The 56,130-nt window shown below is 71.8% G+C and carries 55 protein-coding genes, 2 tRNA genes and 2 riboswitches; of the genes, 42 read left to right on the forward strand and 15 right to left on the reverse strand.

What is annotated here, in order from left to right; translation table 11 throughout:
- Positions 1–173: 173 nt before the first annotated feature.
- Positions 174–746: a snapalysin family zinc-dependent metalloprotease gene (locus ABT354_RS02735; protein ID WP_351488062.1), complete on the reverse strand. Its 573-nt coding sequence runs from the start codon at positions 744–746 to the stop codon at positions 174–176.
- Between the two features lie 275 nt (positions 747–1,021).
- Here ABT354_RS02735 and ABT354_RS02740 point away from each other — a divergent pair, with 275 nt between their 5' ends.
- Together ABT354_RS02740 and ABT354_RS02745 are read left to right on the forward strand one after the other, a co-directional pair.
- Complete coding sequence (locus ABT354_RS02740; RefSeq protein ID WP_351488065.1) at positions 1,022–1,903, forward strand: S41 family peptidase; 882 nt, start codon at positions 1,022–1,024, stop codon at positions 1,901–1,903.
- On the forward strand, positions 1,900–2,463 hold the full coding sequence (locus ABT354_RS02745) for a GNAT family N-acetyltransferase (protein WP_351488068.1): 564 nt from the start codon (positions 1,900–1,902) through the stop codon (positions 2,461–2,463). The genes ABT354_RS02740 and ABT354_RS02745 overlap by 4 nt, the downstream gene beginning before the upstream one ends.
- An 82-nt stretch (positions 2,464–2,545) precedes the next feature.
- Here ABT354_RS02745 and ABT354_RS02750 read toward each other — a convergent pair.
- Positions 2,546–2,617 (reverse strand) — tRNA-Cys (locus ABT354_RS02750).
- Positions 2,618–2,798: 181 nt separating this feature from the next.
- On the opposite strand from ABT354_RS02750, the gene ABT354_RS02755 reads away from it, so the two are divergent.
- The 6 genes from ABT354_RS02755 (at position 2,799) to ABT354_RS02780 (ending at position 8,863) form a co-directional block, all read left to right on the forward strand.
- Entirely contained in the window at positions 2,799–4,349 is a 1,551-nt protein-coding gene (locus ABT354_RS02755) for an MFS transporter (protein WP_351488071.1), read from the forward strand.
- Between the two features lie 78 nt (positions 4,350–4,427).
- On the forward strand, positions 4,428–4,631 hold the full coding sequence (locus tag ABT354_RS02760) for a CopG family transcriptional regulator (RefSeq protein ID WP_502983306.1): 204 nt from the start codon (positions 4,428–4,430) through the stop codon (positions 4,629–4,631).
- Positions 4,632–4,635: 4 nt separating this feature from the next.
- Positions 4,636–5,043: a type II toxin-antitoxin system death-on-curing family toxin gene (locus ABT354_RS02765; protein ID WP_351488073.1), complete on the forward strand. Its 408-nt coding sequence runs from the start codon at positions 4,636–4,638 to the stop codon at positions 5,041–5,043.
- Positions 5,044–5,220: 177 nt separating this feature from the next.
- Positions 5,221–7,011, forward strand: coding sequence for a DEAD/DEAH box helicase (locus tag ABT354_RS02770; protein WP_351488076.1), 1,791 nt, complete (start codon positions 5,221–5,223; stop codon positions 7,009–7,011).
- Positions 7,012–7,365: 354 nt separating this feature from the next.
- On the forward strand, positions 7,366–8,007 hold the full coding sequence (locus tag ABT354_RS02775) for an IclR family transcriptional regulator (protein WP_351488079.1): 642 nt from the start codon (positions 7,366–7,368) through the stop codon (positions 8,005–8,007).
- Positions 8,008–8,074: 67 nt separating this feature from the next.
- Positions 8,075–8,863 (forward strand): S16 family serine protease, encoded by a 789-nt coding sequence (locus ABT354_RS02780; RefSeq protein WP_351488081.1) that lies wholly within the window; start codon positions 8,075–8,077, stop codon positions 8,861–8,863.
- A gap of 80 nt (positions 8,864–8,943) precedes the next feature.
- Here the strand turns inward: ABT354_RS02780 and ABT354_RS02785 are convergent, their stop codons facing one another.
- Complete coding sequence (locus ABT354_RS02785) at positions 8,944–9,414, reverse strand: Lrp/AsnC family transcriptional regulator (RefSeq protein WP_351488083.1); 471 nt, start codon at positions 9,412–9,414, stop codon at positions 8,944–8,946.
- A 121-nt stretch (positions 9,415–9,535) separates the two neighbouring features.
- On the opposite strand from ABT354_RS02785, the gene hppD reads away from it, so the two are divergent.
- From hppD to ABT354_RS02810, 5 genes are all read left to right on the forward strand, one after another.
- On the forward strand, positions 9,536–10,681 hold the full coding sequence (gene hppD, locus ABT354_RS02790) for a 4-hydroxyphenylpyruvate dioxygenase (protein ID WP_351488086.1): 1,146 nt from the start codon (positions 9,536–9,538) through the stop codon (positions 10,679–10,681).
- An 88-nt stretch (positions 10,682–10,769) separates the two neighbouring features.
- Positions 10,770–11,492, forward strand: a complete 723-nt coding sequence (locus ABT354_RS02795) for a response regulator transcription factor (RefSeq protein WP_351489128.1) — start codon at positions 10,770–10,772, stop codon at positions 11,490–11,492.
- Positions 11,479–13,683 (forward strand): sensor histidine kinase, encoded by a 2,205-nt coding sequence (locus ABT354_RS02800; protein ID WP_351488089.1) that lies wholly within the window; start codon positions 11,479–11,481, stop codon positions 13,681–13,683. Before ABT354_RS02795 ends, ABT354_RS02800 begins: the two co-directional genes overlap by 14 nt.
- A gap of 120 nt (positions 13,684–13,803) precedes the next feature.
- Positions 13,804–14,373 carry a hypothetical protein gene (locus ABT354_RS02805; protein WP_351488091.1) on the forward strand — a complete coding sequence of 190 codons (570 nt, stop codon included), beginning with the start codon at positions 13,804–13,806 and terminating at the stop codon, positions 14,371–14,373.
- A gap of 227 nt (positions 14,374–14,600) precedes the next feature.
- Positions 14,601–15,287 (forward strand): class F sortase, encoded by a 687-nt coding sequence (locus ABT354_RS02810; RefSeq protein ID WP_351488092.1) that lies wholly within the window; start codon positions 14,601–14,603, stop codon positions 15,285–15,287.
- 32 nt (positions 15,288–15,319) lie between these two features.
- Here the strand turns inward: ABT354_RS02810 and ABT354_RS02815 are convergent, their stop codons facing one another.
- Positions 15,320–16,762, reverse strand: a complete 1,443-nt coding sequence (locus tag ABT354_RS02815; protein ID WP_351488094.1) for a tetratricopeptide repeat protein — start codon at positions 16,760–16,762, stop codon at positions 15,320–15,322.
- 108 nt (positions 16,763–16,870) lie between these two features.
- Between ABT354_RS02815 and ABT354_RS02820 the strand changes: the two genes are divergently transcribed.
- Both ABT354_RS02820 and ABT354_RS02825 read left to right on the forward strand, forming a co-directional pair.
- On the forward strand, positions 16,871–18,238 hold the full coding sequence (locus tag ABT354_RS02820) for an FAD-binding oxidoreductase (RefSeq protein WP_351488096.1): 1,368 nt from the start codon (positions 16,871–16,873) through the stop codon (positions 18,236–18,238).
- Between the two features lie 245 nt (positions 18,239–18,483).
- On the forward strand, positions 18,484–18,864 hold the full coding sequence (locus tag ABT354_RS02825; RefSeq protein ID WP_351488098.1) for a VOC family protein: 381 nt from the start codon (positions 18,484–18,486) through the stop codon (positions 18,862–18,864).
- Between the two features lie 34 nt (positions 18,865–18,898).
- Here the strand turns inward: ABT354_RS02825 and ABT354_RS02830 are convergent, their stop codons facing one another.
- Positions 18,899–19,402 carry an SsgA family sporulation/cell division regulator gene (locus ABT354_RS02830; RefSeq protein WP_351488100.1) on the reverse strand — a complete coding sequence of 168 codons (504 nt, stop codon included), beginning with the start codon at positions 19,400–19,402 and terminating at the stop codon, positions 18,899–18,901.
- 404 nt (positions 19,403–19,806) lie between these two features.
- On the opposite strand from ABT354_RS02830, the gene ABT354_RS02835 reads away from it, so the two are divergent.
- From ABT354_RS02835 to ABT354_RS02850, 4 genes are all read left to right on the forward strand, one after another.
- Positions 19,807–21,513, forward strand: coding sequence for an RDD family protein (locus ABT354_RS02835; protein ID WP_351488102.1), 1,707 nt, complete (start codon positions 19,807–19,809; stop codon positions 21,511–21,513).
- Between the two features lie 168 nt (positions 21,514–21,681).
- Positions 21,682–22,512: an RDD family protein gene (locus ABT354_RS02840; RefSeq protein WP_351488104.1), complete on the forward strand. Its 831-nt coding sequence runs from the start codon at positions 21,682–21,684 to the stop codon at positions 22,510–22,512.
- Positions 22,513–22,955: 443 nt separating this feature from the next.
- Positions 22,956–25,373, forward strand: a complete 2,418-nt coding sequence (locus tag ABT354_RS02845; RefSeq protein ID WP_351488106.1) for an immune inhibitor A domain-containing protein — start codon at positions 22,956–22,958, stop codon at positions 25,371–25,373.
- Between the two features lie 123 nt (positions 25,374–25,496).
- A complete protein-coding gene (locus tag ABT354_RS02850; protein WP_351489130.1) occupies positions 25,497–25,832 on the forward strand; it encodes a hypothetical protein in 336 nt (111 codons plus the stop codon).
- 49 nt (positions 25,833–25,881) lie between these two features.
- Here the strand turns inward: ABT354_RS02850 and ABT354_RS02855 are convergent, their stop codons facing one another.
- Both ABT354_RS02855 and ABT354_RS02860 read right to left on the reverse strand, forming a co-directional pair.
- Entirely contained in the window at positions 25,882–26,469 is a 588-nt protein-coding gene (locus tag ABT354_RS02855) for an isochorismatase family protein (RefSeq protein ID WP_351488109.1), read from the reverse strand.
- A 256-nt stretch (positions 26,470–26,725) separates the two neighbouring features.
- On the reverse strand, positions 26,726–28,048 hold the full coding sequence (locus ABT354_RS02860) for a nicotinate phosphoribosyltransferase (RefSeq protein WP_351488112.1): 1,323 nt from the start codon (positions 28,046–28,048) through the stop codon (positions 26,726–26,728).
- A gap of 138 nt (positions 28,049–28,186) precedes the next feature.
- Here ABT354_RS02860 and clpS point away from each other — a divergent pair, with 138 nt between their 5' ends.
- From clpS to ABT354_RS02915, 11 genes are all read left to right on the forward strand, one after another.
- The gene (gene clpS, locus ABT354_RS02865) at positions 28,187–28,501 is read left to right on the forward strand and encodes an ATP-dependent Clp protease adapter ClpS (protein WP_351488115.1); all 315 of its coding nucleotides are present in this window, start codon (positions 28,187–28,189) and stop codon (positions 28,499–28,501) included.
- On the forward strand, positions 28,501–29,130 hold the full coding sequence (locus tag ABT354_RS02870) for a DUF2017 domain-containing protein (protein WP_351488118.1): 630 nt from the start codon (positions 28,501–28,503) through the stop codon (positions 29,128–29,130). Before clpS ends, ABT354_RS02870 begins: the two co-directional genes overlap by 1 nt.
- Positions 29,131–29,626: 496 nt before the next feature.
- Positions 29,627–31,099, forward strand: coding sequence for an amino acid permease (locus tag ABT354_RS02875; RefSeq protein ID WP_351488120.1), 1,473 nt, complete (start codon positions 29,627–29,629; stop codon positions 31,097–31,099).
- 162 nt (positions 31,100–31,261) lie between these two features.
- Complete coding sequence (locus ABT354_RS02880) at positions 31,262–31,684, forward strand: M67 family metallopeptidase (RefSeq protein ID WP_351488122.1); 423 nt, start codon at positions 31,262–31,264, stop codon at positions 31,682–31,684.
- A gap of 172 nt (positions 31,685–31,856) precedes the next feature.
- A riboswitch (cobalamin riboswitch) is annotated at positions 31,857–31,971 on the forward strand.
- Positions 31,972–32,013: 42 nt separating this feature from the next.
- Positions 32,014–33,021, forward strand: coding sequence for an ABC transporter substrate-binding protein (locus ABT354_RS02885; protein WP_351488125.1), 1,008 nt, complete (start codon positions 32,014–32,016; stop codon positions 33,019–33,021).
- Positions 33,022–33,191: 170 nt separating this feature from the next.
- Positions 33,192–34,181 (forward strand): FecCD family ABC transporter permease, encoded by a 990-nt coding sequence (locus tag ABT354_RS02890; RefSeq protein ID WP_351489133.1) that lies wholly within the window; start codon positions 33,192–33,194, stop codon positions 34,179–34,181.
- A 62-nt stretch (positions 34,182–34,243) separates the two neighbouring features.
- Positions 34,244–35,002, forward strand: coding sequence for an ABC transporter ATP-binding protein (locus ABT354_RS02895; RefSeq protein WP_502983320.1), 759 nt, complete (start codon positions 34,244–34,246; stop codon positions 35,000–35,002).
- Positions 35,003–35,068: 66 nt separating this feature from the next.
- Positions 35,069–35,173, forward strand: a complete 105-nt coding sequence (locus ABT354_RS02900; RefSeq protein ID WP_351488128.1) for a putative leader peptide — start codon at positions 35,069–35,071, stop codon at positions 35,171–35,173.
- Between the two features lie 146 nt (positions 35,174–35,319).
- Positions 35,320–35,601 carry a MoaD/ThiS family protein gene (locus tag ABT354_RS02905; RefSeq protein WP_351488130.1) on the forward strand — a complete coding sequence of 94 codons (282 nt, stop codon included), beginning with the start codon at positions 35,320–35,322 and terminating at the stop codon, positions 35,599–35,601.
- A 5-nt stretch (positions 35,602–35,606) separates the two neighbouring features.
- Positions 35,607–36,557 carry a PLP-dependent cysteine synthase family protein gene (locus ABT354_RS02910; RefSeq protein WP_351488132.1) on the forward strand — a complete coding sequence of 317 codons (951 nt, stop codon included), beginning with the start codon at positions 35,607–35,609 and terminating at the stop codon, positions 36,555–36,557.
- A gap of 375 nt (positions 36,558–36,932) precedes the next feature.
- The gene (locus tag ABT354_RS02915) at positions 36,933–37,685 is read left to right on the forward strand and encodes an MBL fold metallo-hydrolase (RefSeq protein ID WP_351488135.1); all 753 of its coding nucleotides are present in this window, start codon (positions 36,933–36,935) and stop codon (positions 37,683–37,685) included.
- Positions 37,686–37,768: 83 nt separating this feature from the next.
- On the opposite strand, the gene ABT354_RS02920 is transcribed toward ABT354_RS02915, so the two are convergent.
- Together ABT354_RS02920 and ABT354_RS02925 are read right to left on the reverse strand one after the other, a co-directional pair.
- The gene (locus tag ABT354_RS02920; RefSeq protein WP_351488137.1) at positions 37,769–39,037 is read right to left on the reverse strand and encodes a PTS transporter subunit EIIC; all 1,269 of its coding nucleotides are present in this window, start codon (positions 39,035–39,037) and stop codon (positions 37,769–37,771) included.
- 248 nt (positions 39,038–39,285) lie between these two features.
- Positions 39,286–40,581, reverse strand: a complete 1,296-nt coding sequence (locus ABT354_RS02925) for a PTS transporter subunit EIIC (RefSeq protein ID WP_351488140.1) — start codon at positions 40,579–40,581, stop codon at positions 39,286–39,288.
- Positions 40,582–40,842: 261 nt separating this feature from the next.
- On the opposite strand from ABT354_RS02925, the gene ABT354_RS02930 reads away from it, so the two are divergent.
- The 4 genes from ABT354_RS02930 (at position 40,843) to rdgB (ending at position 43,198) form a co-directional block, all read left to right on the forward strand.
- The gene (locus ABT354_RS02930; RefSeq protein ID WP_351488142.1) at positions 40,843–41,076 is read left to right on the forward strand and encodes a PTS sugar transporter subunit IIB; all 234 of its coding nucleotides are present in this window, start codon (positions 40,843–40,845) and stop codon (positions 41,074–41,076) included.
- Positions 41,077–41,235: 159 nt separating this feature from the next.
- Positions 41,236–41,976, forward strand: a complete 741-nt coding sequence (rph, locus tag ABT354_RS02935) for a ribonuclease PH (protein WP_351488144.1) — start codon at positions 41,236–41,238, stop codon at positions 41,974–41,976.
- Positions 41,977–42,132: 156 nt separating this feature from the next.
- Positions 42,133–42,516, forward strand: coding sequence for a DUF8711 family protein (locus ABT354_RS02940; RefSeq protein WP_351488147.1), 384 nt, complete (start codon positions 42,133–42,135; stop codon positions 42,514–42,516).
- A 79-nt stretch (positions 42,517–42,595) separates the two neighbouring features.
- Positions 42,596–43,198, forward strand: a complete 603-nt coding sequence (gene rdgB / locus ABT354_RS02945) for an RdgB/HAM1 family non-canonical purine NTP pyrophosphatase (RefSeq protein ID WP_351488150.1) — start codon at positions 42,596–42,598, stop codon at positions 43,196–43,198.
- Between the two features lie 61 nt (positions 43,199–43,259).
- Here rdgB and ABT354_RS02950 read toward each other — a convergent pair.
- The 4 genes from ABT354_RS02950 to bcp all read right to left on the reverse strand — a co-directional run bounded on the left by ABT354_RS02950 (position 43,260) and on the right by bcp (position 45,415).
- Positions 43,260–43,335, reverse strand: a tRNA-Leu gene (locus ABT354_RS02950).
- A 7-nt stretch (positions 43,336–43,342) separates the two neighbouring features.
- On the reverse strand, positions 43,343–44,206 hold the full coding sequence (locus ABT354_RS02955) for an HNH endonuclease signature motif containing protein (protein ID WP_351488152.1): 864 nt from the start codon (positions 44,204–44,206) through the stop codon (positions 43,343–43,345).
- Complete coding sequence (locus ABT354_RS02960; protein ID WP_351488155.1) at positions 44,203–44,829, reverse strand: HNH endonuclease; 627 nt, start codon at positions 44,827–44,829, stop codon at positions 44,203–44,205. Before ABT354_RS02960 ends, ABT354_RS02955 begins: the two co-directional genes overlap by 4 nt.
- Positions 44,830–44,947: 118 nt before the next feature.
- Positions 44,948–45,415 (reverse strand): thioredoxin-dependent thiol peroxidase, encoded by a 468-nt coding sequence (bcp, locus tag ABT354_RS02965; protein ID WP_351488158.1) that lies wholly within the window; start codon positions 45,413–45,415, stop codon positions 44,948–44,950.
- 174 nt (positions 45,416–45,589) lie between these two features.
- On the opposite strand from bcp, the gene ABT354_RS02970 reads away from it, so the two are divergent.
- The 3 genes from ABT354_RS02970 (at position 45,590) to ABT354_RS02980 (ending at position 46,786) form a co-directional block, all read left to right on the forward strand.
- Positions 45,590–45,916, forward strand: coding sequence for a DUF3618 domain-containing protein (locus ABT354_RS02970; protein WP_351488161.1), 327 nt, complete (start codon positions 45,590–45,592; stop codon positions 45,914–45,916).
- 28 nt (positions 45,917–45,944) lie between these two features.
- The gene (locus tag ABT354_RS02975) at positions 45,945–46,301 is read left to right on the forward strand and encodes a GroES family chaperonin (RefSeq protein ID WP_351488163.1); all 357 of its coding nucleotides are present in this window, start codon (positions 45,945–45,947) and stop codon (positions 46,299–46,301) included.
- 58 nt (positions 46,302–46,359) lie between these two features.
- A riboswitch (guanidine-III (ykkC-III) riboswitch) is annotated at positions 46,360–46,433 on the forward strand.
- 32 nt (positions 46,434–46,465) lie between these two features.
- Positions 46,466–46,786: a DMT family transporter gene (locus ABT354_RS02980; protein WP_351488165.1), complete on the forward strand. Its 321-nt coding sequence runs from the start codon at positions 46,466–46,468 to the stop codon at positions 46,784–46,786.
- A 170-nt stretch (positions 46,787–46,956) separates the two neighbouring features.
- On the opposite strand, the gene ABT354_RS02985 is transcribed toward ABT354_RS02980, so the two are convergent.
- Positions 46,957–49,620 carry a transglycosylase domain-containing protein gene (locus ABT354_RS02985; RefSeq protein ID WP_351488167.1) on the reverse strand — a complete coding sequence of 888 codons (2,664 nt, stop codon included), beginning with the start codon at positions 49,618–49,620 and terminating at the stop codon, positions 46,957–46,959.
- A gap of 144 nt (positions 49,621–49,764) precedes the next feature.
- On the opposite strand from ABT354_RS02985, the gene ABT354_RS02990 reads away from it, so the two are divergent.
- The 5 genes from ABT354_RS02990 to ABT354_RS03010 all read left to right on the forward strand — a co-directional run bounded on the left by ABT354_RS02990 (position 49,765) and on the right by ABT354_RS03010 (position 54,947).
- Entirely contained in the window at positions 49,765–50,565 is an 801-nt protein-coding gene (locus ABT354_RS02990) for an ABC transporter permease (protein WP_351488170.1), read from the forward strand.
- A 64-nt stretch (positions 50,566–50,629) separates the two neighbouring features.
- Positions 50,630–51,511 (forward strand): ABC transporter permease, encoded by an 882-nt coding sequence (locus ABT354_RS02995; protein WP_502983307.1) that lies wholly within the window; start codon positions 50,630–50,632, stop codon positions 51,509–51,511.
- 15 nt (positions 51,512–51,526) lie between these two features.
- On the forward strand, positions 51,527–52,495 hold the full coding sequence (locus tag ABT354_RS03000; RefSeq protein WP_351488172.1) for an ABC transporter ATP-binding protein: 969 nt from the start codon (positions 51,527–51,529) through the stop codon (positions 52,493–52,495).
- 139 nt (positions 52,496–52,634) lie between these two features.
- On the forward strand, positions 52,635–53,492 hold the full coding sequence (locus tag ABT354_RS03005; RefSeq protein ID WP_351489140.1) for a DUF1707 SHOCT-like domain-containing protein: 858 nt from the start codon (positions 52,635–52,637) through the stop codon (positions 53,490–53,492).
- Between the two features lie 138 nt (positions 53,493–53,630).
- Positions 53,631–54,947 carry a DUF445 domain-containing protein gene (locus ABT354_RS03010; RefSeq protein ID WP_351488175.1) on the forward strand — a complete coding sequence of 439 codons (1,317 nt, stop codon included), beginning with the start codon at positions 53,631–53,633 and terminating at the stop codon, positions 54,945–54,947.
- A gap of 144 nt (positions 54,948–55,091) precedes the next feature.
- Here ABT354_RS03010 and ABT354_RS03015 read toward each other — a convergent pair whose 3' ends face one another.
- On the reverse strand, positions 55,092–56,096 hold the full coding sequence (locus tag ABT354_RS03015) for a CHRD domain-containing protein (RefSeq protein ID WP_351488178.1): 1,005 nt from the start codon (positions 56,094–56,096) through the stop codon (positions 55,092–55,094).
- Between the last annotated feature and the right edge of the window lie 34 nt (positions 56,097–56,130).

Consider the following 56,130-nt stretch of genomic DNA (forward strand, 5'->3'; position numbering starts at 1 on the left):
TAGGTCGTGTCTTCAAAGTCCCGTCTGCCGGCCGTGCCCTGGCACGCACACTCGCGATGTTGTCGTCGGTCGCCGATGCTCCGCATGGACTCCCTTCTCCGCCTTGCGATTGCACGCACCAGACCCCGCCCGGCCCGCCCTCCGGGCGAACGACGCTACTTTGAAGACACTCCCTAGCCCGCGTCCACCATCACGCGGCCGTCGGCCGGGGTCGCGACCCTCGGGGCGTACGCGGCCTCGACGCGGGCCTGTTCCGTCGCGTTGGGGATCGCGTTGCGGCAGCTGACGCCGCCCGTGGAGCCGGACATCAGCTGGGAGCAGGGGCCGGGCTTGGTGTCCCACAGGCCCAGGCTGTGGCCCAGCTCGTGCGCGGTGATGCGGGTCTTGTCGTACCCCTGGGTCACCGCCTGCGCGCCGAGTTCGACGCGGACCTGGCCGCCCGGGCGGACCGGGCCGAGGTTGGCCTGGGGCCAGCCGGTGGTGGCGATGATCTGGATCTCGGCGCGGACGCCGGGGGCGGCCTTGACCAGCTTGACGTTGTCGACGTTGGTGTTCCACGAGGCGACTCCGGCGACGACCGCCGCCTCCCAGCCGGTGGCCCGGCTGTCGTCGTAGCGGAGGGTCACCGGGGCCAGTGCCGTGCTCCGGGCCGGGTCCGGCGCGGAGAGGGCGCCGGCGGCCGGGGCCGTGGCCAGGGAGACCGCGACGAGGGTGCCGGCTAAGCCCAGGCGTATGTAAGGCAGCATGACGTTTCCCTTCACAGGTGGGGGCCTCGGCTCCGTTCGGAGCCGGGAGTGTGCGGGAGGTGCATCTGCGGATCGGTGCACGGGGCGGGAGTGCGGAACAGTAGGAGGAGCACGTCTCCTCGCCACCGGCGATCGTGCAGACGGTACAACGCACCCCCTTCACCAACAAGCCGTTGTGCGCCCCCACCTCGGGCATGATTTTTCGCCAGGCCGCGCGCCCCGCCCCCGGGAAAACCCGTGGGAACGGGGGGAGTCGGCGCCTAGTGTGATCCGCTGTGCCCACCAACCAGCAGATAGTCGAACAGGCCCTGGAACGCATCGGCGCGGGCTATGTCTTCCCCGAGCGGACCGCAGGGATCGAGGCGGCGATCCTGGGCCGTCTCGCCGAAGGCGCGTACCAGGACCTGGACGGTCCCGCGCTCTGCGAGGCGGTGACGGGCCACCTCCAGGAGGCGTGCCCGGACCGGCATCTGCGGCTGCTCTGGTCGCGGGAGCCGAGGTCGCTGGAGCCCGTGGACGACGACGGGGGCCGGGCCGCGTTCCTCGCGCTGCTCCGGGCGGAGGGGCAGGGGATCCGCCGTGTCGAGCGGCTGGACGGGAACATCGGGCTCATAGAGCTGCGGCGCGTCGCGTCCGCCGTCGAGGGCGCGAGCGCGATCGGCGCGGCCATGCAGTTGGTCGCGGGCACCTCCGCGCTGCTGCTGGATCTGCGGGCATGTGTCGGCGGGTCCCCGGAAGGCGCGGCGATGTGGTGCGGCTACTTCTTCCCCGACGACCAGGTGCATCTGAACGACATCTACGACCGGTCCACGGACACGACCCGCCAGTACTGGACGGCCGGGCACCTTCCCGCACCGCGCTACACGGACCGCCCGGTCCATGTGCTCACGAGCGAGGCCACCTTCTCGGCGGGTGAGGACATCGCGTACACCCTCCAGGCCCACGGCCGGGCGGTGGTCGTGGGTGCGACCACCCGGGGCGGTGCCCATCCCACGGCACGGCACCCGATCACCGAGCACATCCTGGTGACGGTGCCGACCGCACGGACCATCAGTACCGTCACGGGCACCAACTGGGAGGGCGTCGGGGTCGTTCCGGATGTTCCGGTTCCGGCGGATCAGGCCTTCGAGGAGGCCAGGGGAAGGAGCACCGTATGACCCGGGACAGCGGCGTCGTGGTGGAACGGCTGGACGGATCGGGTGCGGCGGCGGCCGAGGACGCGTTCCGGTTGGTCTACGCGGAGGTGTTCGCGGAGCCGCCGCACAGCGAGACCGAGGACGATGTCGAGATCGCCTTCCGGCGCTTCCCCGCGCAGATCCGGAGGGATTCCTTCCGGGCGACGCTGGCCCGTACCGGGGCGGGGGAGCCGGTCGGGATCGCGTACGGGCACGCGGTCCCGGCGGACACGGAGTGGTGGGACCGGCTGACCGAGCCCGTGACGGACGCGATGCGGTACGAGGACGGGCGGCGCACCTTCGGCCTGATGGAGCTGGCCGTCCGCGCACCCTGGCGCGGGCGCGGCATCGCCCGGCGGCTGCACACGGCGCTGCTCGACGGGGTCCGGGCCCAGCGGGTGCTGCTGAACGTCCACACGGAGAGCGAGGCGGCGTCGGCCGCGTACCGGGCCTGGGGGTACCGGAGGATCGGCGGGACGAGGCCGTGGCCGGGGGCCGATGTCTACGACCTGATGGTGCTGGAGCTGCCCGGGACCGGGTAACAAGGACCGGGGCAAAGGATCGGGCCCCGCACTCGCTGTCCGGAGTGCGGGGCCCGATCGCGTCCGGGCGGGCCGGACGGAGAGGCCGTGACGAGAATCGAACTCGTGTAACTCGCTTTGCAGGCGAGTCCCTGAACCACTCGGGCACACGGCCGTGTGCTGGAACTGGTACGACCGTAGGCCGCGCCACAGGGGGCGATCAAGGTGTCGGGGCGGTGTGCAACGGGACCGCCATACGCCTGCCATACGCCGTTCACAGTCGTAGGACCAAGGGACCAGGAGAGGTCCGGCCGGCGACAGGACCGATCTTGATCCAGGCGCCTTACTCTTGGGCCATGACCGCCCTGGAACCCCGTGACGCCGAGGTCACGACGACGCCCGCCGAGACCCCCGTGACAACAGCCGTCCCCGAGGCCCCCGGCCCCGTCGGCACCCCGGAGGAGACCCAGGGCGGGATCCTCGGGCGGACCTATCGGGCGATGAGCATCGGGACCGTCGCCGTGGTGCTGCTCATCGCCTTCGAGGCGACCGCCGTGGGGACCGCGATGCCCGTCGCCGCGCGGGAGCTGAACGGCATCGGGCTCTACGCCTTCGGCTTCTCGGCGTACTTCACCACCAGCCTCTTCGCCATGGTGCTCGCCGGGCAGTGGGCCGACCGGGACGGTCCGCTGCGGCCCCTCGCCACCGGGATCTCGGCCTTCGCCGTCGGTCTGGTGCTCTCCGGGACCGCGACCACCATGTGGACCTTCATCGCGGGCCGGGCGGTCCAGGGCCTCGGCGGCGGGATGGTGATCGTGGCGCTGTACGTGGTCATCGGCCGCGCCTACCCGGAGCGGCTGCGGCCCACGATCATGGCCGCCTTCGCCGCGAGCTGGGTGATCCCCTCCATCGTCGGCCCGCTGGTCTCCGGCGCCGTCACCGAGAACCTCGGCTGGCGCTGGGTCTTCAACGGCATGCCGCTGCTGGTGATGCTGCCGCTGGCCCTCGCGCTGCCCGCGATCCGGCGGATGGCGGGCGGGCCCGCCGACCCCACCGCGCCCCGGACCGCCTTCGACTCCCGGCGGATCCGGCTCGCCCTCGGGATCTCGCTGGGTGTGGGACTGCTCCAGTTCGCCGCGCAGGACCTGGTCTGGCTCGCCCTGCTGCCCGCGGCGGCGGGCGCCGCCCTGGTGGTCCCGGCGGTGCTCGGGCTGCTGCCCCGGGGCACCTACCGGGCGGCCCGGGGGCTCCCCTCCGTGGTGCTGCTGCGCGGTCTGGCGGCGGGCTCCTTCGTCGCCGCTGAATCGTTCATTCCGCTGATGCTGGTCACCCAGCGCGGACTCTCCCTGGGCCTCGCCGGGCTCTCCATCGGCGTCGGCGGGCTGACCTGGGCGGTGGGCTCCTTCATCCAGTCCCGGGCCCGTATGGAGCCGCACCGCGAGCGGCTGATGGTCATCGGCATGGTGCTGAACACCGTGGCGATAGCCTCCCTGCCCCTTGTGCTGATCGACGGCGCCCCCGCCTGGCTCGTCGCCGTCGCCTGGGGCGTCGGCTGCCTCGGCCTGGGCATGGTCATCGCCTCCACCAGCGTGCTGCTGATGAAGCTCTCCGCCCCCGAGGAGACCGGCGCCAACTCCGCCGCGCTCCAGATCTCCGACGGCTTCTCCAATGTGATGCTCCTGGCGATCGGCGGCGCCGCCTTCGCCGCCCTCGGGGGCGGCTCGATCGCCGGCCATGGCGCCTCGCACACCATCACCTCGGCCACCGAGTCCAACCCGGTCGCCTTCACCGTGGTCTTCCTGCCCATGGCGGTGGTCTCCCTGCTGGGCGTCTGGGTCGCCACCCGGATCATGCCCCGCGACGACCGGCCCGCGAACCGACGGGACGCCCTGCCCGCGACCGGGTGAGCCCTGCCCGCAGCCGGGTGAGCCGGGTGAGCCGGGTATTCGGTACCGCCGCCGGACCGCGATCGATACCGTTCCGCCATGTCCATGGAACTGCGTCTCCGTGACGACCAGCGGGAAGCCCTCACCGCACGTGCCGAGGAGGAGGGCCGCAGCGTGCACGCCGTCGTCCTCGCGGCCGTCGACCGCTATCTGGAGCAGGAAGCGGGCCATGAGACCGTCCGCCGCCTGGGGGGCCTGTACGCGGCCCGCCACGCGGACCTGCTGCGCCGCCTCGGGGAGTGACCCGATGAGCTTTTCGACGGACCCCGGGGCTCTGAGATATCCGACCGACCCCGAGGCCCTGGAGCTGGCGGAGATCGCCTTCGGGGGCCCGGTCGGGGTGCGGGACCCCGGGCTGCTCAGCTCCGCCGTGCACCGGCCCCGCTCGCGCATGCTCGGCGTCGAGGCGTACCCCGGCCTCTTCGACAAGGCGGCGGCCCTGCTTCAGGCGCTGGCCTCCAACCATCCGCTGGTCGACGGCAACAAGCGCCTGGCATGGCTGGGCACGGTCGTGTTCCTGCACCTCAACGGCGTGGACATGACCGACATCGACCAGGACGAGGCGTACCGGCTGATGATCGAGGTCGCCTCCGGCGAATTGGTCGACATCACCGTGATCTCCCACCGGCTGGGAGCGCTCCACGACACGGTGTGACGTTCCCAGGTGACCGCCCGCAGGGCCCCCGCGCGAGTCCTGTGAGGCGGGTCTCAACCGTCCTCCGGGGGGTCCCGGACGGCCCGGCGCACGGTGGTCGCACCGGTAGGGTGGCCCGGTTGTCATATACGTCGTCGTCATATCCGTCGTGACTGGACCAGCGCCGAACCGGAGACCGTGACTACTACCGCCTCCCACTCCCATCACCTCTCGCCCGCCTTCCCCGGACGCGCTCCCTGGGGTACCGCCAGCAAGCTCCGCGCCTGGCAGCAGGGGGCCATGGAGAAGTACATCCAGGAGCAGCCCCGCGACTTCCTCGCCGTCGCCACACCCGGCGCCGGAAAGACCACCTTCGCCCTCACCCTCGCCTCCTGGCTCCTCCACCACCATGTGGTCCAGCAGGTGACCGTCGTCGCCCCCACCGAGCATCTGAAGAAGCAGTGGGCCGCCGCCGCCGCGCGGATCGGGATCAAGCTCGACCCCGACTACAGCGCCGGGCCGCTCAGCCGCGAGTACCACGGGGTCGCCGTCACCTATGCGGGTGTCGGGGTACGGCCCATGCTCCACCGCAACCGCTGTGAGCAGCGCAAGACCCTGGTGATCCTGGACGAGATCCACCACGCGGGCGACTCCAAGTCCTGGGGCGAGGCCTGTCTGGAGGCGTTCGACCCGGCCACCCGCCGGCTCGCGCTCACCGGTACGCCGTTCCGCTCCGACACCAACCCGATCCCCTTCGTGACGTACGAGGAGGGCAACGACGGGATCCGCCGCTCCGCCGCCGACTACACGTACGGCTACGGCAACGCCCTCGGCGACGGGGTCGTCCGCCCGGTGATCTTCCTCAGTTACAGCGGCAACATGCGCTGGCGCACCAAGGCGGGGGACGAGGTCGCCGCCCGGCTCGGGGAGCCGATGACCAAGGACGCGATCTCCCAGGCCTGGCGCACCGCGCTCGACCCGCGCGGCGAGTGGATGCCCAATGTGCTGCGCGCCGCCGACCAGCGTCTTGGCGAGGTCCGCAAGTCCATCCCGGACGCGGGCGGGCTGGTGATCGCCGCCGACCAGGACTCGGCCCGTGCGTACGCCAAGCTGATCCGCGAGATCACCGGGGACAAGGCGACCGTCGTCCTCTCCGACGACACCGGCGCATCGAAGCGGATCGACGAGTTCAGCGAGTCCGAGGACCGCTGGATGGTCGCCGTCCGGATGGTGTCCGAAGGCGTCGACGTGCCCCGGCTCGCCGTCGGCGTCTACGCCACCACCATCTCCACCCCGCTCTTCTTCGCCCAGGCCGTGGGCCGCTTCGTGCGGTCACGGCGGCGCGGCGAGACCGCCTCCGTCTTTCTGCCCACCATCCCCATGCTCCTCGGCTTCGCCAATGAGATGGAGGTGGAGCGCGACCATGTCCTCGACCGTCCCAAGAAGGAGGGCGAGGAGGACCCGTATGCCGAGTCCGAGAAGGAGATGGACGAGGCCAACCGGGAGCAGGACGAGGAGACCGGCGACCAGGACACCCTCCCGTTCGAGGCGCTGGAGTCGGACGCCGTCTTCGACCGGGTCATGTACAACGGCGCCGAGTTCGGTATGCAGGCCCACCCCGGCAGCGCCGAGGAGCAGGACTACCTCGGCATCCCCGGACTCCTGGAGCCCGACCAGGTGCAGATGCTGCTCCAGAAGCGGCAGGCCCGGCAGATCGCGCACAGCCGCAAGAAGCCGGACACCGAGGCCGACCTGCTGGAACTCCCTGCCGAGCGGCGGCCCGTGGTCTCCCACAAGGAACTCCTCGAACTGCGCAAGCAGTTGAACACCATGGTCGCCGCCTATGTCCACCAGAGCGGCAAGCCGCACGGCGTGATCCACACCGAGCTGCGCCGGGTCTGCGGCGGCCCGCCGAGCGCCGAGGCCACCGCCGGGCAGATCCGGGAGCGGATCAAGAAGGTCCAGGAGTGGGCCACCCGCATGCGCTGAACGGCCTCTGGGGCGCCGAACAGCCTCCGGGGGTACGGGGAAGGGGCCGTGCGCCAGGGTGCGCACGGCCCCTTCCCGCGCCCCGGGCACCCCTCCCCGTACCCCCCAAATCCCCCCGGCGCAGGGGTGATCACGGCAATCACGCCCGGATTCTGGACGAGGTCTTCCGCTGAGCGGACCGGCTCGCTACTGTCCCCGACAATGCAAACGCCCCGTGGCAGTCGAGCCGCGGAGTCAGGTCGGCGGGCCATGGCGCCGCCGACCGGCCCCTGGAGGGGGCGGCGCCCACGGGACCGGCGCCGCACCGCGAGGACCAGGGGTTGTGCCGTCACTCACTCCGGAGGAGGGGGCGTCGTGACCGCGGAGACCTCCCAGACGCTCGACCGGGGACTGCGCGTCCTCAAGCTGCTCGCCGACACCGACCACGGGCTGACCGTCACCGAGCTGTCCCAGCGGCTCGGGGTCAACCGGACGGTGGTCTACCGGCTGCTCGCCACGCTGGAACAGCACGCCCTGGTCCGCCGTGACCTCGGCGGCCGGGCCCGGGTCGGCCTCGGGGTCCTCCGGCTCAGCCGGCAGGTGCATCCGCTGGTCCGCGAGGCGGCCATGCCGGCGCTGCGGGCACTCGCCGAGGACATAGGGGCCACGGCCCACCTCACCCTGGTCGACGGGGCCGAGGCGCTGGCCGTCGCGGTGGTCGAACCCACCTGGACCGACTATCACGTCGCCTATCGCGCGGGCTTCCGCCATCCCCTCGACCGGGGCGCCGCGGGCCGGGCCATCCTCGCCGCCCGCCAGGGGGAGACCGACCACCCGGGTTACACCCTCACCCATGGCGAGCTGGAGGCGGGCGCCAGCGGGGCCGCCGCCGCGCTGGTCGGCCTCACCGGGATAGAGGGGAGCGTCGGGGTCGTGATGCTCACCGACTCCGTCCCCGAGCGGGTCGGCCCCCGGGTGGTGGACGCGGCCCGCGAGGTCGTCGAGGCGCTGCGCTAGGCGCCGTGCCGGAGCCCGGGTGCCAGGGGCGGCCCCGTATCCGCGGGGAGACGGATAGATTGGCCGGGTGCTCTCCCGCCTCACCCGTACCCGTGCCGTCGCCGTCTGCGCCGCCCCCGTCGTCGCGCTGCTCGCCGTCGCCGCCTTCGCCCCGCTCCCGTATGTGATCGCCCAGCCCGGTGCCACCGCCGATGTCCTCGGTGAGCACCAGGGCACCGAGGTGATCTCGATCTCCGGCGCGCCCGTCCGCGAGACCACCGGTGCCCTGAGGATGACGACCATCCTCGCCACCGGCCCCGGTACCGAGGTGGGGTTGGGGGATGTGGCCGAGAGCTGGTTCCGCACCGATCGCTCGGTGCTGCCCCGGGAGTCGGTCTATCCGCCGGGGAAGAGCGTCGAGCAGGTCGCCGAGCGCAATCTCGCGGCCATGACGGACTCCCAGCACGACGCCACCCGCGCCGCCCTCGGCTATCTCGGCGAGGACCCGAAGAAGGTCAAGGTCACCCTGCGGCTCGCCGATGTCGGCGGGCCCAGCGCCGGGCTGCTCTTCTCCCTCGGCATCGTGGACAAGCTGGACGGCGACGGTGACGGCGGCGATCTGACCGGGGGCCGCAGCATCGCCGGTACGGGGACGATCACCGCCGACGGCAAGGTCGGCGCGGTCGGCGGGGTCGCGCTGAAGACCCAGGCGGCCCAGCGGGACGGGGCCACCGTCTTCCTGGTGCCCCGGGGGGAGTGCGCGGACGCCCGTGCCGGGGAGACCAAGGGGCTGCGGCTGATCCCGGTGAGCACCCTCAAGGGGGCGGTGGACTCGCTGAGGGCCCTGGAGCGGGGGGAGAAGGTCCCCTCCTGCTGAGATCCCCCCACAGCCCCACAGCCCCACAGCCCCACAGCCCCACAGCCCCACAGCCCCACAGCCCCATGGCACCGGCGGCCTCAGGCGTCCTCCGCCGCCTGTTCCACCAGCGGGATGATCCGCAGCGGCACCGCGTTCTCCATCACGATCGCGGTGGACGCCCGCACGATCCCCCCGAACCCCACCACCCGGTCGATCACCCGCTGGAGATCCGCGTTCGACCGGGCCACCAGCCGGCAGAGCATGTCCCCGTGCCCGGTGATGGTGTGCAGCTCCAGCACCTCCGGCACCCCGGACAGATGCGCCCGTACATCCGCGCCCTGCCCCTGTTTGATCTCCAGCGTGGCGAACGCGGTCACCGGATACCCCAGGGCCGCCGGATCCACATCCGGTCCGAAGCCCCGGATCACTCCCTGGGAACGGAGCCGGTCCAGCCGTGCCTGCACCGTGCCCCGGGCCACCCCCAGCCGCCGGGAGGCCTCCAGCACCCCGATCCGGGGCTCCCGGGCCAGCAGCACGATCAGCCTGCCGTCCAGATGATCGATCGCCACAGCGCCTCCTCAATGGTCATCCTGCACAGGGTGCCGCCCCGTGCCGGGGCCGCACCAGACAGATTGCCCAGTGAAAACGCAAACTATTGCGCACCTTGTGGAACACGCGCAGGCTGCGAATATGACTGAGACCATGGATCACCGTCCGGCCGCCGCGCGTAAGGCAGACCCCTTCCCGGTGAAGGGCATGGACGCGGTCGTCTTCGCCGTCGGCAACGCCAAGCAGGCCGCGCACTACTACTCCACCGCCTTCGGCATGAAGCTCGTCGCGTACTCAGGTCCCGAGAACGGCGTCCGCGAGACCGCGAGTTATGTCCTGGAGAACGGATCGGCGCGGTTCGTCCTCACCTCCGTCATCAAACAGGCGACCGAGTGGGGCACCTTCCTCGCCGGGCATGTCGCCGAGCACGGCGACGGGGTGATCGACCTCGCCATCGAGGTCCCGGACGCCCGCGCCGCCTACGCCTACGCCGTCGAGCACGGGGCCCGGGGCATCACCGAGCCGTACGAGCTGAAGGACGAGCACGGCACGGTGGTGCTCGCCGCCATCGCCACCTACGGCCAGACCCGGCACACCCTGGTCGACCGCTCCGGCTACGACGGCCCCTATCTGCCCGGCTTCGTCGCCGCCCGGCCGATGGTGGAGCCCCCCGCCAAGCGCACCTTCCAGGCCATCGACCACTGCGTCGGCAATGTCGAACTCGGCCATATGAACGAGTGGGTGGGCTTCTACAACCGGGTCATGGGCTTCACCAACATGAAGGAGTTCGTCGGCGACGACATCGCCACCGAGTACTCCGCCCTGATGTCCAAGGTCGTCGCCGACGGCACCCTCAAGGTGAAGTTCCCGATCAACGAGCCGGCCATCGCCAAGAAGCGCTCCCAGATCGACGAGTACCTGGAGTTCTACGGCGGCCCCGGCGTCCAGCACATCGCCCTCGCCACCAACGACATCGTCGCCACGGTACGGTCCATGCGCGCCGCCGGGGTCTCCTTCCTGGACACCCCCGACGCGTACTACGACACCCTCGGCGAGTGGGCCGGGGAGACCCGGGTCCCGGTGGAGACCCTGCGCGAGCTGAAGATCCTGGTCGACCGCGACGAGGACGGCTATCTGCTCCAGATCTTCACCAAGCCGGTCCAGGACAAGCCGACGGTCTTCTTCGAGATCATCGAACGCCATGGCTCCATGGGCTTCGGCAAGGGCAACTTCAAGGCCCTCTTCCAGGCCATCGAGCGCGAGCAGGACCGGCGCGGCAACCTCTGAGCCCTGCCGGACCCGCCTGACCCGCCTGACCTGTCGGACCGTACGCCCGTCCGGCCTGCTTACGATCGGACCTGTGTGCGCACAAGTGATGATCGCCGAGGACGACGAGAAGCAGGCCGAACTGGTCCGCCGCTATCTGGAACGGGAGGGCCACAGCGTCACCCTGGTCCGGGACGGCCGCGCCGCCATCGAGGCCGTCCGCCACCACACCCCGGACCTGCTGGTCCTCGACGGGATGATGCCGAAGGCCGACGGTCTGGACGTGCTCCGGGTCCTGCGCGCCGAGCGGTACGAGCTGCCGGTGCTGATGCTCACCGCCCGCGCCGGCGAGGACGATCTGCTGCTCGGGCTCGACCTGGGCGCCGACGACTACATGACCAAGCCGTACAGCCCGCGCGAGCTGATGGCCCGGGTCCGCACCCTGCTGCGGCGCGGCGCCCATGCCGCCGCCGTGGCCCCCGTCCCCGTACCCGACGATCCGGTGCTGCGGGTCGGCGCCCTCGCCGTCGACCCGGAGCGGCACGAGGTCAGCGTGGACGGGGTACGGGTGGAGTGCACCCCCGGGGAGTTCCGCATCCTGGTGGCGATGGCCGCCGAACCGGGGCGGGTCTTCACCCGGCAGCGACTCCTTGAAGAGTTGCACGGCTTCGCCCGCTATATCGGCGACCGCACCGTCGATGTGCACATCATGAATCTGCGGAAGAAGATCGAACCGGTGCCCCGGCGGCCCGAACTGCTGCTCACCGTCTTCGGCGTGGGGTACAAGCTGGCCGACCGCACCCGTACCCGGGGCGACCGTGCGCAGGCGTGACCGGGGCGCCCGGGGGGAGCGGGGCGCCGCCCGGACCGGGGTCCCGTTCCGCAAGAGCCTGCTCATCCGGCTGCTCGCCGTCTCCGCCCTGGTCGCCGCCTGCTCGGTCGCCGCCACCGCCTGGCTCGCCGTGCAGACCACCTCCGGCGCCATCCGCGAACAGCAGGGCCAGAACCTCACCGACGACACCGCGATCTACCACGCCCTGCGCGGGCACGCCGCCACCCGCCCGCAGTGGGACGGTGTCCAGCGGACCGTGCGCGAGCTGGCCCGTACCCATGACCGCCGGATCGCCCTCACCACCCGCGACGGACGGCTCATCGCCGACTCCGCCGCGACCGGGACCCCCGGTACCGCCGAGGGCGGCGACGGAAAGGGGACCGGCGGGCCGCCGCCCGGGCTGCCCGGCACCGCGTCGGCCGAGGTCGACCCCCTCACCTCCGACTCCGCCTTCCTCCCCGGCGGACTCGACGGCGCCCCGGCGGCCACCGACCGGATCGACCCCCGGGCCGTCGGCCCGTTCGCCCTGCCCGAGAAGGAACGGGCCGAACTGCGGGTTATCGCCCGGCGGATCACCACCTGTCTCGGCGACCGGGGCATCGCCTCCGACATCGTGGCGACCCCCAGCGGACGGCCCCGGCTCCAGCTCGTCGGCACCGAACAGGCGGCGGTCGACGGCTTCCCCTGCGCCTTCGACGCGCTCGACCGGCCCACCAGGACCGAGGCCAAGGCGCTCGCCGCCCTCACCAAGCTCTCCGACGCCTGTCTGCGGCGCCGGGGCGAGGACGGGGTGCGGCTCGGCCTCGGCATGACCTGGAAGTCCCCCACCAACCCGGTCGACCTGGGCGACGGAGCCCCCGAGAAGAGCCGGATGCTCACCCCGAGGGCCGCCGCGCCCACCTCCGCGCCCCAGGACCCCGTGGTGGACGCCCGCTCCCGGGTCGAGATCGGCGTCTTCGACTACCGGCTCCCGGCGGAGTTCGCCCGCGAGGACCGGGCCCGCGACCGGGCCATCGCCTCCTGTGTGGAGACCGCCCGCCGGGAGCAGCTCGCCTCCCATGTCTCGCCCCCCGCGCTGCTCTTCATCGGGGACACCGACGGCGCCACCGTCCCCGGCTTCGACCTCTCCCCGGCGAACACCGCGCGGATCGCCTGGGTGGCGGCCGGGGTGCTCGCCCTGACCATCGGGGCGACCCTGCTCACGGCGGGCCGGCTGGTCCGGCCGCTGCGGGCGCTCACCGGGGCCGCCCAGCGGATGAAGGACGGGGAGCGGACCGAACCCGTCCCGGTCGGCGGGGACAACGAGGTCGGGCGGCTGGCCGCCGCGTTCAACGACATGGCCGCGCACCGGGCCCGGCTGGAGGCCCAGCGCCGGGACATGGTCAGCGATGTCGCCCATGAGCTGCGGACCCCGCTCAGCAATATCCGGGGGTGGCTGGAGGGGGCCCAGGACGGGGTCGCCGAACCGGACGCCGCCTTTGTCGACTCGCTCCTGGAGGAGGCGATCCAGCTCCAGCACATCATCGACGATCTGCGCGATCTCGCCGAGGCGGACGCGGGGGCGCTGCGGATCGCCCCGGAGCCGGTACGCGTCCCCGAGCTGCTGGCCCAGGTCGCCGGGGCGCACCAGGCCCGTGCCGACGCGGCGGGTGTCGCCCTGCGGGTCGACGTACCGGATGGACCAGATGGATCGGACGGATTGGACGCGCTGGACGGACTGGCTGCACCGGACGGACCGGACGGACCGGACGGACTGGACGTGCTGCCGACGGTGGACGCCGACCCGGTCCGGCTGCGGCAGGCCGTGGGCAACCTGGTCTCCAACGCGGTCCGGCACACCCCTTCGGGGGGTACGGTCACGCTGCGCGCGAGCGTGCGCGGGGAGCGGCTCGCCGTCGAGGTCGCCGACACCGGGCAGGGGATCGCGGCGGAGGATCTGGCCCATGTCTTCGACCGGTTCTGGCGGGCGGACCGCTCCCGCAGCCGCCGCACCGGGGGCAGCGGGCTCGGCCTCGCGATCGTCCGCAAGCTGATGGAGGCGCACGGCGGCGAGGTGACCGCGACCAGCGAACCGGGCCGGGGCTCGGTCTTCGCGGTGCTGCTGCCCTTGAGGCGTGAAGGCGGGGCCGGCGGCGGGGCCGATCGAGGGATACGGACAGGGCCGGGGGCGGCGGGGTCGGCGAAGGGCTGACGCGGGGACAACGACGGTCTGACAGTTTCCACATATCTCCGGGACAGCCTGGCGGCAGACCGGGGCGGTGGTCGCGACACCGCCCCGGACCCGGCCACCGAAGGAAAGGGAACCTGTCCCATGACCTCACGAATGTCCCTGCGCGCCATCGCCGTCTCCCTGATCGGGGGAGTCGCCGTCCTGGCGCCGGCGGGCGCCGCCGTCGCCGACTCCTCGCCGACCAAGCCCCGGGTGGTCGACCTGTCCGAAACCCCCGATGGTGTCAAGGTGGATCTGGGCCGCCCGGTGGCCGCCCCCGCCGGCGCCGTCAAGCCGGTGGAGGTGCGGGTCGTGCCGCGCGGTTCGGTGGCGGCGGGCGACAAGCCCGCCCCGCTGCGGCTCACCCCGGCCGCCGTCTCCGCCGACGGCGGTGGCAAGTCCGCCCCGGTGAAGGTGCAGGTCGTGCCGCGCGGCTCGGTCGCCGCGGGCGACAAGCCCTCGCCTGAGCCGAAGCGGGTCTTCCTGGACAAGGTCTCCTCGGAGAAGGGGGCGCCCGTCGTCGTGCCCAAGGGCTCGGTGGCCGCCGGTGAGCGTCCCGCCGAGGCGGGCAGCGCGAGCGGCTGGGCCGTCACCGGCGCCACCGCCGTCGCCTTCGGGGTGCTCGCGGGCGCGGGCGGCCTGATGCTCCGCCGCCGGTCGACCGGCGTCTGACCGCCGCGGCCTCGCGGCCGACCCCCTCGTACTCACCCCGTCGTGCATGTCTCTTCGTACGGGCCGGTGCGCACCCGTCGTACGACCTCGGTACGGGTCCCGTACGCCTGATCTCCGTACGGGCCCGCGCGGCCACCCGCCCGACCGGCGTGGTGGCCGCGCCTCCGCTTCCGCCCGGCCGGGACCCGCCCGACCGAACCCGCCCGACCAGCAGACCTGGAGTCCCGATGCAGCTGTCCCGGCGGCGCTCCCGTCGTGTTCGCCCCGCTCTCGCCGCGCCCTTGCTCCTCGCGTTCGTGCTGGTCACGGGAGCCGGGTGCGCCACCGGGCCGGAGAACGCGGCCACGGTCGACCATGGCCCGGCCACCTCCGCCACCGCACCGCCCGCCGCCGACCGGGCCGCCGCCTCGGCCTCCGGCGGCGACGGCGCGAAGGGGAAGCGGGAACAGCGGGAGGCGGAGGAGCGGAAGAGCGCCCGGCCCACCCGGGTGACCGTCCCCTCCCTGGGCATCGACAGCTCCCTGATGCCCCTCGGCCTCAACCGGGACGGCACGGTCCAGGTCCCGCCCCCCGAGCGGGGCATGACGGCGGGCTGGTACACCGGCGGCCCGGTCCCGGGCGAGCGCGGCCCCGCCGTGATCATCGGACACAACAGCACCGTCCACGGCAAGGCCGTCTTCCACGATCTGAAGAAGATCGCCAAGGGGGCGGAGATCACCGTACGGAACACCGCGGGGACCACCACCACCTTCACCGTCACCCACCGGGAGGCCGTCTCCAAGAAGGCGTTCCCCACCCAGCGGGTGTACGGCCCCACCAACGGCCGCGAGCTGCGCCTGATCACCTGCGACGGCGCCTTCGACCCCGAGGGCCACCCCGTCGACAACCTGATCGTCTACGCCACGCGCACCTGACCGCCGTTCCTCTGGAGGGAGCACCCGGGGCGTCAGCCCGAAGCGGCGCCCCGGGTGCTCCGGGAGCCCGCCGCGCCCGGCACGTTCAGGCTCTCCCGGCCGGTCATCCGCCGGGGCCCGCGCGCCGGGGGCTCACCCAGGGAGGTCAGCGCGCTCCGCGCCGCCGGGGCCAGCAGCGGCGAGAAGTACGGGTTCACCCGCAGCGCCGTGCCGATGCTGCGGCGCGACGGCCCGTACAGCCCCAGCGCCCGCTCGATCTGCCCCCGGTGGTACGAGAACAGCGGACTCCGCAGCCCCTCCTTGGTCGCCCGCTTGGCGTACGGCAGCGCCTCCCGGGGCCGCCCCGCCCGGTACAGCGCCCACCCCAGCGCGTCCGCGACCCCCAGGGAGCGCCGGCCCGCCTCCCACACCTCCGTGAGCCGCCGCACGGCCTCCTCCGGATCGCCGTGGTCCGCCTCGTACCGCCCCCGTACCAGCTCCTGGCCCACCCCGTACCGCTCCGCCCGCTCCGCCGCCGTCAGGACCGCCGCGTACTCCTCCTCGGCCTCCGGCCGCCGCCCCAGCGACTCCAGCAGCTCACCCGCCTCCAGCGCGTACTCCGCCAGCGGGAACCGCGCCCGCGCCGCCCGGTACTCGCGCAGCGCCGCCTCGAAGCGGCCCAGCGCCGCCAGCGAACGGGCCCGGCCCGCCCGCGCGGGGTGCAGCTCGGGGTCGAGCCGCAGCGCCCCCTCGTACGCCGCCACCGCCTCCCCGGGTTCGCCGCGCTCCCACGCCAGATCACCGAGCCGCCGCAGCGCCACCGCCCGCTCCGCCGCCCCGGCGGCGTCCGCGACCGCGTCATGGGCGGTGGCCAAGGCGTCCTCGCGCCACCCCCGGTCCCGGTAGACCTGCGCCGCCAACGCCCGTGCCTGCGGCCCCTGGTACAGCTCCGTCAGCCGGTCCAGCGCCGAGTGGACCGCCTTGTGCGCGCCGACCCCGCCCTGGGCGTCGATCAGCGCCCGGTAGACCGTCCACCGCCGGGGCCGCTGCTTCTGCGCCGCCACCGCGTGCTCCCGGGCGGCCGTGAAGTCCTCCCGCGCCCCGGCCAGCGCCGCCAGACCCAGCAGCGCCTCCGTGTTCCCCTCGGCCGCCGGGTGGACCCCCAGCGAGCTGTCCAGCGCCCGCTGGGCCCGGGGCAGATCGGCCCAGACGGCATAGCGGGCGCCCCGCTCGGCGTAGGCCGTCCCCAGCACCGCCCAGGACTCGCTGTCGTCCGGATGCTCCCGCAGCCACCCCGACCGCTCCCCGATCAGCGCGGTCAGCTCGGCACGCGAGGCGGGCGCCCCGGTGGCGGCGGCCGTCAGGGCCCGCGCGGCCGGACCGGGCGCGGGCGGCGGACCGCCCCCGCCGTCGGGTACGAGCATGAACACCCCGCCGACCAGGGTGGCGACGACCAGCGCCGCCACGGCGGCGTTCTTCATCCGTTCGGTGCCCATGACGCCACTGTGCGCCCATCATCAGCCCATACGAGGAATGGCACCCGCACCCGTGACACGGACGGCGGACGGGTTCACACCGATGGCCCCGGGTGCCACGCTGGGCCCATGGACGATCTCCTCGTACGGCTGCGCGCGGGCCTCCCCGACGACGCGCTGCTCACCGATCCGGATGTCACCGTGGCGTACGGACGGGACATGGCGAGCTTCTGCGACGCGGGCACCCCCGCCGTGGTGGTGCTGCCCCGGACCGTCGAACAGGTCCAGCATGTGATGCGGACGGCGACGGAGCTGCGGGTCCCGGTCGTCCCCCAGGGCGCCCGTACGGGGCTCTCCGGCGCGGCCAACGCCACCGACGGCTGTGTGGTGCTCTCGCTGACCCGGATGGACCGGATCCTGGAGATCAGCCCGGTGGACCGGATCGCGGTGGTCGAGCCCGGGGTGGTCAACGCGGATCTGTCCCGCGCGGTCGGCGCGCACGGCCTCACCTATCCGCCGGACCCCTCCAGCTGGGAGAGCTGCACCATCGGCGGGAACATCGGCACCGCGTCGGGCGGGCTCTGCTGTGTGAAGTACGGGGTGACCGCCGAGTATGTCCTCGGCCTTGAGGTGGTCCTCGCCGACGGTCGGCTGCTGACCACCGGCCGCCGCACCGCCAAGGGGGTCGCCGGCTATGACCTCACCCGGCTCTTCGTGGGCTCCGAGGGCACCCTCGGCATCGTGGTCGGGGCGGTCCTGGCGCTGCGGCCCAAGCCGCCCGCGCAGCTGGTGCTGGGGGCGGAGTTCCCCTCGGCCGCGGCGGCCTGCGAGGCGATCTGCGCGATCATGGAGCGCGGACACACCCCTTCGCTCCTGGAGCTGATGGACCGTACGACGGTACGGGCGGTCAACGCGCTGACCCGGATGGGGCTGCCGGAGTCCACCGAGGCGCTGCTGCTCTGCGCCTTCGACACCTCCGACCCGGCCGCCGATCTCGCGGCGGTGGGGGAGCTGTGCCGGGCGGCGGGCGCGAGCGAGGTCGTCCCGGCGGAGACCGCGGCCGAGTCCGAACTCCTCCTCCAGGCCCGGCGGTCGGCGCTGCCCGCGCTGGAGCGGATCAGCACCGCGACGATGATCGACGATGTCTGTGTGCCGCGCTCCCGGCTCGGCGCGATGATCGAGGGCACCGCCCGGATCGCCGAGGCCCAGGGGCTGACCATCGGGGTCTGCGCCCACGCGGGCGACGGCAACACCCATCCGGTGGTCTGCTTCGACCAGCGGGACCCGGACGAGTCCCGGCGGGCGCGGGAGTCCTTCGACGCGATCATGGCGCTCGGTCTGGAGCTGGGCGGCACGATCACCGGGGAGCACGGTGTCGGGGTGCTGAAGAAGGAGTGGCTGGCCCGGGAGTTGGGGCCGGTGGGGCTGGAGTTGCAGCGGGGGATCAAGGCGACCTTCGATCCGCTGAACATCCTCAACCCGGGCAAGCTCTTCTGAGCCCGTGGGCCCGTGAGGCTCCCGGGCAGCCACGGCCCCCTCTCCCCTCTTCTGTCACTCCCGTCACTTCTGCCGCTCCAGCCCCTTCCGATGCCGCGCCGGATGGCCGGATCCCGCTGGTCCTTGAGGGGTATCACCGGGTGGGACCAAGGTCCGATGGCCGGGGCACGGCCCGCCTTCCTAGGGTGAGGAGACCGGGCCCACCGCTCGTACCGGTGCCCGGTCCCACCTCTGAAGGAGGAGCCGTGCCGGCCCGTCTCGACCACACCGTCGTCCACAGCCATGACCGCTTCGCCGGGGCCCGCTTCCTGGCCGAACTGATCGACGAGCCCGAACCCAAGGAGTTCGGCCCCTTCGCCGTCGTTCCCCTGGCCAACGGGGTGAGCCTCGACTACCTCGACTCCGAGGACGGCTTCCCCTCCCAGCACCTCGCCTTCCTGGTCACCGAGGACGAGTTCGACACCATCCTCCGGAAGGTCGTCGACCGGGAGCTGCCCTACTTCGCCGACCCGCACGCCCAGCAGCCCCAGCAGGTCAACCACCACTTCGGCGGCCGGGGCTTCTATGTCGCCGACCCCGACGGCCACTGGCTGGAGTTCCTGACCCACACCTATGTGATCGACTAGCCCGGCTCCGGCCGCCGAGGCCCACCGTGAGGTTCTAGGGCTCGTCCGGGTCCGCGATCTCGTCCGCCGGGCCGGGGGCCTCGCCCCGGGCGGGGGAGTGCCCCCGGGCCCGGAGCCGGTGCGCCCGGCCCGGCGACAGCAACTCCTCCAGGCCGCCGTCCACATCGAGCCGGTCGCGCTCCGTGCCCGGGGGCACCACCCGCAGGGTGCGCTCCAGCCAGGCCGACACCGCCACCGACGGCGCCTCCATCAGCGCCTCCCCGTCCGGCGAGGTCAGCGCCATCAGCACCACGCTTCTGCCCTCGGCCCGGGACGGCCAGATCCGGACATCCCCCTGTCCGCACGGGCGAAAGACCCCCTCCACCAGCAACTCCCGGGCAAAGGTCCAGGTCACCGGGGAGGCCGAGCCGATGTGAAAGGTGATGTGCACGGCAAAGGGGTCGTCGGTGCGGTACACCAGCCGGGCGGGGACGGGGATGCTGCGCTCGGGCGACAGCACCAGCCTCAGTTCCAGCTCACGCTCGACCACGGAGTGCATGACAGCTCGCTTTCGTTGTCCGTACCGGACCTGGAACAGGCCCTCGTACGGTGAGAGCGGGCTCCCCCTCCGCGATGACGCGACTTCTGGGAAAAACTTTCCGTGACATTCCACTGCGGAGAGTCACCACTCTTCCGGGTCCCCCCGACCCCCGGAACCGTCACCCCAGGCGCCCTCCGGGTACGCCGTCCGGGTGGAACGCCGCACCCGGGTGGCGGCACCGGAGGGGGCGGGAAAGTGCCGTCGCACGGGGTCGGATCGTTGGGCACGGGGAGTCCGCGCCCGCCGGGAACGGAACCTCATCGGGCCGCGGTCGTTACAGCCTGACGGGGCCCAGTCGGCCGCGAGTGTCCGAAAGCAGAGGAGTCATGAGTGGCTCTCCGAGGAGATACGGGACCACGGTGATGAGCGCCCCAACCCCGGCCGGTGACAGCGAGAGCCCCAGCCCCGGCTACTACCCGGACCCTTCCATCCCGCACTACATCCGCTACTGGAACGGCGCCGCCTGGGTCCCCGGCAGCAGCCGCCCCGCGCCCGGCGCGGGCGAGGCGATGCCACCGCTGCCCGGACGGGTGACCCGGCAGCAGCCCGGACGGGCCCCGGCGGCCCGCGCGGAGCACCGGCCGGCGGGGGTGGCGGGGCAGAGCGGCCCGGGACGGGTGGAGGAGACCGGCCCCGTCTTCCTCGACGAGGACCCCCCGGAGCCGGTGCCGGAACCGTTCTCCCGACCGGAACCGGCCACCGCCTGGCGGGCCGACGCCGCCCGCCAGACCGGCTTCGGCGGCGACCACGACCACCGGGTCTCCTGGCAGGGGGGCCGCGCTCCGGGCCCCGGGGCCGCCGTGGCCGGCACGGCCCACGCCCCCGTCGACGCGGACCGGGGCGGCGGATCCGGTGCCCCCTTCCCCGCGCTCCGGCCGCAGAGCCCGCCCGGGGAGCGCCCCCGGCCCGCCGACCCCCGGCTGCCCGCCCCGCCCGTCCGCGAACGGGCCCGGCCCGCCGCCCGTGCGCCCGGGGCGATGACCGGCTCCATGACCGGGACGGGTACGGGTACGGGGCCGGGCCCCTCGGCAGCCCCGGGGCCCGGCCCGGTGGGTGAGGCCACCCGCCCGGAGGGAACCCTCCCCATCCGTCCGGTACGGCCCCGCAGCGGCGTGGAACCGCCCACCGACAGCACCCTGACGATCCGTGCCCTGCGCCGCGCCCGCGCCCAGCGGGCCGAGCGCGAGCGGGTCGAGCGGGAGCAGGCCCAGCGGGCCCGTACCGAAGGCGAACGGGCCGGGCACACCGCCGACCCCCGGATCGTCGGACCCTCCGGCCACGACGCGCCCGGCATGCCCGGCACACCCGGGGCGACCGGCACACCCGGGGCGACCGCAGGGCCGCCCGTCCCGGTCCCCGCCGCTCCCGTGCCGCGCCCGCCCCGGGTCTCCCCGGCGCTGCCGCCGGCCCTTCCGCTGCCCCCGGCCCGGCCCCGGTCCACCCGGCCGCCCGCCGTCGAGGAGGCCGGAAAGGCCGTCGCCTCCTGGTCCCAGCAGGTCCACCAACTGGCCCGGGGCGCGGGTGCCGAAGCGCCGCCCGAAGCCCCGCGGCCCGCCGCGCGCGAGCGCGCCACCCCCCGGCCCGCCGGACTCGGCCGCCGGCTCACCGCCCGGCTCGTCGACACCGTCGTCCTCGCCGCGCTGACCGGCGCCGTCGCCGTCCCCATGACCCTGCGCACCCTCGACCACGTCGACCACAAGATCGAGGCCGCCCGGCGCACCGGCCGTACCGTCACCGTCTGGCTGCTGGACACCACCACCGCCCTGAACATCGGTGTGGTCCTCGGCGCGCTGATCCTGCTCGGTCTGGTGTACGAGGCCCTGCCCACCGCCCGCTGGGGCGCCACCCTCGGCAAGCGGCTCTGCGGGATCGCCGTGCTCGACCTGGGGACCCACCGGCCCCCGTCGTTCGGCGCCGCGCTCCGCCGCTGGCTGGTCTACGTCCTGCTGGGGCCCGCGATCATCGGGGTGCTCAATGTGAGCTGGGCCCTGGTCGACCGGCCCTGGCGCCAGTGCTGGCACGACAAGGCCGCCCATACCTTTGTGGTCCTCCGCCGTGCCGCGCCCTGACGCCTCGGCCGCGCGGCGACCCGTACCGCGCCCCGGGCCCTCCACCGCGCGGCGACCCGTACCGCCACCCGGGAGGCGACCCCCGCCGGGCCGCGCACGGGGGACCGCCGTGCTCCGAACGGCGCACCCGGGATTGCGGGTGCCCCGGCCCCACGGTGCACTGCCCTCATGAGCAACGATCAGCCGCCGCCGCCCGGACCGGGCGGTGCCGATGACGACCCCTTCCGCAAGCGACCCCAGGACCCGGGCCCGCCCGGCGGCCAGGGCGACGGCTGGGGTCCCGGCCAGGGAAGCGGTCCCGGCCAGGGCGGACCCGGCGGGCCCGGACCCGGCGGCCCCTACGGCTCGGGCTCCGGCGGCGGTGGCCCCTACGGCACCGGCGGCGGCGACCCGTACGGCACCGGCGGCCCCTATGGCGCCGGCTCCCCCGGCGGCATGCCCCCGTACGACTCCAGCGGCTCCGGCGGCCCCCACAGCGGCGGCCCCGACCCGCTCGCCGGCATGCCCCCGCTCGCCGACTTCGGCAAGCGCCTCGCCGCCCGGGCCATCGACGCCGTGCTCGTCTTCATCCCGCTCTTCCTGCTGTCGCTGATCTTCGGCGGCTGGAGCGTCGGCGCCGAGAACGGCGACAGCTGGGACGACATCGCCAGCGATGTGAACACCGGCCGCCAGTGGGCCTGGTCGCTGATCGCCATGGTGGCCTATGTCGGCTACGACACCTGGTTCACCGTGAAGCGGCACGGCCAGACCTTCGGCAAGAAGCTGCTCCGGCTGCGGGTGGCGGCGCTCAACGACGGCAGTGTCCCGGACACCCGTGCCGCGCTGCTCCGCGCGGTCGTGCTCTGGGTGCCCGCGCTGCTCTGCTGCCTCTGTGTGTGGTGGCTGATCCTCATCATCTCGATCCTGGTGGACAAGCCCTATCGGCAGGGCCTCCACGACAAGGCGGGCCGTACCGTGGTGGTCACCGTTCCCGAGGGTCCCGCCCACCCGACCGCGTGACGCCCGACCGCGTGACACCCGGCCGTGTGGCACCCACCCTCATGACGCCCGACCGCGTGGCATCCGCCCGCGTGACACCCGATGCATGACATCCGGCCATATGACATCCGGCCGCATGGCACCCGCACGCTCCACCGGGGAACGATGGGGTCTTTCCGGCTCTTTTGATACCCGGCGCATCAGGGGCGCATGGAGTCATTGAGCCATTCATCTGGCCCATTTCTTTTCCTGTTTGTCGCATTCCCGGTTTGTTCTCCGTATTCTCCCGAGAACTGTCCGGTTATCGGAACTTCCCTTCTGCATAGTGCAGTAGGAATGTCTGAGTCAAGGGTTGTCTTTTCTTCACCGCCTGGGGTCGAATGCCGTCACTTGTGACGCGCTCGACCCGCCCGGACCCTCCCACCCCGGATCCGTGGCGACGGCGCGGGGGAGGACACCGTCAAGTGACCACCAGGAGACGGACGACCAGAGCGTCCGCCGTCATCGTCGCGCTCGCCGCCACCACCGCGGCGGCCGCGACGCTCAGCACCGCCCAGGCGGGGGATCGGGCGGACCGCGCGTCCGCGCCGATCCAGCGCGTGGACCCGGCACCGGGGAAGGACCATGTCGATCACGACCTCGACGGTCCTTTCAGCAAGCAGCAGAAGCAGCAGCGTCAGACCGCGCTCGAACAGGTCATATCCGGGGAGTCGACCGTGCAGAAGCGCGGTGCCTCCCAGGTCGTGAAGCTGGACAAGGGCAAGTACGTCGAGCTGGGCCGGGAGAAGACCGACAAGATCTTCACCATCCTGCTGGAGTTCGGCGACAAGGTCGACAACACCACCCTGCACGACCCGGACGGCCCCGAGGGTCCCGAGGCCCCCGCCGTGAAGTACGGCGGCACCCCCGGCCCGCTGCACAATGTGATCGCCGAGCCCAACCGCGCGGTCAACAACACCACGATCTGGCAGGCGGATTACAACCGCGCCCACTTCGAGGACCTGTACTTCGGCACCGGCAAGGACGCCCAGGGCAAGCCCAAGGAGTCGGTGAAGACCTACTTCGAGCGGGCGTCCTCGGGCCGCTACTCGGTCGACGGCACCGTCTCCGACTGGGTCAAGGTCGAGTACAACGAGGCCCGTTACGGCTCCAACTGGTGCGGCGAGAACACCTGCAACAACGCCTGGGACGCGGTCCGTGACGGCGTCAACGCCTGGGTGGCGGACCAGAAGGCCCAGGGCAGGACCCTGGAGCAGATCAAGGCGGCGCTCGCCGAGTACGACACCTGGGACCGTTACGACTTCGACAGTGACGGCAACTTCAACGAGCGCGACGGCTACATCGACCACTTCCAGTTCGTCCACGCCGGCGAGGACGAGTCCGCGGGCGGCGGCGTCCAGGGCACGGACGCCCTGTGGGCCCACCGCTGGTACGCCTACGGCACCGACAACGGGCGCACCGGACCCGACGGCAACAAGGCGGGCGGCACCCAGGTCGGCGACACCGGGGTGTGGGTCGGCGACTACACCGTCCAGCCCGAGAACGGCGGACTCGGCGTCTTCGCCCATGAGTACGCCCACGACCTGGGCCTGCCGGACCTCTACGACTACTCCGGCCGGGGCGAGAACTCCACCGGCTTCTGGAGCCTGATGTCCTCCGGCTCCTGGCTCAACCGGGGCCGGGACACCATCGGTGAGCGGCCCGGCGACATGACCGCCTGGGACAAGCTCCAGCTGGGCTGGCTCAACTACACCAAGGCGAAGGCGGCCACCGCCTCCAGCCACACCCTCGGGGTCTCCGCGTACAACACCAAGCGCCCCCAGGCGCTCGTGGTGGAGCTGCCGAAGCGGCCCGGCACCCGCCCGGTGGTCACGCCCGCCGAGGGCGCCAAGCAGTGGTGGAGCGACATGGGCGACGACCTCAGGAACACCCTGAGCCGCCCGGTCGACCTGACCGGCAAGTCGTCCGCCTCGCTGGAGCTGTCCGGCTGGTGGCAGATCGAGCGCGACTACGACTTCCTCTACACCGAGGTCTCCACCGACGGGGGCACCACCTGGACCCCCCTCGACGGCACCGCCGACGGTCAGCCGATCACCCGTGACCCGGGCGGCAAGCCCGCGCTGACGGGCCGTTCGGGCCCCCACAAGAAGCTCGTCTACCCGCTGAACGCCTACGCGGGCAAGAAGATCGACGTCCGCTTCCAGTACCGGACGGACGGCGCCACCGCGGAGCGCGGCTTCACCGCCGACGCCCTGACGATCAAGGCCGACGGCGCCACTCTGGTCAGCGACGGAGCCGAGGGCGACAACGCGGGCTGGACCGTGAACGGCTTCTCCCGCATCGGTGACTCGTACACCAAGGACTACGAGAAGTACTACATCGCCGAGAACCGCCAGTACGTCTCGTACGACGAGACCCTGCGGACCGGCCCGTACAACTTCGGCTTCCCGGCGCCGAGGAACCAGTGGGTGGAGCGCTACCCGTACCAGAACGGCCTGCTGATCTGGTACTGGGACACCTTCCAGATGGACAACAACGTCGGTCTGCACCCCGGTGAGGGCCAGATCCTCCCGATCGACGCCAACGCCAAGCCGCTGAAGTGGGCGGACGGCACCCTGATCCGCAACCGGATCCAGGCGTTCGACTCGACCTTCTCGACCCGCCCGTACGACGGGTTCACCCTCCACAGGGCGGGCGTCCCGACCCGGATCCCGGCCAAGAAGGGCCAGGGTGTCTTCGACGACCGCAAGGGCGTCTACTGGTCGGCCGAGAACCCCACCCAGGGGGTCAAGGTTGCTGACACCAACACCAAGATCTCGATCGTCAAGGAGCCGAAGAGCGGCGAGACGATCACCGTAAAGGTTGGTCCTTCCACCAAGTAATTGGTGAATGAGCAGGTCAGAACATGATCGGCCGTTGCCCCCTGGCGGGCGACGGCCGATCGTGTTTAGGTGCGGGGTGCCAGACTCTTATTGACACACGATCTCAACGGGGAGTCGATCCATATGCCCGGTGGAGGATTCAGCAGATTGCCGAGCGGCAGTGTGGTGGTCGCGCTCAGCCTGCCCAGCCCGCTCGGGGACGGCCGCCCCGCCCGCTTCCTCGTCCATGCGGCGAACCGGGCCCGCGCCCTGACCCGGCTGCGGAATCTGGGGCTGCGCGCCGTCTATCTGCGGGGGAACGCGGAGCCGCCCACGCCGGACGAGATCACCGCCGTGCTGCACCACCCGGACGGGCTGGTCTGGCGGACCCAGCCGGAGACGGGCGCCGGGCTCTGGCGCCCCTTCCGCGCGCTGCTGCGGGAGCGCACCGGCTTATCGGACCCGGCGGTACGGGGCTGACCGTACGGGTACCGGATCCGGATACCGCATACGGGTATGCGGGTACGGGTCAGACGGCCGGCGTCCCGGTCAGCGCCACGCCCGCCGTCCGCAGCTCCTTCAAGACCCACTCGGTGCGCTCCCGGGAGACCCCCGCCGTCAGATCGAGCAGCACCCGGGTGGTGAAGCCCTCCCGGACCGCGTCCAGCGCGGTGGCCCGTACACAGTGGTCGGTGGCGATGCCGACCACGTCGACCTCGGTCACCTCATGGTCGCGCAGCCACTCGGCGAGGGTGTGCCCGTTCTCGTTGCTGCCCTCGAAACCGCTGTACGCGGCGGCGTAGGCGCCCTTGTCGAACACGGCGTCGATCGCGCCGGAGGCCACGGCGGGGGCGAAGTTCGGATGGAAGCCCACCCCCTCGGTGCCCGCCACACAATGCACCGGCCAGCTGTTCTCGTAGTCGGGCGTGTCCGAGAAGTGGTCACCCGGGTCGACATGGCAGTCACGGGTGGCGACGACATGGCGGTAGGTGTCCCGCGCGGAGTCGCCGATCAGCTCGGTGACGGCGGCGGCGACCTCGGCACCTCCCGCCACCGCGAGGCTGCCGCCCTCGCAGAAGTCGTTCTGAACGTCGACGACGATCAACGCGCGGTGCATGGCGGCTGTCCTTCGGTGAGGGGGGATGGGTACGGCTGTCTGCGGATGCCCCGGTTCAGGGGGAATATCCCCGGAGCGGGGAGTCCGGCGGACGGCCGGTGGGCTCTTCATGTGCATGGCAGGGTACGCGGTCGTGCCCCGGGCCCGGCAGTCCGGCGCACCGGTCGTGCGCCCCCGTCCGTACCCGCTTGTGGGCCGGTGGCCGCCGGGAGCGCCGCGGTCGCCCCCTTCCCGCCCACCCCCGCCCGTACGCCGTCTATACGTACTCCGTCGGCAGAACGGGCTCGCCCCTGGAGAGCTGAACGGCCGACATCGGGAGCGCGGCCCGCGCCGTGATGTGCCGTTCGCGCGCGGTGTCCAGCGGCTCACGGGCCACCACCTCGCCGCCCGTGACCAGCGGGATCTGGAGCTGCCTCCCGGCCGGCCCGGTGGGGACCGGGCCGGTGCCCACGATCTCCGCCTCCGCGATCCCCTCGGCGTCGGTCCGCCGGAGGGCCCACTTGCGGCCGCCCCGGGAGGACTTCGACCCGAGGGACTTCTTCGCCACCGGCTCCAGCGGCCCGCCGGGCGTCGCGGCGCGGGCGACCAGCTTGTAGACCATCGAGCAGGTGGGGTGCCCGCTGCCGGTGACCAGCTGGGTGCCGACGCCGTACGCGTCCACCGGCGCGGCGGCCAGCGAGGCGATGGCGTACTCGTCCAGATCGGAGGTGACCGTGATCCGGGTGTCCCGGGCGCCCAGCTCGTCCAGCTGCTGGCGCACCCGGTGGGCCACCAGCAGCAGATCGCCGGAGTCGATCCGGACCGCGCCGAGACCGGGCCCGGCCACCTCGACCGCGGTACGGACCGCCTCGGCCACGTCATAGGTGTCGACCAGCAGGGTGGTGCCCCGGCCCAGCGACTCCACCTGGGCCCGGAAGGCGTCCCGCTCGCTGTCGTGCAGCAGGGTGAAGGCGTGCGCGCTCGTCCCCACGGTGGGGATGCCGTAGCGGAAGCCCGCAGCCAGATCGGAGGTGGAGTCGAAGCCGCCGACATACGCGGCGCGCGCCGAGGCCACCGCCGCCAGCTCATGGGTGCGCCGGGCGCCCATCTCGATCAGCCGCCGGCCGCCGGCCGCCGAGGACATCCGGGAGGCCGCGGCGGCGATGGCCGAGTCGTGGTTGAGGATGGAGAGGATCACCGTCTCCAGCAGCACGCACTCGGCGAAGGAGCCCTCGACCCGCAGGACGGGGGAGCCGGGGAAGTAGACCTCGCCCTCGGGGTAGCCCCAGATGTCGCCGCGGAAGCGGTAGGAGGCCAGCCAGTCGAGGGTGGGCCCGTCCACGATGTTCCGCTCGCGCAGGAAGCGCAGCACCCCGGCGTCGAAGCGGAAGTTCTCCACGGCGTCCAGTACCCGGCCGGTGCCCGCGATCACCCCGTACCGGCGGCCCTCGGGGAGTCTGCGGGTGAAGACCTCGAAGACCGAGGGGCGGTCGGCGGTGCCCGCGCGCAGGGCCGCCTGGACCATCGTGAACTCGTACTGATCGGTGAAGAGGGCGGTGGAGGGGACGTCCACCGGCAGCCCCAGGTCAGCGGTGTTCACGACACTCCACCTCATGCTTTCGTCACGGCCGCCCTCCGACCACGGGCGATCCAGCCATGGCCCGGATGCTACCCCACATCTCGTCAAACTGACGAGATGTGGTCCCCGTTTATGCGTCGAGCCCTCCTGGGTGGCAGCATGGATCAGGTGAGTGTTGCCCCCACCGAGATCGAACGCCCCGCGCCGGCGGAGGAGACCTTCGCCGTCCCCGAACCCGACGTCCCGTGGGTGACGCTCGTCCACAACGACCCGGTCAATCTGATGAGCTATGTCACCTACGTCTTCCAGGCGTATTTCGGCTACTCCAAGGACAAGGCGCGAAAGCTGATGCTCGACGTGCACCACAAGGGGCGCGCGGTGGTCTCCAGCGGCAGCCGCGAGGAGATGGAACGCGACGTGCAGGCGATGCACGGCTACGGCCTGTGGGCCACCCTCTCGCAGGACCGCGGCTGATGCCGGGACACTTCGAGCCGGTCCCCGGCGGCGGCGCCTCGGTGGCGCTGGACGATGTCGAGATCTCCATCCTGCGCTCGCTGGCCGTACAGCTCCTGGAGCTGATCGGACCCGGCACCGAGCCGGTCGAGGGCGAGGACCCGCTGGCCGCGCTCTTCGCCGAGGGCCCCAGCGAGCCGCCGTCCGACCCGGCGGTGGCCCGGCTCTTCCCGGACGCCTACCGGGGGCCGGCAGCCGGCAAACCGGACGCGAAGCCGGACGAGAAGCAGGGCGGGAAGCCGGACGAGAAGCTGGCGGAGGCGTCCGCCGAGTTCCGCCGCTTCACCGAGAACGACCTCCGCGCCCACAAGCGCGAGGACGCCCTCGCCGTGGTGCGCGCGCTGGACTCGCTCACCCCGGGCGCCGACGGCGGCGCGGTGCTCGCGCTCTCCCCCGGGGAGTGCGTGAACTGGCTGCGCTCCCTCAACGACCTGCGACTGACCATCGGCACCCGGCTGGAGGTCAGCGACGAGGACGAGTCGAGCGGCCTCTACCGGCTGCCCGACTCCGATCCGCGCAAGCCGATGGTGATGGCCTATCTCTGGCTGGGCGTGCTCCAGGAGACGCTGGTCGAGACGCTGATGCCCTGATGCCCTGACGCCCGACCGGCGCCTGTTCTGTCCGGCGCCCGTCCGGTGTGTGCCCGGTGAGTGTGTGCCCGGCACCTGTCCGGCGTCTGCCGGGCGCCTGCCTGATATCCGCCGGGTGTTTTCCCGTGCGATGCCCAGGATGCACCGGGGGCCGCTGAGCGGGGGAATCTGTCCGATATTCGGACAGCGATCACCGGTGAAGACTCAGCGGACGCTCAAATCCGAATAACGATCCCGTCACCGCATCGAAGGCGATTGTCATTTGATGCGTCTTTTTTCCCATTTCTCTGGTGGCTTGAGTCACACGCGTCGTCGCGCCCGGTCACCTCGCCCGTGATAAACCTGCACTTCCGCCAGGGGCGCCACCCATGCCTCTGGAGGCGCTTTGGCCGGCGGATCGCCGGTGGCACTCCATCCGTATCCGGGGGGATCAGGACCTGATCCGCATTCCGCGCGCAAGCGGGAGCGGATCCGCATGGAGAAAGGGCGCATCACCATGACCTCAGTGCAGGTCGGCAAGGATGACGGGCACGACGGCAAGGGTGCGGCGGGACTCGACGGGTCCCCGGCGGCCCCTGGCTCCCCCGGCGGGGCCGATGACAATCAGGGTTACCACCGGGCACTGAATGCCCGGCAGATACAGATGATCGCCATTGGCGGCGCGATCGGTACCGGGCTCTTCCTCGGCGCCGGCCGGGGCATCTCCAAGGCGGGCCCCAGCCTGATCCTGGCCTACGCCGTCGCCGGTGTGGTCATCTTCTTCATCATGCGGGCCCTCGGCGAGCTGCTGATGTACCGCCCGGTCGCGGGGTCCTTCTCGGACTACGCGCGGGAGTTCGTGGGCCCCTTCGCGGGCTTTGTCACCGGCTGGACCTACTGGCTCTTCTGGGTGGTCACCGGAATGACCGAGGTCACCGCCGCCGCCAGCTATATGACGTACTGGTGGGACATTCCCCAGTGGATCTCGGCCCTGGTCTTCACCTTCATTCTCTACGCCGCCAATCTGATCTCGGTGAAGATCTTCGGCGAGCTGGAGTTCTGGTTCTCGATGATCAAGGTCACCGCGATCGTCGGCATGATCCTGATCTGTGCGGGCATTCTCACCCTCGGCTTCTCGGACGCCGGTGACACCGCCTCGGTGACCCTGCTCTGGGACGACGGCGGATTCTTCCCCAAGGGCATCGGCGGCACCCTGATGACCCTCCAGATCGTGATGTTCGCCTTCCTCGCCGTCGAACTCGTCGGCGTCACCGCCGGTGAGTCCAAGGACCCCGAGAAGAACCTCCCCAAGGCGATCAACACCGTTCCGATCCGTATCGCGATCTTCTACATCGGCGCCCTGATCATGATCCTGTCGGTGGTCTCCTGGACCACCTTCCAGCCCGGGGTCTCGCCGTTCGTGGCCGCCTTCGACGAGATGGGGCTCCAGGTCGGCGCCGCCATCGTCAACTTCGTCGTGCTGACCGCCGCGCTCTCCTCCTGCAACTCCGGCATGTACTCCACCGGCCGGATGCTGCGCGACCTGGCCCTCAACAACCAGGGCCCGAGGATCTTCACCCGGCTCACCAAGAACGGCACCCCGCTCCTGGGCACCACCTTCTCCGCCGGGCTGATGCTCATCGGTGTCTGGATCAACTACCAGTGGCCCGGCGAGGCGTTCCACAAGATCGTCTCCTTTGCCACCATCTCCGGTATGTGGGCCTGGATCATGATCCTGGTCTGCCAGATCCGCTACCGCGCCAAGGCGGACCGGGGCGAGCTGCCCCAGTCCACCTTCCGGGCCCCCGGCGCCCCGTACACCAGCTGGTTCGCCCTGGCCTTCATCGGTCTGGTGATCGTGCTGATGGGTGTCGACAAGGACGCCAGGATCTCCCTCTATGTCGCCCCGGTCTGGGGGCTGCTGCTCGGCGTCGCCTATCTGCTGCTGAAGCGGCGCGATCCGCAGGGAGCGGCGTTCACCAAGCGCTGACCGGCCGGCAGGCCGTGGACAGAAGGGCGGGGCCGTACCGGAGAGCGGTACGGCCCCGCCCCCGTCGTTGTACGGAGCACCCGGGGGGCCGGTACGGAGCAGGGCGTTCCGGTGGTCGGTACAGAGGAACGTTTCCGCGTTCGCCCTGCTTATCCTGACCGCATGCTGACGCTGACGAAGGCCCTCTTCGACCGGATCGTGGCGCATGCCCGCGCCGACCACCCCGACGAGGCATGCGGAGTCGTGGCGGGCCCGGCGGGCACCGGCCGCCCCGAGCGGTTCATCCCCATGCTGAACGCGGCCCGCTCGCCCACGTTCTACGAGTTCGACTCCGGCGATCTCCTCAAGCTCTACCGGGAGATGGACGACCGTGACGAGGAGCCGGTGATCATCTACCACTCCCACACGGCCACCGAGGCCTATCCCTCCCGTACCGACATCACCTACGCCAATGAGCCCGGCGCCCACTATGTCCTGGTCTCGACCGCCGACGGCGATGACGCCGGACCGTTCCAGTTCCGCTCGTTCCGGATCGTGGACGGTGAGGTCACCGAGGAGGACGTGGAGATCGTGGAGGCATACTGAGGGCCGGGCCGGCGGCGGACCGTGTCGGCGGGGCCTCGGGGCCCCGTGAGACCGGGCAGTACCGGCACCACGGCAGTACCGGCACCACCACGGCAGTACCGGCACCATCACGGCAGTACCCGTGCCGCAGCAGTACCCGTACCAGAGCGCTTACACGTATCAACAACACAACTGCACAGACAGGGCGGCGGGCCCCAGGAAACCGGTGCGAATCCGGCGCGGTCCCGCCACTGTGAACCGAGCCCCCGGCTCGGCAGCCAGGAACTGATCCGCCGCCCTCCCACCACCCAGGGGACGTGGAAATCCCCTCAAGGAGGCCGTACCCCGTCATGTCCAGGCGCCGTTCCATACCCGCAGCCGTTCTGATGTCCACCGCCCTGCTCGTCACCCTCACCGCCTGCGGCTCCTACTCCGGGGGGTCCGCCTCCGGTACCTCCGGTGACGCGGGGAAGAGCGACACCGCGGGCTCCGGCGGAGCCTTCCCGTACACCGTCGACAACTGCGGTGTGAAGACCACCTTCCAGCGCGCGCCCCAGCGGGTCGTCACCATGAACCAGCATGTCACCGAGGTGATGCTGGAACTCGGCCTGGAGAAGTCCCTCGTCGGCACCGCCTATCTCGACGACGCCGTGCTGCCCCGCTACAAGAAGGCCTACGACTCCGTCCCCGTCGTCGCCAAGGAGTACCCCTCCCGCGAGAAGCTGCTCTCCGTCAACCCCGACTTCGTCTACGGCGGTTACGCCAGCGCCTTCGAGGCCAAGGACGGGCGCACCCGGGACGGGCTGAAGGACTCCGGCATCGAGAGCAGGCTCAACATCGAGTACTGCACCGAGAAGCGGACCACCCTGGACGACCTCTACCGGGAGGTCGAGGAGGTCGGCCGCACCTTCGGCGTCCAGGAGCGGGCCGAGCGGTGGATCGCCGGGGCGAAGAGGACGGTCGCCGGGACCGAGAAGCGGCGGGCCGGGGAGAAGCCCGTGCCGGTCTTCGTGTACGACGGCGGCGACAAGACCGCCACCACCATCGGCGGCAAGGGCATCGGCCAGGAGCTGATCACGCGCGCGGGCGGGAAGAACGTCTTCGCCGATATCGACAAGTCGTTCGGCGACGCCACCTGGGAGCAGGTCGTGGCCCGTAAGCCCGAGACCATCCTGATCCTCGAATACGGCTCGGTCAGCGTCGCCCAGAAGAAGAAGCGGCTGCTGGACGACCCGGCGCTGCGGGATGTGCCCGCCGTGCGGAACAAGAGCTTCGCGGTGCTGCCGCTCTCCGACGCGGTGCTCGGGGTACGGGCGCCCGCCGCCATCGCCAAGCTGGCCACCCAGTTCGACCGGTGACCACGGTGAAGCCCGTGAAGCCGGTGAACCCGGCCGGGACCGTGAACCCGGCCGGGGCCGTGGCCCAGGACGCCAACGACGTGACGGGTGCGGCGGTTGCCAGGGGTGCCGAGGACGGTGACCGGCCCGCCGGCCGGACCCGGACCCGGGCCCGGCTCCGCTACGGAGCCGTGGTCGCCGCCCTGCTCGCCGCCCTGGCCGCCGCCGTCATCGCCGGACTCGCCATCGGATCCGTCCGCATCCCGCCCGGCGAGGTGGTGCGGGCCCTGCTCCCCGGCGCCGCGCCCAGCCCCTTCCGCACCATCGTCATCGAGGTACGGCTGCCCCGGGTGCTCCTCGGCGCCGTCGTCGGCGCCGGGCTCGCGGTCGTCGGCACCGTCCTCCAGGCCCTGGTCCGCAACCGGCTCGCCGACCCCTTCCTCCTCGGGATCTCCTCCGGGGCCTCCACCGGCGCCGTCGTCGTCCTCACCCTGGGCATCGGCGCCACCACCGCCGTCGCCATGCCGCTGGGGGCCTTCGCCGGGGCCCTCGCCGCGCTGGTCCTCGTCTATCTCCTGGCCGCCCGGGGAGGAGCCATGACCGGCACCCGGCTGGTCCTCGCCGGGGTCACCGTCTCGTACATCCTCACCGCCCTCACCACCCTCGTCCTGGTCGCCTCCGCCCGGCCCGAGCACTTCCGGGAGGCCCTGTACTGGTCCCTCGGCGGACTCGGCAGCGCCCGCTGGGACACCGTCTGGCTGCCCACCGTCGTCTTCTGCGCGGTCCTGCCGCTGCTGCTCACGCTGGCCCGGCCGCTGGATCTGCTGCTGGTGGGGGAGGAGAGCGCCACCGTCCTCGGGCTGGACGTGGCCCGCTTCCGGGCCGCCGTCTTCGTCCTGGTCTCGCTGGTCACCGCGGTCCTGGTGGCCGCGAGCGGCGCCGTCGGCTTCATCGGGCTGATGGTGCCGCACGCCGCCCGGCTACTGGTGGGCGCCACCCACCGGGCCCTGCTGCCGGTCGCCGCGCTCGGCGGGGCGGCCGCCCTGATCACCGCCGATCTCGCCGCCCGGACCGTCGCATCGCCGCAGGACATCCCCGTCGGTGTGCTCACCGCGCTGATCGGCGGGCCGCTCTTCCTCTGGCTGATGCGCACCCGTACCGCCCAAGGAGCCACCCTGTGAGCACCCCGCCGCCCGGTACCGCCCGGGACCAGGAGACCCCCACCGGCCGGGCCGACCTCACCGTGCGCGGGATCCGCTACGCCACCGGCGGCCGGCTCCTCCTCGACGGGGTCGACCTCGACGCCCGCCCCGGCGAGACCGTCGGCCTCGTCGGCCCCAACGGCAGCGGCAAGACCACCCTGCTGCGCTGTGTGTACGGAGCCCTCCGCCCCACCGCCGGAACGATTCTGCTGGACGGGGACGATCTGCTCGCCCTCGGCACCAAGGAGCGCGCCCGCCGGGTGGCGAGCGTCCCCCAGGAGGCCCCCGCCGAGTTCGAGCTGACCGTACGCGAGATCGTCGCCATGGGCCGCGCCCCGCACAAGCGGTTCTGGGAACCCGACTCGGCCGCCGACGGCGCCCGCGTCGACGAGGCGCTCACCCGGATCGGCGCCGACGCCCTCGCCGACCGCCCCTTCCCCTCCCTCTCCGGCGGCGAACGCCAGCGGGTCCTGGTCGCCCGCGCCCTGGTCCAGCGGCCCACGCTGATGGTCCTGGACGAGCCCACCAACCATCTCGACATCCGCTACCAGCTGGAGATCCTGGGGCTGGTCCGGGCGCTGGGCACCACCGCCGTCCTCGCCCTGCACGACCTCAACCTCGCCGCCCACTACTGCGACCGGATCGTGGTCCTGCGCTCGGGCCGGGTCGCCGCCGTCGGCCCCCCGGCCGAGGTGCTCACCCCCGAACTCCTCGCCGATGTCTACCGCGTCGACGCCGAGATCACCCTCCACCCGGCCACCGGCTCGCCCGTCATCACCTACCTCCCGCCCGCATGGTGAGCACCACACATCCGGGATATGAGACGGCCTTCCGGGATCCGGACCGGGAATCGATACGATGACCGCATGGTTGACCACGACATGAGCGAGAAGACGCCGGGCGGCTCCGTGCTGCTCGTGGCGCGGCTCCATGTCGACCTCTGCCGGCTCGCCAGCGCGATGTGTCCCTGACCCCGGCCGCGGGCCCACCGGCGGGCCCGCCCCCGGGGCCGGGAGCTGACGCCCGAACCGGGCAGCACCCGAGCACCACCCCCCTCGCGCGGGGGAAGAAACCGCGCACCGCCGCCTCTCCACCGTTCCCCACGGGAGTCCACGTCATGGCCATCGAGGTTCGTATCCCGACCATCCTGCGCACCTACACCGACGGCGAGAAGGCCGTCGAGGGCACGGGAGCCACCCTCGCCGAACTCTTCGCCGACCTGGAGACCCGCCATGCCGGCATCCAGGCCCGCATCGTGGACGACAGTGGTGACCTGCGCCGTTTCGTCAATGTCTATCTCAACGACGAGGACGTCCGCTTCCTCAAGGGCATCTCCACCGAACTCGGCGACGGCGACAGCGTCACCATCCTGCCGGCCGTCGCCGGCGGAATGCGCTGATCCGGATGCGCTATGACTCCCCGCTCGCGGCGGTCGGCAACACCCCGCTGGTCCGGCTCCCCCGGCTCTCCCCCTCGGACGACGTCCGGATCTGGGCCAAGCTGGAGGACCGCAACCCGACCGGCTCGGTCAAGGACCGCCCGGCGCTCCATATGATCGAGCAGGCGGAGAAGGCCGGACGGCTCACCCCCGGCTGCACGATCCTGGAGCCCACCTCCGGCAATACGGGCATCTCCCTGGCGATGGCGGCCCGGCTCAAGGGCTACCGCATCGTCTGCGTCATGCCGGAGAACACCAGCGAGGAGCGCAGGCAACTGCTCGCCATGTGGGGCGCCGAGATCGTCTCCTCACCCGCGGCGGGCGGATCCAACACGGCGGTCCGCGTCGCCAAGGAACTCGCCGCGGACCACCCCGACTGGGTCATGCTCTACCAGTACGGCAACCCCGACAACGCGGGCGCCCACTACGCCACCACCGGCCCGGAGATCCTCGCCGACCTCCCCACCATCACCCACTTCGTGGCGGGCCTCGGCACCACCGGCACCCTCATGGGCGTCGGCCGCTATCTGCGCGAGCGGGTCCCCGGCATCACCGTCGTCGCCGCCGAGCCCCGCTACGACGACCTCGTGTACGGGCTGCGCAATCTGGACGAGGGCTTCGTCCCGGAGCTGTACGACGCCTCCGTCCTCACCACCCGCTTCTCCGTCGGCTCCGCGGACGCCGTCACCCGTACCCGCGAGCTGCTCCAGCAGGAGGGCATCTTCGCCGGGGTCTCCACCGGCGCCGCGCTGCACGCCGCCATCGGCGTCGGCCGCAAGGCGGTCAAGGCCCAGGAGCGCGCGGACATCGTCTTCGTCGTCGCCGACGGCGGCTGGAAGTACCTCTCCACCGGGGTCTACACCGCCCCCACCACCGAGGCGGCGATCGAGGCCCTCCAGGGCCAGCTCTGGGCCTGACCCCCGCCGCCGCACCACCACCCGTACCACCGCTCCACCCCGTACCACCGCTCCACCCCGCATCGCCGCCCGCGCCGGGCGGCCCGCCCCGTACACCCCGGGCCGGGCCGCCCGGCGCGGCCGTCCCCGGGCCCGTACCCCCCGAAGCCCCTTCCGTCACCACCGCCGGGGCCGACCCGTCACCCCACCGTCACCACCCTCGGGCCACCCCGGACCGGCCCCACCGCCTCCGAATCGGTGACAGCCCAGGTGAGTTCCCCCACAACGCCCCACCCCCAAGGGGCGGCACCCCCTTTTGCGCTTTACGCTCAACGGACCGCACGACCCAGACCCACCCCCCAGCCCTCCTCGCCCCCCAATGGAGGTCCCAGCTCCATGAAGCTCACCGTCGTCGGCTGCTCGGGGTCGTTCCCGTCCGCGGAATCGGCTTGTTCGAGCTACCTCGTCGAGGCCGACGGCTTCCGGCTGCTCCTCGACATGGGCAACGGCGCCCTCGGCGAGCTGCAGCGCCATATCGGTCTCTACGACCTCGACGCCGTCTTCCTCAGCCATCTCCACGCCGACCACTGCATCGACATGTGCGGCTACTTCGTGGCCCGCTACTACCGTCACGAGGGGGGCCGCTGCGCACCCCTGCCGGTGTACGGGCCCGAGGGCACCGAGCAGCGGCTGACCACCGCGTACGCCGACACGCCCTCGCCCACCTCCATGAGCGAGGTCTTCGACTTCCACACCCTGAAGTCCGGCAGCTTCGACATCGGCCCGTTCTCGGTGCGCACCGAGCGGGTCGCCCACCCGGTGGAGGCGTACGGCATCCGGCTGGAGCACGCGGGCCGGACGCTGACGTACTCGGGGGACACGGGGGTCTGCGAGGCCCTGCACGAGCTGGCCGACGGTGCCGATCTCTTCCTCTGCGAAGCCTCCTTCACCTACGGCAAGGAGGACATCCCCGGTCTGCACCTCAACGGCCGGGAGGCCGGGCAGCACGCGGAGCGGGCCGGGGCCGGGCGGCTGGTGCTCACCCATGTACCGCCGTGGACCGACGGCGAGCGCAATCTCGCCGACGCCCGGTCCGTCTACCGGGGCCCGGCCGAGCTGGCCGTCACCGGCACGGTGTACGACATCTGACCGAGGGCGGCGGCCCGACCTGTACGGCGGAGCCCCCGGTGGTCGTCATGACCACCGGGGGCTCCGTCGTGTGCGGCCCGGTCCTACTTGGCCTCGGCCTTGAGGATCTCCGCCAGCTCCTCGTCGGACTCCCGGCCCGGCGTCGGCAGATTGAAGCGGGTGATCGCGAAGCGGAAGACCACGTAGTAGACGACCGCGAAGCAGGCCCCGACCAGCAGCAGGCCCAGGGGCTTGGAGGCGATCCCGAAGTTCAGTACGTAGTCCAGCGCACCCGCCGAGAACCCGAATCCGTCCTTCATCCCGAGCGACCAGGTCAGCGCCATCGAGACACCGGTGAGCAGGGCGTGCACCGCGTACAGCACCGGGGCGACGAACATGAAGGTGAACTCGATCGGCTCGGTGATCCCGGTGACGAAGGAGGTCAGGGCGAGCGAGAACATCATGCCGCCGACGACCTTGCGGCGCTCCGGCCGGGCGCAGTGCACGATCGCCAGACAGGCGGCGGGCAGCGCGAACATCATGATCGGGAAGAAGCCGGTCATGAACTGTCCGGCGGTCGGGTCGCCGGCCAGGAAGCGGGCGATGTCGCCGCTCTTGCCCTCGAACTCACCGGCCTGGAGCCAGGGGAACGAGTTCAGCAGATGGTGCATGCCGACCGCGATCAGCGCCCGGTTGGCGACACCGAAGATGCCCGCGCCCACCGCGCCGGAGCCCACCAGCCACTCACCGAAGTTGTGCAGCCCGGTGCCCAGCACCGGCCAGATCAGACCGAAGAGCACACCGATGACCAGACCGGCGAAGGCGGAGAGGATCGGCACCAGCCGGCGGCCGCCGAAGAAGCCCGCCCAGTCGGGCAGCTTGGTGCGGTAGAACCGCTGGTAGAGCAGGGCGACCACGATGCCCATCACCACACCGCCGAGGACCTTGGCGTCCACCGGGGCGTCCTGCATCACGATCTTCCCGTCGACCACCTCGGCGATCTGCGGGAGATTCTTGTCGGTGAAGGTGCCCAGCACGCTCTTGAAGACCAGATAGCCGGCGACGGCGGCCAGCGCGGTGGAGCCGTCGGACTTCTTCGCGAAGCCGATCGCGATGCCCACCGCGAAGAGCAGCGGCATATTGTCCAGCAGGGCGTTGCCGCCCGCGTGCATATAGCCGGCTATCCGGGTGATGAACGCGGGGAACGAGTCCCGGCCGAGCATGTCCTCGTTGCCGAGGCGGACCAGGAGCGCGGCGGCCGGCAGCACCGCCACCGGCAGCATCAGGCTGCGGCCGATGCGCTGCATCACAGCCATCGCACCCGCGCCCTTCTTCTTCTCTGCCGCGGGGGCGGCGCCAGCCGTCTGGGACATCCGTATCTCCAGGGAGCACACAGGGGGAGGGGGGAGGCCCGCGGCGCGCGCCGCGTGGTCTATACCACTGAGAGTGGTGTAGACCTTTGTAACACGTGAGACATAGATAAGGAACCTGCGAATAGCGTGAGATTCGCAGGTTCCCTGAGTAATGCGCGGTGCCCTTGGGGAAGGGATCTTCGGGGCCGTATCCCGGCGCCGATCCCCCGTGCTGATCCCGTACCGATCCGGGTGCTGATCCCGGTGCGCTACTTGATGTTGTCGCGCTCCAGCGCGTCCCCGATCTCCTCCGGTTCCCGCCCGGGAACCGGGATATTGAAGCGGGTGATCGCGAAACGGAAGATCACATAATAGAGGGCCGCGAAACAGAGCCCGATCGGAATGATCAGCCAGGGTTTGGTGGCGAGACTCCAATTGATCACATAGTCGATCAGTCCGGCCGAGAAGCTGAATCCGTCCTTGACCCCCAGCTCCCAGCTCACCGCCATCGAGACCCCGGTGAGCAGGGCGTGCACCGCGTAGAGCACCGGTGCCACAAAGAGGAACGAGTACTCGATCGGCTCGGTGATCCCGGTCACGAACGAGGTCAGACCGACCGAGAGCATCAGCCCGCCGACCTCCTTGCGGCGGTGCGGATAGGCGCTGTGGGTGATCGCCAGCGCGGCGGCGGGCAGCGCGAACATCATGATCGGGAAGAAGCCCGTGGTGAACTGCCCGGCATTCGGGTCCCCGGAGAGGAACATCGTGATGTCGCCGTGCACCACCTGGCCGTCGGGCTTGGTGTAACTCCCGAGCTGGAACCAGATCGGCACATTGAGGAACTGGTGCAACCCGATCACCAGCAGCGCCCGGTTCGCCACCCCGAAGATTCCCGATCCCCAGGCGCCCAGGCTCACCAGCCAGTCGCTGAAGGATTCCAGTCCCCGGCCGATCGGCGGCCAGATCCACAGACAGATCACGGCGAAGGCGATGGCCACGAACGACATGATGATCGGCACCAGCCGGCGGCCGTTGAAGAAGCCCAGCCAGTCCACCAGCCGGGTGCGGTGGTAGCGCTGCCAGAAGAAGGCGGCGAGCAGCCCCATCACGATCCCGCCGAACACCCCCGGATTCTGGTACGTGAAAACGGTCACCGTGCCGTCGGTCGCCTGGCAGCCCGCGCCGACGGGCTTGGTCCCCGGCACACAGACCTCCGGGAACTGGCGGATCACGTTGTAGTAGACAAGGAATCCGGCCACGGCGGCGAGCGCCGTGGAGCCGTCGGACTTCTTCGCCATACCGATGGCGACACCGATACAGAACAGCAGCGGCAGCCCGATGTTCGGGTCCAGCAGCGCCCCGCCCGCCCCGGCCATGACCTTGGCGACATCGTTCCAGCCCAGCCCGTTCTTGCCGAAGACATCGTCCTGGCCGAGGCGGTTGAGGATCCCGGCGGCGGGCAGCACCGCGATGGGGAGCTGAAGGCTGCGGCCCATCTTCTGGAGCCCCTGGAACAGCGCGTTCCAGGGAGACGGCCGGGTGGCGGCGGCGCTCTCGGAGGTCATCGGCGTCCTTAGTCGGGACCGGTACCGGACCGGTTTGGGCAGGCGTCCGTGATGGGTGTAGACCAGTGGTGCACCACGGGTTCGGCGCTCTCCGGCCGACCGCGACCGGGAGCACCGGTGATCGACATCATGGGTGAGGAAGCGGTCACCCGCCCGTGAAGTTGGGCCAACCGTGGGTTACCGTGGCAAAGCGGACCAACGGTGGGCCGGTGCGGCACGCGACGCCCGGCGCGGGCACCGTTCTCAACACAGGGAGACAACATGGCCACCAAGGCTGAGAAGATCGTCGCCGGGCTCGGCGGCATCGACAACATCGTCGAGGTCGAGGGCTGCATCACCCGGCTCCGCACCGAGGTCGAGAACGCCGATCTGGTCGACGAGGCCGCGCTCAAGGCGGCCGGCGCCCATGGCGTCGTCAAGATGGGGACCGCCGTCCAGGTCGTCATCGGCACCGACGCGGACCCGATCGCCGCCGACATCGAGGACATGATGTGACCGGCTGAGCCGGAGACCGCCGGGACCGCCGAAGCGCCGAGGGCACAGAGTCCCGTACCGGCACGGAGTCCCGTACCGGACAGAGGGTCCCGTACCGGCAAGAGGGTCCCGTGACCCAGGGGAACGGGACCCTTCGCCACAGCCATTAGGCTCAGTGCCATGTCTCGAATCGACGGCCGCACCGCCGAACAGCTCCGCCCGGTCACCATCGAGCGCGGATGGAGCAAGCACGCCGAGGGGTCCGTCCTCGTCTCCTTCGGCGACACCAAGGTGTTCTGCACCGCCTCCGTCACCGAAGGCGTCCCGCGCTGGCGCAAGGGCAGCGGCGAGGGCTGGGTCACCGCCGAGTACTCGATGCTCCCCCGCTCCACCAACACCCGCGGCGACCGCGAATCCGTCCGGGGCAAGATCGGCGGACGCACCCACGAGATCAGCCGGCTCATCGGCCGCTCCCTGCGCGCCGTCATCGACGGCAAGGCCCTCGGCGAGAACACCGTCGTCCTCGACTGCGATGTCCTCCAGGCCGACGGCGGCACCCGCACCGCCGCCATCACCGGCGCCTATGTCGCCCTCGCCGACGCCATCACCTGGGCCCAGCAGAACAAGCTCGTCCGGGCCGGCCGCAAGCCCCTCACCGGCACCGTCGCCGCCGTCTCCGTCGGCATCGTCGACGGCGCCCCCCTCCTCGACCTCTGCTACGAGGAGGACGTCCGCGCCGACACCGACATGAACGTCGTCTGCACCGGCGACGGCCGCTTCGTCGAGGTCCAGGGCACCGCCGAGGCCGAGCCCTTCGACCGCGCCGAGCTGAACGCCCTCCTCGACCTCGCCGCCGGCGGCTGCGCCGACCTCGCCGCCCTCCAGAACGACGCCCTGGCCCGCACCCTCGGCACCGCGTAAGGATCACGCCAAAGCCGGGACCTCCGCGCCGATCACCCGGTAAAGAAGCAACCAGCCGGTAAAGAAGCAACCAGGAACGCCGCATCCCGCGTCGTTCCTGGCACGGGCGCACGGGCCGAACCGTGTGCCCGGCCACCTCAGGGAGGGGACCCCCGCATGGCCGCGCGCCGCCGTATCGCACTCACGCTCGCCACCGCAGCCCTGGTGGTGCCGATCACCGCCGGATGCGGCGCCATCGACAAGGCGCTCGACTGCGTGGAGGCCGCCGAGGCCATCACCACCAGCGTGGAGAAGCTCACCGAGGCCGCCGCCAACGCCGCCGAGGACCCCACCCAGGCCCGCCAGGCCCTCGACGACATCGAGAAGGAGCTGGAGAACCTCGGCGACAAGACCGACGACGCCGACCTGAAGAAGGCCGTCGAGGACCTCAACGCCGGGGTCGACAGCGTCCGCAAGGCCGTCGAGGACGGCGACCCGACGCCCGACCTCAACCCCCTCAAGGACGCGGCCTCCGAGATCGGCAAGGTCTGCAGCCCCTGACACCCGGGACACGTACCGGGCCGACCTGAGCCGGTCGGCCCCGTACCTGCCCTGACCGGCCGATACGGATAATCGGGCCATGACCCGAATCGTTCTCGCCACCCGTAACGCCGGAAAGATCACCGAGCTCCGGGAGATCCTCGCCGCCGCCGGCCTGCCCTATGAGCTGGTCGGCACCGAGGCCTACCCCGAGATCCCCGATGTGAAGGAGACCGGCGTCACCTTCGCCGAGAACGCCCTCCTCAAGGCCCACGCCCTCGCCCGCGCCACCGGACTGCCCGCCGTCGCCGACGACTCCGGCCTCTGCGTCGACGTCCTCAACGGCGCCCCCGGCATCTTCTCCGCCCGCTGGGCCGGCACCCACGGCGACGACGCCGCCAACCTCGCGCTGCTGCTCGCCCAGCTCTCCGACATCGCCCCCGAACACCGCGGCGCCCACTTCTTCTGCGCCGCCGCCCTCGCCCTCCCCGACGGCACCGAACGCGTCGTCGAGGGCCGCATGCCCGGCACCCTCCGCGAAACCCCCGCCGGCACGGGCGGCTTCGGCTACGACCCGATCCTCCAGCCGGAGGGCGGTACCCGCACGGCGGCGGAGCTGACCCCGGCGGAGAAGAACGCGATCAGCCACCGGGGGAAGGCGTTCCGGGGGCTGGTGCCGGTGATCAGGGAGCTGGTGGGCTGAGCCCTCGCCCCCGCGCCACAAGGGAACAGGGCGCGGCCCCCAAGGGGGGCGCGCCCTTCCGTGGGCCCGGTGGGACTCGAACCCACGACACACCGGACCTAAACCGGCGCCCTCTTGGCCAGCTGGGGTACGGACCCGTCCCGGCTACTCTACTGGGCCCGGTGAACGCGGCGTACGGGGAGATCGGTTTGCGTACGTGGCGGTCTGGCTGTGACAGGACGGGCAGAGATACCGCAGGTTCTGGACGCGGTTGTCCAGCCTGTCCCCATTGATGTGATCGATCTCCAGCACGAGTCGCCGGCCCCGCCATCGGTCACCCAGTCCGCATGCGGCGCAGATCCGGGTGACCCCCGACTCGTCGAGTGCTCTTCGCAACAGGGCGGTCCGGGTGCGGCGTGCCGGGGGGTCCAGCCGACGCAGGACACTGTCCGCCGTACGGCGGTTCCGGGCCGGGCGGCCCGCGTTGTGCCGCTGTCCGGTGAAGTGCTCGGTCGAGAGGGAATGCTCCTCGATGGCCCGGCGCACCCTGATCCTCAGGGCCCCAGTCGGTTTCGGGTGCCCCAGCGCCCGCAGCACCCCGGCCAGGCTGGTCGACCCGGCGACGGCCTCGGCCAGCTCGTCGCGGGGCGGGTGGAGCGCCGGATCGGCTCCACGCCCCCGGGTGAAGTGCGACGTGTCGATGGAGAAGGCGCGCAGCCTCGCGCGGAGATGGGTGTAGGCACTCGGGTAGGGCGGGACGCCCAGACGGGAGAGCATGCCCCGGATGCTGTCGGTGTGCGCCGCCGCCTCCCTGAGGTCTTCCTCCGTGTACCGGTGGACGGGGCGGGGCGGCGGCGGCTCCTCGACGAAGTGCGTGGTGTCGATGGCGTAGTGGGCCAGCCGCGCGCGCAGATAGCGGCGGTCGGCACTTCCGAGGGGAGCGCCGACCCTGCGCATCAGATCCACGAGACTCGTGGACACCCGGGCGGTACGGGCCAGCAGGTCGCGGGGGTACTTCGGGGTGCTCATCGTTCCGTCCGCCGCTTGCGGCCCCGGTAGGTGTCCGTCACGGCGTGGCAGTTGGGGCAGAGCAGCCGGAGGTTCTCCACACGGTTGTCCCACCAGTCGCCGTTGACATGGTCGACCTCCAGCCGTAACGGCTTTCCGTTCCACCGGTCACCGGTGCCGCACAGGGCGCAGACATCCTCGACACCCGAACGGAGCAGTGCGCGGTGGAGACGTCGGCCCGGGATCCTGCCGCTCTCCGGGTCGCGGAGGGTCAGCGGCCCGGCCGGTGCGCCCCGGGGCCTTCGGCCGGGCGGCCGGGTGAAATGGGAGGTGTCGATGCCCAGCTCGGCCATGCGCCGGCTGATGTGGGTGTGGTTGCCGCCGACCTGGGCTATGCCCAGGCCCCGCACCACATCCCTGATCGAATCTGCCGACGCGGCGAGCTCGCGCAGGGTCTTCTCGGTGTGCCGGACCCGCCCGTCGGGGAAGTGCGAGACGTCTATCCCGGCTGCTGCCATCCGTCCGCGGAGGTACCGCCTGCTTCCCGGGGTGGGGGTGCCACCGCACCAGCGGACGGCCTGGTCCCAGGTGGTGGTGTGCCGGGCGGCCTCCTCCAGCAGTTCACGGGTGTATCTGACGCCCATGCTCCCCCTCCGTCCGGATCGCGTGTCTCGCGACCCGAACGGACCAACGAACCGCTCCCCGGACGGTTACGTCCGATATGCGGAACGCGGGGCCCCGCTTAGGGGGCCGGGAGGGGTCTCAGATGCCCAGGTCCTTGATGATCTTGGCGACATGGCCGGTCGCCTTGACGTTGTAGAAGGCCCGCTCGACCTTGCCCTCCTCGTCCACGACCACCGTGGAACGGATGACCCCGGTCACCGTCTTCCCGTACAGCTTCTTCTCGCCGAAGGCGCCGTACGCCGCCAGCGTCTCCTTCGAGGGGTCACCCACCAGCGTGACCTTCAGGCTCTCCTGCTCGCGGAACTTCGCCAGCTTCTCCGGCTTGTCCGGGGAGACGCCGATCACGTCGTACCCCGCCTCCGCCAGCAGTGCGAGGTTGTCCGTGAAGTCGCACGCCTGCTTGGTGCAGCCGGGGGTCAGGGCGGCGGGGTAGAAGTAGACGATCACCTTCCGGCCCCGGTGGGACGCGAGCGAGACCTCGTTGCCGTCCGCGTCGGGCAGGGTGAAGTCGGGGGCGGTGTCGCCGGGCTGGAGCCGCTCGCTCATGTTCTCGGTTCTCCTTGTGCGGTCGGTACCGCCGGTCACGGCACGTGGTGGGGCGCCGCGCCGGGCGGGTGTACGCCGTCGAGCGTAATAGGGGTGCCGTGGGGTGTGGGCGCGGCCGAGCTGACAGACTGTCGATGGGAAAGCCCTGACCATGACCGAGACGGAGGCAGCGCGGTGTCGGACGCGAGGACCCCTGCGCAGATCGAGGCGGACATCGTCCGCCGGCGCGACCAGCTGGCCCAGACGCTGGACGAGATCGGGGTGCGGGTGCACCCGAAGACCATCGTCGGTGACGCGAAGGCCAGGGTCGCCGAGAAGGTCGACCGTACGGCGGGGCGCGCCTTCGCGGCGGTGCACCGCACGGTGGACGGCGTCCGGGGCCGGTTCGTCGGCGAGGACGGCTCCCCCCGGATGGACCGGGTGGTCCCGGTGGCCGCCGCGGTGGTGCTGGTGGGCCTGATCGCGCTCTCCACCCGTTCCGCGGACCGGCACGGGAAGTGACCGGGCCCCGGACAGGTAGGTTCGACGCGTGAGCGCCAACAGCCATGAGCGGAACACCCACCACGACAAGCTGCCCATCCGGATGCTGCACGACCGGGTGCTGGTACGGACCGACATTCCGGAGGGCGAGCGGCGTTCCAGCGGGGGCATCGTGATTCCGGCCACCGCGGCGGTGGGCCGTCGGCTCGCCTGGGCCGGGGTGGTCGCGGTGGGGCAGAGCGTCCGGACCGTCGAGCCGGGTGACCGGGTGCTGTACGACCCCGAGGACCGCGCCGAGGTCGAGGTGCGCGGGGTGGCGTACGTCCTGATGCGGGAGCGGGATCTGCACGCGGTGGCCGCCGACCGTTTCCAGGGCTCCGAGGACTCCACGGGCCTCTATCTGTAGCGGGGATTTGTAGCGGGGATCTGTAGCGGGACCCGGTGGTGATCCGGCTCACCACCTCGGCGTCCCCCTTTTGCTACGGTGGGGACACCCCGACGAGACGCGCCGTACCGGGCTTCGCAAAGACGACGCACCCCGTTGAAGTTTCGCGTCTCGGAGGTGCCGTCATGGCCTGGGTTCTGCTGCTCATCGCCGGTCTGCTCGAAGTGGGCTGGTCGATCGGTATGAAGTTCACCGAAGGATTCACCAAGCTCTGGCCCAGTGTGTTCACCGGCGCCGGGATCGTCGCCAGTATGTTCCTGCTGGCCCAGGCCGCGAAGACGCTGCCGATCGGTACCGCGTACGGCGTCTGGGTGGGCATCGGCGCCGCCGGTGCGGCGATCGTGGGCATGGTGGCGCTGAACGAGCCGGTGACCGCGGCACGGATCTTCTTTGTCTCGCTGCTGCTGGTCGCGGTGGTGGGTCTGAAGGCCACCTCGGGTCACTGAGCCCGTAGCTGCCCGTAGCTTCCCGCAGCTCCCCGTATCACTTGGAACGGCCCGCCCGGCTTCGCGCCCGGCGGGCCGTTTCCGTACCCGCTCCCGTACCCGTTCCGTTCCCGTCCCGCACACTCCCGCACGGGCCCGCACGCTCGTGTCTCGGCGTGTCTCGGCGTGTCTCAGCGCGGCCCGGTGCCGACCGGTCCGCCCAGGGTCCCGGCCGCGCCGATGCCGGGCGGACCGTCCGTCCCGGGCCCGCCGCCGAGGGTGCCGCCGGGCCCCTGCCCCGTACCGCCGCCGGTGAGGCCGTCGACGCCGGGGTGTCCCGGGCCCGTACCGCCGTCGAGGAGGCCGAGCGGGTCGTGCCCCGCCCCGGCCGGTCCCGGCGGGGGACCGGCGCCGGCCGGCAGTCCGGTCCCGGTGAGCGCGCCGGGCGGTTCGGCCGGGCCGCCGCCGTCGGTCCCCGGCCCGTCCCCGTCGCCCGGTGCCCGGCTCACCCCGGCCCCGTCGCGCCCGCCGGGGCTCCGGCTGGGCCCGGCGGAGCCCGGTGCCACCCCGGGCGCCGTCCCCTTGCCGCTCGGCTGGGGCGCGGGCCGCTCCCGCCAGGCCCCCGGCTGAAGCCACAGATCGAACTCGGTGATCTCGGCGTTGCCCAGCGCGACCCCGGTGTACTGACCCCAGATCCGCGCGGGCACCCCGCCGCCGGTGATCCGGGCCAGTCCCAGCGCCCCGTACAGCGACCGCTGCGCCCCCGACTCGGGGTCCTGCCCCATCAGGGCGACCACCGTCGCCAGCTCGGGGGTGTATCCGGCGAACCAGGCGGCCCGGTCCTCCTCGGCGGTGCCGGTCTTGCCCGCCGCCGGGCGGCCCGCCGACAGCGCCGCGGTGCCGGTGCCCCCGGTGACGACGCCCTCGAGGACGGCCGTGGTGGTGTCGGCGGCGAGCCGGCTCACCGTCTGCCGGGCGCGGCGCTGCGGCAGCGGTACCTCCCGGCCGTCCTTGGTGACCCGGGCGACCAGGGTGGCGGCGCGGTGCCGTCCGTGGTCGGCGAGGGTGGCGTACGCCTGGGCCATGTCCAGCACGCTGGGGGTCGCGGTCCCGAGCGCGATCGAGGGGGAGGTGCTGAGGTCGGGGGTGCTCGCGGGGATGCCGAGGTCGAGCGCGGTCCGCCGGACCCTGACCGGGCCCACGTCCATGGCCATCTGGGCGTAGACGGCGTTCACGGACTTGTTGGTGGCCTCGGTGACGGTGAGCTGGCCGTGGGAGATCCCGTCGTCGTTCTCGGGGGCGTACGTCTTGCCGCCCCAGCCCTGGACCGGCCGCTGGTCGGTGCCGTCGTAGACGGTGCCGGGGGTGATGGGCCGCCCGTCCTGGGTACGGGAGCGGTGTTCGACGGCGGCGGCGAGGACGAAGGGTTTGAAGGTGGAGCCGGGCTGGTAGTCGCGGCGGGTGGCGTTGTTGACGTACTGCCGGGTGTAGTCGACGCCGCCGTAGAGGGCGACGACATGTCCGGTGGCCGGTTCGATGGAGGCGCCGCCGACCCGTACCGCGCGGTCGGTGGTCCGCTCCGGGTCGAGCTGGGAGGTCACCTGGTCGTCCACGGCCCGGACGAAGGCGTCCTGTTTGGCCCGTTCCAGGGTGGTGGTGATCCGGTAGCCGCCCGCCGCGAGGGTGCCCTCGTCGAGGACGTTATGGCCGGTCAGATACTCCTCCACCGCCTGGACGACATAGCCGCGCTGCCCGGAGAGGCCGGTCGCGGGCCGGGCGCGCAGCGGTACGGGGAAGGTGAGCGCGGCGCGTTCGGCGGGGGTGAGCCATTTCTGGCCGACCATGCCGTCGAGGGTGTAGTTCCAGCGGGCCTTGGCGGCCTCGGTGTTCTCGGGGTGGAGGGAGACGTCGAAGGCGCTGGGGGCGTTGAGGACGGAGGCGAGGTAGGCGCCCTCGGCGGTGTCGATGTCCTCGATGTCCTTGCCGTAGTAGGCGTGGGCGGCGGCCTGGACGCCGTAGGCGTTGCGTCCGAAGTAGCTGGTGTTGAGGTAGCCGAGGAGGATGTCGTCCTTGCTCTGTTCCCGGCTGAGCTTCACCGAGATGAAGAACTCCTTCCACTTCCGCTTCAGGGTCTGTTCCTGGCCGAGGTAGTAGTTCTTGACGTACTGCTGGGTGATGGTGGAGCCGGATTGTTTGCCCTTGCCGATGAGGGTGTTCCAGGCGGCGCGGACCATGCCCTGGGGGTCGACGGCCCGTTCGGAGTAGAAGTCGCGGTCCTCGGCGGCGAGGACGGCGCGCCGTACCGGGGGCGGGATCTGGGCGAGCCGGACGTTCTCCCGGTTGACCTCGCCGTCGCGGGCGAGATGGCTGCCGTCGGCGTAGAGGTAGAGGTTGGACTGGGCGATGGCGGCGGCGTTGGCGGGTGGGATGCCGACGAGGGTGTAGCCGGCGATGAAGCCGCCGAGGAGGAGCAGAGCGAGGAGGACGAGGGCGCCGAGGGCGCCGCGCCAGGTGAGGCGGAAGCGGCGGCGGGTGCCTGGGGTGTTCTTGGTGCCCCCGGTGGTCCCGGCGGTCGCGGTGGCTTCGGTGTCCCCAGGGCCCGGGGCGGCCGGGGTGGCCGGGGCGTCCGTAGGGCCTGCTGTGCCGGCCCCGCCGGGTGGCTCCGCGTCCTTCGCCGCGCCGTCGCCGCCCGTCCGCTTCGCCGCGCCGCCGTTCCCGGGCCGGCCGTCCTTCCCCGCAGGGCCGCCGTTCCCCGCCGGGCTGTGGCGTCCGTTCCGCGCTGGCCCGGCGGCGGTCGCGTCCCTGACCGGCCAGCTCTCGTTCCCCGACTCCTCGTTCCGTGACTCCTCGTTCATGCGCCCATACTGCACTTTAGGCGCTGATATCCCCCGTACCGTGACACGAAAATGCGTCGCGGTGACCGGCCGCTGACATTAGGCTGCTGCACTTTGGGCGCCTTTGGGGGCGCGCGGCTGGTCGAGGATCGAGAGGGTGGGCGCGTGCGGCTCTACGGTGTCGTGTTGGCGGGCGGGTTCCGCCGGTTCGCGGCGTACCGCGTGGCCACGGCGGCGGGGGTGTTCACCAACACCGTCTTCGGCTTCATCATGGCGTACACCTATATCGCCCTGTGGGACGAGCGGCCCCGGCTCGGCGGCTACGACGTCAGCCAGGCCGTCACCTATGTCTGGGTGGGACAGGCGCTGCTGATGGCCTGTGCGCTGATGGGCGGCGGCTTCGAGGACGAGCTGATGGACCGTATCCGTACGGGTGACATCGCCGTCGACCTCTACCGCCCCGCCGACCTCCAGCTGTTCTGGCTCGCGGGCGATCTCGGCCGGGCCGCCTTCCATCTGATCGGCCGGGGTGTGCTGCCGATGGCGTTCGGCGCGTTCGCCTTCGATCTGGCGCTGCCCGGATCGGCGCTGACCTGGCTGGCCTTCCTGCTGGCGGTGGCGCTCGGGGTGCTGGTCTCGTTCGCGCTGCGGTTCATCGTGGCGCTGTCGGCGTTCTGGCTGCTCGACGGTGCCGGGGTGAGCCAGGTCAGCTGGCTGCTCGGGCTGTTCTTCTCGGGGCTGATGCTGCCGCTGAACGTCTTCCCGGGGGCGCTGGGCGAGGTGGCGCGGGCGCTGCCGTGGTCGGCGCTGCTCCAGATCCCGGCGGATGTGCTGCTGGGGACCCGGAGCGGCGCCGAGCTGGCGGGGGCGTACGCCTTCCAGGCGGGGTGGGCGGTGGTGCTGCTGGGCGCCGGGCGGATGCTTCAGAGGGCGGCGACCCGGAGGGTGGTGGTGCAGGGTGGCTGAGCGACGGATACCGGTCCCGGAGGTTCCGGAGGTTCTGGGAGTCCCCGAGGTCCCGGAAGTTCCAGTGGCCCCGCGGGCAACGGTCCCCCCGGCCCGGAGCGGCGGTTCCTGGGCGACCGAGGCGCCGGACCGCCGGTCCCTCCTCCTGGACGGGATACGCGCCTACGGCCTCATCGCCGCGATGTGGATCCGCTCCACGATGACCTACCGGCTCTCCTTCGTCCTGATGACCTTCGCGGCCTTCGCGGTGACCGCCTTCGACTTCGTGGCGATCCTGCTGATGTTCTCCCATATCGACGCGCTCGGCGGTTACTCCCTGCCCGAGATCGCGGTGCTGTACGGAACGGTCGGCACCGCCTTCGGCCTCACCGATCTCCTCCTGGGCTCGGTCGACCGGCTGGGCCGCCGGGTGCGCGACGGCACCCTGGACGTCCTGCTGCTGCGCCCGGCCCCGGTGCTTGCGCAGGTCGCCGCCGACCGGTTCGCGCTGCGCCGTATCGGACGGATCACCCAGGGGCTGCTGGTTCTCGGTTACGGGGTGCTGACGGTGGAGGTCGACTGGACCCCGCTGAAGGTGGCGATGGTCCCGCTGATGGTGCTGACCGGCGCGGTGATCTTCGGGACGGTCTTTGTCGCGGGGGCCGCGTTCCAGTTCTGGGCGCAGGACGCCGCCGAGGTGCAGAGCGCGTTCACCTACGGGGGCAGCACCCTGCTCCAGTATCCGCCCACCGTCTTCGCCCAGGACCTGGTGCGCGGGGTGACCTTCGTGGTCCCGCTCGCCTTCGTCAACTGGCTGCCCGCGCTGTATGTCCTGGGCCGCCCGTACCCGCTGGAGCTGCCGCAGTGGCTGGCCTTCGCCCCGCCCCTGGTGGCGGCGGCGCTCTGCTGGCCCGCCGCCCTCGCCTGGCGCGCGGGACTCCGTTCGTACCGCAGTACCGGAAGCTGATCAGGGAGCGCTGGGATGGACTCGACGCATATCGTCGAACTGGACGGGGTGGAGAAGGTCTTCGATGTCCGGCGTCGGGCGGGTCTGCTGCGCCGGGAGAAGCGGCAGGTCCGGGCGGTGGACGGGATCAGCTTCCGGGTCGCGCGCGGGGAGATGGTCGGCTATATCGGGCCCAATGGCGCGGGTAAGTCGACCACCATCAAGATGCTGACCGGAATCCTCACCCCGAGTGCGGGACGGCTGCGGGTCGCGGGCATCGACCCGTCCCGGGAGCGCACCCGGCTGGCCCGGCGGATCGGGGTGGTCTTCGGCCAGCGGACCACCCTGTGGTGGGATCTGCCGCTGCGGGACTCGTACCGGCTGATGCACCGGATGTACCGGATCCCGGACCGGCGGTTCCGGGAGAACCTGGACCGCTGTGTCGAGCTGCTGGATCTGGCCGAGCTGCTGGAGGTGCCGGTACGCCAGCTCTCGCTCGGCCAGCGGATGCGCGGCGACATCGCGGCGGCGCTGCTGCACGACCCGGAGGTGCTCTATCTCGACGAGCCGACGATCGGTCTGGATGTGGTCTCCAAGGCGAAGGTGCGGGGCTTTCTGCGCGATCTGAACGCCGAATCCGGCACGACGGTGCTGCTGACCACCCATGATCTGACCGATATCGAGCAGCTGTGCCGCCGGGTGATGGTGATCGACCACGGTCGGCTGATGTACGACGGTGAACTCGCCGGGCTGCACGGGGTGGCGGAGAGCGAGCGCACCCTGGTGGTGGACCTGGCCCGGGAACTGCCGCCGCTGGTACTGGAGTCGGCACGGACGGTACGGGTGGAGGGGCCGCGCCAGTGGCTGGCCTTTCCGGCGTCGCAGTCGGCGGCGCCGCTGGTGGCGGAGGTGGCGGAGCGGTATCCGGTGGTGGATCTGTCGGTCCGGGAGCCGGACATCGAGGCGGTGATCGCGACGATGTACGCGGAACGGGCGGGCGGCTGAGCGCCATGGCCGCACGGCGGCCGGTGCCGTCGTCCTGGTGCCCTCGTTCTGGTGCCGTCGGCCGGCCTCTCGCCCGGTCCCGTCGGGCGTCCGGAACCGTTCCGCTGACTATTCTGACCGTATGAGCGAACTCCCTGATATGCGGGCTTCCGACAGTGAGCGCGAGAGGGTGGCGGAGCGGCTGCGCGAGGCGGTCGCCGAGGGCCGGCTCACCATGGAGGAGTTCGAGGAACGGCTGGAGGCCGCCCTGGGCGCGCGGACCCACAGCGATCTGGAGCCGCTGGTACGGGACCTTCCGGCGCCCGGCGTCGCGCCCGGTCTCCCCGGTCTCGTGGACCCGCCCGGCACCCCGGGTGCTCCGGTTGCCCCGGGTGGTTCGATCGCCCCGGGTGCTCCGGTGGCGGGCGTCGGCTGGGAGGGCAGGTTCGGCGGCCGGGTGACCTCACGGATGGCCTTCGCCTTCTGGGGCGGGTTCGGCCGCCGGGGGACCTGGACCGTACCCCGCCGCTTTCTCGCCCTGACGGTGATGGCCGGCGGGGAGCTGGATCTGCGCGAGGCGCTCTTCGAGGAGCGCGAGGTGGTGATCCGCTGCTTCACGCTCATGGGCGGGATGAATGTGATCGTGACACCGGACACCACGGTGGAGGTGACCGGCGTCGGCTTCCTGGGCGGCTTCGGCGAGAGCGGCACGGACCCGGCCCCCGACCCGGCGGCACCCCGGGTGCGGATCACCGGATTCGCGCTGATGGGCGCGGTGGGCGTGATCCGTAAGCGGTCCAAGGCGGAGAAGCAGCGGCTGAAGGCGGAGCGGGAACAGGCCCGGCTGGCGGCCCGGCGCGAGCGGGAGGCCCTGGAGGCCGGCTCGGGACCCGATCCGGACCGGGAGCCCGAGCGGAAGAACAAGCCCAAGCCCAGGCCCAAGCCCCGGCAGGAGCACAAGCGGAACTCCGGGCCCGCGCTCCCCGACGCCGGGGACCTCTCCCAAGGCTCGGACTGATCGGCCCACCACCCCGTACTCCCCTGTTGCCTCCTGTGCCCCGCGCCCCGGTGAGCGCTCCCGGGAACTCAGGGTGCGCGCCGGGAGTAGGTCAGGTAGGGACAATGCGTACGGGGTGCGCGTGGACGGGTGGAGCGGATGAATCGCACAGACCAGACGGATCGCACGGGCGAGCGCCGGGCGGGCCTGCCGTCTTTCGCGTACACCGAGGCGGATGCCGTCAAACAGCGCGGTGTGCGCCGGATGAAGATGTTCGCCACCGGGCTGCTGATCGGTGTGGCCGTCGTCTTCGCCCTCGCCACCTGGGCGAAGAACGCGGGCGCCGGGCCCTGGGCGGGCTATGTCGCCGCGGCGGCGGAGGCGGGCATGGTCGGCGCGCTCGCCGACTGGTTCGCGGTGACGGCGCTCTTCCGGCACCCCCTGGGCCTGCCGATCCCGCACACGGCGATCATCCCGAACAAGAAGGACCAGCTCGGCGCCTCGCTCGGCACCTTCGTCGGGGAGAACTTCCTCTCCGAGGACGTGGTGCGGGCCCGGCTGGGGGCGCTGGACATCGGCGGCCGGCTCGGCTCCTGGCTCGCGGAGCCCGCCCATGCCGACCGGGTGACGGCGGAGCTGTCGACGGCGCTGCGCGGTGCGCTCACGGTGCTGCGGGACTCCGATGTCCAGGCGGTCGTCGGTGAGGCGATCGTGCGCCGGGCGGAGAGCGCGGAGATCGCTCCGGGGATCGGCAAGACCCTGGAGAAGGTGGTGGCGGACGGTGCCCATCACCGCGCGGTCGATCTGATCTGCGCCCGTGCCCATGACTGGCTGGTCACGCACTCCGTGTCGGTGATGGACGCGGTGGAGGGCGGGGCCCCCGGGTGGACCCCCCGGTTCGTGGACCGCAAGGTGGGCGAGCGGGTCTATCGCGAGCTGCTGCGCTTCGTGGTGGAGATGCGGGACATGCCGGCCCATCCGGCGCGCGGGGCGATCGACCGTTTCCTCACCGACTTCGCCGCCGATCTCCAGTCGGACACGGAGACCAGGGCGCGGGTGGAGCGGATGAAGTCGGAGCTGGTCGCCAGGGAGGAGGTCCAGGATGTGATCTCCTCGGCCTGGTCCTCGGTCCGCGCCATGATCATCTCGGCGGCGGAGGACGACCGCAGCGAGCTGCGGCTGCGGGCCCGTGCGTCGCTGATGTCGCTGGGCGCCCGGCTCGCCTCGGACCAGCGGCTGCGGTCCAAGGTGGACGGCTGGGTGGCGGGCGCGGCGGTCTATGTCGTCACCACCTATCGCTCCGAGATCACCTCGCTGATCTCGGAGACCATCGCGAGCTGGGACGCGGAGCAGACCTCGCGGAAGATCGAGGCGCATATCGGCCGGGATCTCCAGTTCATCCGGATCAACGGCACGGTGGTGGGGGCGCTGGCGGGGCTGCTGATCTATACCGTGGTGCACGGTCTGGGCGGCTGATCCCCCGGCGGGCATCGGCGCACCGGGGAGGAGAAGGAGGTGTGGCGCCCGGTCCCGCGGCGGCACCGGTGCGTAGGACGGCCCCCTCAGCGACCCGTCCGTACGCCCACCGCGGTCCGCGGCGCCACACCTCCGTACGAGGGGTCAGCCGAAGAGCTGACCGCGGACGGCCCCGTCGGGGTACTCCAGGTTGTGGATGTTGGAGTAGTACTCCGCCGGGTACGCCCGTACCCGCTTCACGGCCGCCGCGCTCTGGCCGTTCAGCTTCCCGGAGACGGCGAAGACGCCGGTGGGGACAGGCCGGTTGAAGAGGTTGAAGACGACATCGCCGTTCTTGCCGAAGACACCCCGGTGGATATGGCCGAGGGACGGGCTCTGGATGTTCACCCAGGCGAGCGAGTAGCCGACGCCGGTGCCCTTGGGGGCGAGGGTGGTCAGCGCCTGTCCGTCGGGGTCGTTGACCTTGGAGGTGTCGGTCTTGGGCACCTCCTGCTCCCCGTTGGAGAGCGCGGTGAGGCTGCCGGGGCGCAGTACGTCGAGCGGGTTGACGGGGTGGGTCTGCTTCTTGAGCTGGCCCCGGACGGCGCCGCCGGGGAACTCGGCGCTGTGGAGGTTTACGTAGAACCCGGCCGGATCCTTGCGGAGGGCGGCGGCGAGCTTGGCGTCGGTGAGGGAGACATGGCCGGCGGCGCGGTCCACGGAGTCGGGCATCGCGGCACCGAACAGGGTGACCTTCAGCGCGCCGTTCTTGCCCTTGGCCCCCTCGTGGATATGGCCGAGGCTGGGCACCAGGCCCTTCCACTGGAGCGAGTAGGTGAGGCGGTCGCCCCGGAGGGTGAGATAGCCGGAGGCCTTGCCGTCGGGGTCGTTCACGGCGGGCCCGCCGGGGGTGGGGACCTCCTGGGCGCCGGACAGCGAGATGGCGAAGGTGGTGACGGGGCCCTTGGCGGGCGCGCCGAAGGCGCTCCCGCCCTGGGTGCCCTGGGTCCCGTGCCCCTGGTGGGCGCCGTGCCCGGTGCTGCCGCCGTGTCCGCCGTGGCCGCCCTGTCCCCCGTGCTCGCTGTGTCCCCCGTGTGCGGTGGCGGGCACGGCGCCGGTGGCGCCGAGCACCAGCGCGCCCGCCATCGCGGCGATCACTCGCTTCTGCATGGTTGGGTCCTCCCCTTGAAGCCGACTGGTCTGG

This window comes from Streptomyces sp. NPDC000594 (assembly GCF_040299965.1).
GTDB lineage: Bacteria > Actinomycetota > Actinomycetes > Streptomycetales > Streptomycetaceae > Streptomyces.

Coding starts and splice junctions, on each gene's coding strand:
- ABT354_RS02735 (WP_351488062.1), bottom strand. CDS start 746: ATGCTGCCTTACATACGCCTGGGCTTAGCCGGCACCCTCGTCGCGGTC.
- ABT354_RS02745 (WP_351488068.1), top strand. CDS start 1,900: ATGACCCGGGACAGCGGCGTCGTGGTGGAACGGCTGGACGGATCGGGT.
- ABT354_RS02755 (WP_351488071.1), top strand. CDS start 2,799: ATGACCGCCCTGGAACCCCGTGACGCCGAGGTCACGACGACGCCCGCC.
- ABT354_RS02760 (WP_502983306.1), top strand. CDS start 4,428: ATGTCCATGGAACTGCGTCTCCGTGACGACCAGCGGGAAGCCCTCACC.
- ABT354_RS02765 (WP_351488073.1), top strand. CDS start 4,636: ATGAGCTTTTCGACGGACCCCGGGGCTCTGAGATATCCGACCGACCCC.
- hppD (WP_351488086.1), top strand. CDS start 9,536: ATGACTGAGACCATGGATCACCGTCCGGCCGCCGCGCGTAAGGCAGAC.
- ABT354_RS02795 (WP_351489128.1), top strand. CDS start 10,770: ATGATCGCCGAGGACGACGAGAAGCAGGCCGAACTGGTCCGCCGCTAT.
- ABT354_RS02805 (WP_351488091.1), top strand. CDS start 13,804: ATGACCTCACGAATGTCCCTGCGCGCCATCGCCGTCTCCCTGATCGGG.
- ABT354_RS02810 (WP_351488092.1), top strand. CDS start 14,601: ATGCAGCTGTCCCGGCGGCGCTCCCGTCGTGTTCGCCCCGCTCTCGCC.
- ABT354_RS02815 (WP_351488094.1), bottom strand. CDS start 16,762: ATGGGCACCGAACGGATGAAGAACGCCGCCGTGGCGGCGCTGGTCGTC.
- ABT354_RS02820 (WP_351488096.1), top strand. CDS start 16,871: ATGGACGATCTCCTCGTACGGCTGCGCGCGGGCCTCCCCGACGACGCG.
- ABT354_RS02830 (WP_351488100.1), bottom strand. CDS start 19,402: ATGCACTCCGTGGTCGAGCGTGAGCTGGAACTGAGGCTGGTGCTGTCG.
- ABT354_RS02835 (WP_351488102.1), top strand. CDS start 19,807: ATGAGCGCCCCAACCCCGGCCGGTGACAGCGAGAGCCCCAGCCCCGGC.
- ABT354_RS02840 (WP_351488104.1), top strand. CDS start 21,682: ATGAGCAACGATCAGCCGCCGCCGCCCGGACCGGGCGGTGCCGATGAC.
- ABT354_RS02850 (WP_351489130.1), top strand. CDS start 25,497: ATGCCCGGTGGAGGATTCAGCAGATTGCCGAGCGGCAGTGTGGTGGTC.
- ABT354_RS02855 (WP_351488109.1), bottom strand. CDS start 26,469: ATGCACCGCGCGTTGATCGTCGTCGACGTTCAGAACGACTTCTGCGAG.
- clpS (WP_351488115.1), top strand. CDS start 28,187: ATGGATCAGGTGAGTGTTGCCCCCACCGAGATCGAACGCCCCGCGCCG.
- ABT354_RS02870 (WP_351488118.1), top strand. CDS start 28,501: ATGCCGGGACACTTCGAGCCGGTCCCCGGCGGCGGCGCCTCGGTGGCG.
- ABT354_RS02875 (WP_351488120.1), top strand. CDS start 29,627: ATGACCTCAGTGCAGGTCGGCAAGGATGACGGGCACGACGGCAAGGGT.
- ABT354_RS02880 (WP_351488122.1), top strand. CDS start 31,262: ATGCTGACGCTGACGAAGGCCCTCTTCGACCGGATCGTGGCGCATGCC.
- ABT354_RS02885 (WP_351488125.1), top strand. CDS start 32,014: ATGTCCAGGCGCCGTTCCATACCCGCAGCCGTTCTGATGTCCACCGCC.
- ABT354_RS02900 (WP_351488128.1), top strand. CDS start 35,069: ATGGTTGACCACGACATGAGCGAGAAGACGCCGGGCGGCTCCGTGCTG.
- ABT354_RS02905 (WP_351488130.1), top strand. CDS start 35,320: ATGGCCATCGAGGTTCGTATCCCGACCATCCTGCGCACCTACACCGAC.
- ABT354_RS02910 (WP_351488132.1), top strand. CDS start 35,607: ATGCGCTATGACTCCCCGCTCGCGGCGGTCGGCAACACCCCGCTGGTC.
- ABT354_RS02915 (WP_351488135.1), top strand. CDS start 36,933: ATGAAGCTCACCGTCGTCGGCTGCTCGGGGTCGTTCCCGTCCGCGGAA.
- ABT354_RS02920 (WP_351488137.1), bottom strand. CDS start 39,037: ATGTCCCAGACGGCTGGCGCCGCCCCCGCGGCAGAGAAGAAGAAGGGC.
- ABT354_RS02925 (WP_351488140.1), bottom strand. CDS start 40,581: ATGACCTCCGAGAGCGCCGCCGCCACCCGGCCGTCTCCCTGGAACGCG.
- ABT354_RS02930 (WP_351488142.1), top strand. CDS start 40,843: ATGGCCACCAAGGCTGAGAAGATCGTCGCCGGGCTCGGCGGCATCGAC.
- rph (WP_351488144.1), top strand. CDS start 41,236: ATGTCTCGAATCGACGGCCGCACCGCCGAACAGCTCCGCCCGGTCACC.
- ABT354_RS02940 (WP_351488147.1), top strand. CDS start 42,133: ATGGCCGCGCGCCGCCGTATCGCACTCACGCTCGCCACCGCAGCCCTG.
- rdgB (WP_351488150.1), top strand. CDS start 42,596: ATGACCCGAATCGTTCTCGCCACCCGTAACGCCGGAAAGATCACCGAG.
- ABT354_RS02955 (WP_351488152.1), bottom strand. CDS start 44,206: ATGAGCACCCCGAAGTACCCCCGCGACCTGCTGGCCCGTACCGCCCGG.
- ABT354_RS02960 (WP_351488155.1), bottom strand. CDS start 44,829: ATGGGCGTCAGATACACCCGTGAACTGCTGGAGGAGGCCGCCCGGCAC.
- bcp (WP_351488158.1), bottom strand. CDS start 45,415: ATGAGCGAGCGGCTCCAGCCCGGCGACACCGCCCCCGACTTCACCCTG.
- ABT354_RS02980 (WP_351488165.1), top strand. CDS start 46,466: ATGGCCTGGGTTCTGCTGCTCATCGCCGGTCTGCTCGAAGTGGGCTGG.
- ABT354_RS02985 (WP_351488167.1), bottom strand. CDS start 49,620: ATGAACGAGGAGTCACGGAACGAGGAGTCGGGGAACGAGAGCTGGCCG.
- ABT354_RS03000 (WP_351488172.1), top strand. CDS start 51,527: ATGGACTCGACGCATATCGTCGAACTGGACGGGGTGGAGAAGGTCTTC.
- ABT354_RS03005 (WP_351489140.1), top strand. CDS start 52,635: ATGCGGGCTTCCGACAGTGAGCGCGAGAGGGTGGCGGAGCGGCTGCGC.
- ABT354_RS03010 (WP_351488175.1), top strand. CDS start 53,631: ATGAATCGCACAGACCAGACGGATCGCACGGGCGAGCGCCGGGCGGGC.
- ABT354_RS03015 (WP_351488178.1), bottom strand. CDS start 56,096: ATGCAGAAGCGAGTGATCGCCGCGATGGCGGGCGCGCTGGTGCTCGGC.